The following is a 52,565-nucleotide window of genomic DNA, read 5'->3' on the forward strand; positions in this document are numbered from 1 at the left end:
CGCCTGCGGCGCGGCGGGCCGCCGCTCTCCGCCTGGTTGGGGAGCACGGTCTCTCGCAGCGCCGTGCCTGCAGGCTGATCGATGTTGATCCGAAGACGGTACGCCGGCGGGTAATACCGGATTCGCCGGAGGTGCGGCAGCGGTTGCGCGACTTGGCGGCCGAGCGTCGCCGTTTCGGCTATCGCCGGCTTGGCATTCTGTTGGCGCGGGAGGGCGTCCACATGAACCACAAGAAACTGCTGCGGCTATATCGTGAGGAGGGGCTGATGGTCCGCCGCCGCCGCGGCCGCAAGCGGGCCACGGGAACGCGGGCGCCGATGGCGATCCCGCAGGGGCCGAACCAGCGCTGGTCACTCGACTTCGTGGCCGATGCCTTGTCGTGGGGTCGGCGGTTCCGGGTTCTCGCCGTGGTCGACGACTTCACCCGGGAAGCGCTGACGCTGGTGGCCGACACCTCGATCGGCGGCCGGCGGGTCGTGCGCGAACTCGATGCTCTGCTGGCCCGGCGCGGCCGGCCGGCGATGATCGTCTCCGACAACGGCAGCGAACTGACCTCGCGGGCAGTACTCGACTGGACCAACCACACCGGCATCGACTGGCACTACATCAGCCCAGGAAAGCCGATCCAGAACGCCTTCGTGGAAAGCTTCAATGGGCGGTTCCGCGACGAATGCCTGAACGAGGAGGTCTTCGCCAACCTTACCGAAGCCCGCGCCGTCATCGAGCGCTGGCGCCAGGACTACAACCAGGTGCGGCCCCACTCAGCCCACGCTGGCCTCACACCCGAGGCCATGCGCATCCGATCCGCGGGCGATCGGCTGCGCAACCCCGACCAGCTCCGCCGATCGCCCGCTACCATCTCATCGGCGGAGGCAGTATGAACAACCAGGGCTCTCATTATCAACGAGAGACCACAGGGGAGCAGGTCATCTTCCCAGTCCCAGCCCTGCAATGCGATGATTCAATGCCCCTACTGGTCCGCCCTGTTGATCAGGGCTTCTATATTATAGATATATAAACATTCGAGCGGATTGCCTGGGAAATCGCATAGTTGTATGATTTTTCGAAGGGGTTTTTGTGGGGGATGTCGTGCTGATTTTTTATAGAACGCTCATTATGTTATGCGTCTGCATTGCAATAGCGGGTTGCTCAGACGCAGACACGATCACCAGCTATCCGCTGTCAAAAGTCGACCCCGAGCGTGCGTACGGGCATGAATGGCTGCCGTTGAACCCCACTGTATACAAGATACAAAACAACGTCGTTGTGTCGAAAACAGCGAGCATGTTAGATAAATACGAAAACTGCACCATCCTTGACGTCAAGAATTGGCAATGCACATATAGAGATGGATCTGGCACGTTCGGGTTCCGACGCGGCGAGTATTGGGCGACGCCAAGTTATCAGAGACACAGATACGTTGGCCGATTCGAGTATTATTTGGAAAACTGCAAGTGGCAGTTTGGCAGTAGCTTACTAGTGGTTTCTGCCTGACAAAAGAGTCCGAATAGGGATTCCCATTGTTCTGTGGGCATGGGAGTCTGGGGCATGCGCACAGGAATCACCTTCACCGTTTCTTCGGCCGATCGCGCCCGTCTGACGGCGCTGATCGGGGACCGCAATTGCCCACAGAAGCACGTTTGGCGCGCCCGGATCATCCTGTTGAGCGCCGACGGCGCCGGCACCGTCGAGATCATGCGGCGCACGGGCAAGTCCAAGACCTGCGTGTGGCGCTGGCAGGAACGCTTCGCCGAGGAAGGCGTCGCGGGGCTCCTGCGCGACAAGACGCGCCCCTCGCGCATTCCGCCGCTCGGTCCCGAAGTGGCCGAGCGCGTGGTGGCGCTGACGTTGAAGGACCCGCCGGGCGAGACGACGCACTGGACCGCCGACATGATGGCCGAGGCCGCCGGCATCAGCGCCAGCGCGGTCAGGCGCATCTGGAAGGCGCACGGGCTCCAGCCCCACCGCTGGCGGCGGTTCAAGCTGCCCAACGACCCGCAGTTCGTCGACAAGCTGCGCGACGTCGTCGGGCTCTATGTCGACCCGCCGGCCCACGCCATCGTGCTGTCCTTCGACGAGAAGAGCCAGATCCAGGCGCTGGATCGCACCCAGCCCGGCCTGCCGATGAAGAAGGGAAGGCTCGGCACCATGACCCACGACTACAAACGGCACGGCACGACCACCCTGTTCGCCGCCCTCAATGTCCTCGACGGCACCGTCATCGGCCGCAACATGCAGCGCCACAGACATCAGGACTTCATCCGCTTTCTCAACACCATCAACGCCGACGCGCCGGCCGGCAAGGCCGTCCACGTCATCCTCGACAACTACGCCGCCCACAAGCATCCCAAGGTGCGTGCCTGGCTCGACCGCCATCAGCGCTTCACCTTCCATTTCACGCCGACCTCGTGCTCTTGGCTCAACGCCGTCGAGGGCTTCTTCGCCAAGCTGTCGAAGCGTCGCCTCAAGCGCGGCGTCTTCCATTCGCTCGTCGACCTCCAGGCCGCCATCAACCGCTTCCTCGCCGAACACAACCAAGCCCCCAAGCCCTTCAAATGGACCGCCGACCCCGACAAAATAATCGCCGCCGTCAAGCGCGGGCACCAAGTGTTAGATTCCATCCACTAGATGGGGTTTTAGGCTGCCCGATCGGGTTGATTTTCGGGTCATAGCGCAGCCGCAGCGCGTCAACAGCCCGAAGAATGACGACTCAGAGATAATAGCCACCGTGGCGCTCTAGTCTTGTGAAAAGAGGGCGCGATGTCGCTAATTGAGCGGACGACAGTGATATGCGCCCCGTTCTTTCCGATTGAAGAGCCCGGCTATCTCATTGCAGATGCTTGCGTCGTCGACGAAGCCGTGCACCGAAACAACATGATTGGTCCCTGCAATGGAAGTTTTGAAGACACCGTAATCTGTGAAAGAGCCGATCTTGTTGTCTGAGAAGTACTCTAAGAGAGCAGCCTCTTGATCTTCGAGAGTGTCATCGCAGCCCGCTACCAGCACCAGAAGCACGGCACAGAAAATGATTTTCGATTTCACCTCTATCCCCCCCTGATTGCGGCCTGTCACTCTGCGAACATTAGCTTGATCAAAATCGCTCCTTCTTCGTCGTCCAGCTTGACGCGAAGCTTGCCGCCGGTTTCCTCAATCTCCCAGGCGTTGGCAATTCCAGCAAAGGCCTCCAGCAGCACTTCCTTCAATCTAGCTCGTTCTTCCTCGGAAACTTCAATCGTGTGCGCATACAGCCGCTCGTTCATCGTCTCCTCCGGGAACTGTCCGGGTGACGTACCAAGACTCCAAGGATTGTTATGGCAGACAAGCCCAGCGACGCGGAAACCGAGATCGAGGTCACGCCCGAGATGATCGAGGCGGGGTGCCTTGTCCTCCTGAATCGCTTATGGGGCACATTGGACGACGTGCCGGATTACGTCATTCGCGAGGTTTTTGTGGCGATGGTGGGCGCAGCGGCCCGAGGCGAAGAAATTGAGGGGACACAGAACAGGATGCCCGGTTAGGTCGAATATCTTCGTGGAGAGCATCAGCGAGGAGTTCAACTGCACGGGTGAAAATGTCGCGCGGGGTGGTTGGTGTTTCCCGCTTTCCGTACCGGATTTTTAGCGGATACCAAAGCTTTCGGCAAAGGGCGGCGACATCCGCCGTGTCAAAGTTGATGGCGCCAGCGGAATGCGCAAACGCATTTCGGATGTCTCTTATTGCCATAAGATCGGCATATGCCCAACTTCCGGTTATATTTAGGGCATAGGCCAACTTAATGCGGACGGAGAAATCACGAAGAGGTCCACTTTGAAACAACTCATCGTGAAGCGTGGGGTCTGCCCTCATTCGCTTCTCAATCGCGCTCCGGAGCAAAATATCCAGATATGCGCTACCTGCTATGGCTGCGCCGCGATCCGTTTGCGAGGTTATTTCGGCGACGGCGTTTGTGTAGTAAGGTGTTGGTAGACTTTCGAGACGTTTTGCGGTCTTTATTTTGCTTCCCATTGGTGGACCATGCCCCCTCGTTCAAACATCAAGATCACCGATGAAAGCGAGCGTGAGCGCGACGACATTTTGCGCCGCCTGCTGCACACTCCCCCTCAGCCGCGCCCCAAGCGCGACCGATCCAAGGGCGAGAGTGTAGCGCCGAAACGGGCGAAGCCGGAAGGCAAACGCCAGCCCACGGGCAAGGCAAAGCCGGAAGACTAAAATCGATCAATTTTTCCAGGTAGCCAGACGCGGTCAATTTTTCCGGGGGCGGTGGCCCCGTTAGCGACCAAGGCGGGTCAAGTAACCGCTCTTGACTGGTTGCTTCCTCTTCGCGATGGCCCTTTTGACGGTCCGGCCGCAATCTGGATTTGGGCAAGCGTGGGCCCCATCCTTCTCCCGCCAAAGCATGATTTGCGGGGGAAATGTGCAGTCGCAAAGCTTCATCCCTAATTGCTTTGCGAGAGCTACGTCGGCCCGTTTCAAAGCATTCTCAGCATCTTCTATGCACCTTTCCGCATCGGCTCGTTTTGCGCCGCTTGGAATGAGGCTGAGGGCGGTCTTAACGAATCCAAGGCTATCTTTAGCGAGACGGACATATTCGGCTACATCCTGAAAGGCGGTTGTGTCTGCCATGGCTTCCCCCGATATTGAGCACTTCTCGTCCGATCTTCTTGCGGACGCAATTTTCTTGGGCCGTGATTGTGCCACCAAAGGTAAGGACCCGATTAGCCTTTTTGCCGCATATGTCTGTCTTGTCGCTGAGATGGATCATGAAATTGCGGCAACCTGTCTTACTGCGTTGGGAGGCGGACTCTCTTCGCTCGCCAGCGCAAAAAGCCCTTAGCCTTCTGTTTAGCCGTTCGCGGTTTGACGAGGTTGATTATACATGAGCCGCTTGCCCTTGGCCCCGGCCAGAAGGGCATCTGCCCGTTCGCCGTCCGTCATGTCGCGGGAGTTGTAGCGGAAATCAAACTCCGCGAGGTAGCGGTACAGGTGGGCTTCGCTGACGTTGTGGAAGGCGCCCATCATGCCGCGCTTGAGGATGGCGAAATAGCTTTCGACCGAGTTGGTGTACCAGAAGGCGCCCCGGACATATTCATCGGCGCTGTGGTTCACGGTGCCGTGCCCGGCGAACTCACGGCCGATTGCCGGATAGAGAAGGCTTTCGTCGGTCATCAGGTAGGACTCGCGGCTGGCGTTCTTGACGATGATCGGCCGCAGGGTTTTCGAGTTGACGTTGGTCACATGAAAGGACCGCACTTCACCGTCGCGTTCCACCAGCGAGAACACGGCCGCTTTCTTCGGGACGGGCTTGCCCTTATGAGCGTTCTTGGCCTTGCCGCCGATGTAGGTTTCGTCGGCCTCAACCACCTTGTTGCCACCACCAACGGGACCGCGCTTCGGATCGATGGCGCATTCGCGGAGACGGTGGAACAGGAACCACGCGGTTTCGTAGTTGGTGCCGAGCATACGCTGTAGCTGTAGCGCGCTCATGCCCTTCTTGCTGGACGCCATGAGTTGAGCCGCGAGCACCCACTTGCACAGCGGAATTTTGCTCCGTTCCATGACGGTGCCGACCGTGACCGTAAAGGGCTTGCGGCAGTCCTTGCACTTGTAGACGCCGGGCCGGGTGCTCTTGCCCTGTAGCTTGGTGACCCTGTCACCCGTCACGCCACAACGCGGGCATGTTGGGCCGTAGGGCCACAGCAGGGTTTCGAGATGGACGCGGGCGGCGTCATCGTCATGGAAGATGGGTTTCGTGAGATCGACTTTTGACATGGCCTCAACCTTTTCTAACTGAGGCTCATTCTACCGGTTGGGGTATGGTACGTCAACCGGATAGTTCCCTCTCCTCCAGTCCCAAGGCTCCGTGAACTCCCCGCGCCAGATGCCGCGCTTGGCGGCCCTGGCTTGGTCTTCCTGTGAGACATAGTCGCGGCTGTACTGCCGGTAGGCCATCGCGGCCCCCTGTGATACCAGCCAGGCGTTCAGGTCCTCTACGCCGAGCCGGCAGACCGCGACAATTCGCTTGTAACGGTCGATGTCGCGCTTCTCGCAGCTGACCGGTTGCCGGCCGATCCGATCAGCAAGTGCCAGCGCGGCCTGCTGGCCGCAGCGATATTCCCTACCCTGCCCGTCCTTGCAACGCTGTGCTGATTCCGGCGCGTCGATCCCGTGCAACCGAATGCGCTGCCCGTGAATCTCGAGCGTGTCACCATCGATGACCGATGCGAAGCCTGTGATGGTGTCGGCCTTCTGCGCGGGAGCGCTGTCGCGGCCGGCGAGGAAATCAGCAAGCGTCGGGAAAGCCTGCCCGTACCCCATCAGATGCGCAACCGTCAACGCGCCGACCAGGCCGAGCAGCAAGATGACGGACCGCGGTCTGCCGTACTGGACAAAGCGCTGGACGCGTCGCCTGCGCTTGGGAGGACGGCCGAATGCAAAGATGTTGTCTCGATCCATTGCCCGTCAGAATGGTCCCAGAGCGGCGATGAGGCAAGCGCGTCCATTGTCGGTGCGCACCGCATAGCCTAAGATACACGTGCTCGGGGAGACGGCAGTGATGACAAACACGCTCTACTACGGCGACAACCTGCGGATCATGCGCGAGAAAATGGCCGATGAATCGGTCGATCTCGTCTATCTAGACCCACCCTTTAAATCGGACCTTGATTACAACCTGCTCTTCCGTACAGATGGCTTGGCGCCAGACGAAGCGCAGATGACCGCGTTCAAGGACACCTGGATCTGGGATGCGGCGGCCCAGGAGGCCTACGATGATGTCCAGGGCCTGACGAACGTCAATCTTGTGAACGTCATCAACGCCTTGCATTCAGGTTTCGGCCCCGTCCCAATGCTCGCTTACATTGTGAACATGGCCATTCGCCTTGTTGCGTTGCACCGCATTCTCAAGTCGACAGGCACGCTCTATCTGCATTGTGATCCAACGGCGAGCCATTACCTGAAAATCGTCCTGGACGCGGTTTTCGGCCCTGAACGGTTCTTCTCCGAGATCATCTGGCGACGCACAAACTCCAGGAGCACGGCTGGCAAGTGGCCCAGGCTGCACGACGTAATTCTGACGTACACAAAGACCGGGGCAAAGACGTTCAATTCACTGAAGGCGAAGGCGGACATTGCGAAGACACCGCACACGCTGATCACCGTCGATGGCGTCAAGTATCAGACCTATGAGCTTACCGGACCCGGCATCACGAAAGATGGCGACAGCGGAAAGCCATGGCGCGGATTCGACCCTTCCGAAATGGGCCGGCACTGGGGTAACTCGCTAACACAGCGCGAGGAATGGGATGACGCTGGCCTGATCCATTGGCCCAAAGATGGAGGATGGCCTCGCCGCAGAGATGAAGAGCAATTCGTGCCTGGCGATCGCATGATCACGGTCGGAGATGTCTGGACAGACATCGACCGCATCAACCAGTCCGCCAAAGAGCGGCTTGGCTATCCGACGCAGAAGCCTGTCGCACTTTTGGAGCGCATCATCGCAGCTTCGAGCAATCCTGGAGATGTAGTGTTTGACCCATTTTGTGGGTGCGGTACTACGATTGAAGCCGCTCAAAAACTCGGCAGGAAATGGATCGGCATAGATGTCTCTCCGTTCGCTATCCAGCTGATCAAAAAGATACGTATCGGAGGAGCGTTCCCGGAACTCAAGGCCGGCGTGGACTACGAGATCGATGGCCTGCCTACCACTGTCGAAGGGGCAGCCCTGCTTGCTGACCAGGATAAAAAGGCATTCGAAATCTGGGCCGTTTCGGTCATTGACGGGATTCCGAACGAGAAGAAAGGCGCCGATGGCGGCATCGATGGACGTATCCCGTTCAAGCCGGATGGCAAGGCCACGAAGTTCGCTGTCGTGTCAGTGAAGGGCGGCAAGCTGAAGGCCGATGACATCAGATCGTTAATGACCGTAGCGCAGCGTGAGAAGGCCAGTTCGCTCGGGTTTGGCGTGATGATCTCACTGCATGAGCCAACTCAGAAGATGCGGACCGATGCCGCGACTGCTGGAACCGTCGAGATCAACGGGCAGAAATACCCGCTTATCCAGACGCTGACGGTTGAAGAGATTCTGCACGGCAAGCGCATGCGCATCCCGCTGACTGACGCTGGCGTTGCATATAAGAAGGCGAAGAAGGTGGAAGCGAAGCAGGAAGTGCTGCTGTGATCGCGCCGGTCGACACTACCGAAATGGACAGGGCCGAGGCTGAAGCCAAGCGCCGGTTCAGCGAGAAAGCGGAGGAGTTCCGGCAGAACCTCGAGGATAAGTGTTTCGATCTTCTTCCTGGCAACCACTCACCAGCCGAAACGGTCATGCTCGCGCACCTCATGACAGCGATCGACGGATACAACGACGTCGAGACGGTGCGAGAATGGAACGAGATACCGAAGAGCGGATTCCAGACCACTCTTGTATACTTGGCGGACGCTGCGCCAAGCCTAATTTTGGCATTTGGTCTCGAGTGCCGCTGCGGGCAGACAGCCCGCCAACTGGCAATCGAAATTGACCACGATAGACCTGCCGAGCGGTTGCCAGCAAAACTGCAGCGAGAGACTGCGTTGATCGCTCGTGGATTCCGCGTGATGTCATTCAGCGAAACCGAGATCTTGACCGCTCCCGAGGCCTGCAGAGAGCGAGTGGAGACGGTGCTCTGCGATATGATCGAGCAGGTCATGACTGAAGAGAATGGATGGGCCGCGAGGCCAGGATCATAGCGCGCCGGCGGCGCGGATCTGGGCGAGGGCTTCGTCTGGGCTGCGAGCGACGATGTATATGCCGCCGACCCTGTTCACAGCCGCCTCGAATTTCTTCTGGTTGGGCTGCTGGGTGCCGTCGGGCGTTTTGATTTCGCAGCCCAGAAAACGGCCGCCAGGCAGTATTCCGACCAGATCGCTGGAGCCGTCCAGGCCGTACGCGATACGGCGGTAATCCCGCCCAGGTTTCAGGACGTCAGCCAGGCGCCGGCCGACCCAGTTTTCCTGCACGACGTGGCGCAGAATATCTGGACTGAGGGCCGATCCGGTGGGGTGATCCCAGACTAGCAAACCGGCTTGGGATAACGCCAATAGGACGCGCTTCTGGATGTCGATTTCTCTCATGCTGCGGTGTCTCGGATCGTAAGCATCCGGTGAACCCCGCGGCAGTGGTTCTATAGGGGATGCAGGAGCCCGTCGGTTTCGATGGTCTTGAGGGCGTCGGCCAGCGACAAGCCTCGATAGAGGCGGTACCACGTTCCGGTGTGACGATGCCACTGGATGTCGAAACGGTCACGGCCCACCCAGTCCAGGCGGGTAAACGGGCTGTCGAACTCCTCTCCGAGATTCTCCGGGAACCCGGATCGGTAACGCTGGAAGAACCGGTAGCGGTTTCCATGCCACTTGCCGAGGATGTCGACCGGGTAATTGAACTCGGTCGGGCGGATGGTCGGCAGGAACCTCGGCTTCAACACCTCTTCAATGAACCGCTGGCAGGTAGCCGTGATGGCGGCCTTCTCGATGTTGGACAGGCCGTAACCCTCCGGCGAGGGCCGCCTTGTGACGAGGGAATTTTGCCTGATCTGGCGGTGACGCAAGCACCGTCTCTTGGGCCGGTGCAAGTGCCGCCCGCTTCCGAGCGGTGCCACTGCGCGCGGTTTGGCCACGGGGCGGACATTCCGTCTGAGCAGTCCCCGGCCCTTCCCTCCCTTTTTTCGCCCTTCATCTGAGTAGTTTCCGACCCTCCCCCCGCGTTGTCGCCGTTCGCTATGGTTGGACGAATGGAGGAAGCGTCCGAAAGCGCTCCCCGGGAGTGGGGGCTTGCCTGTTTTGGCCTGAATCCGGTGTGAAAGGTTTGCCGGGGAGGCCGCCATGAACGCTGTGCCAGGGACGATATCCGGGTCTTTCACCATGCGGCTCGCGCCGCCAGCTTGAGGAAGGTTTGCGATGGGACGGCGACTGTTTTCGACGGCGATCGGGTCCTATTCGGAGTACCGGCTCCGGCTGGGCCGGCTGGCCGACCTGTGGGGCCATGACCCGATGCTCGACACCACCGAGGCCGAGGACCTGCTGGATGCCATCGCCGCCTACATGGTGGACGGCGGCGACCTCGTCGGCGACGAAGCCGAGCCGGTGTCGGTGGAAGCGCCCGCGTACGCCAGACAGGAACACTAGGAATGCCCGGCGAGGGCTGGCCGGCCGGGGTTTGCGGCGCCCATGGGCGCCGAGGCCCCGGCCAAGGTCCCTCGGCCGGATCGGAGAGACGGACATGAGCACAGCCTCGTCCTCGCCGCCGATCGGCAGCGGCCGCGACTTCCGCCGCCGGCTCGGCCGGCTGGCCGAGCTGCTGGCCGACAACGACAGCCAATACACCCCGGAAACCGAGCATTTGCTCGACGACATCGCGGCCTACATGATGGCCGGAGGAGAGATGAACCCGGGGGGGTGGGTGGACTTCCTGCGTCCCTTCGGGGCCGGCGGCAAGCCATCGGAAATACGTTGATGGACAGCCCGGGGCCGACCGTCGTCTCGGCCGGCTCGGCCGGAGCCCTTTTTGGGGGGGCAGAGACGAGGCGGATGGCCCCGGGCTGGGGGGAGCGGTCCAGCAGACCGCCGCATTTTACCCTAGGGCGCGGCGACGGCGCCTACCCGCCCGATGGCCTCGGCCATCGGGGCGCGGGGCGGTGCGGCGGGCCTACGGATTCGAAGGGGGGAGACAGCCAATGCCATCGACTTTCATCATCGTCACGCCGGCGCCGCGCCGGAAAGGGGAGCCGCCCGGCGGGAACGGGCGGAACCAGGTCTACCTGCTGGTCAAAACGGGCGGCGGATCCGGGCCCGACCTCGACGGCCCGGGGATCGACCGCCTGGAGACGGGACTTCCGCTGACCGACTTCGCGGCCCGCCTTGAGGCCCTGGAGGGTCTGCCAACCTATGGGCCGCTCCCGACCGTCGCCACGCCGCCCCCGGCAACGTCCAGGCAATCCCTAACGGCGCGCCAGCACCAGATCCTGACGGCGCTTTGCGACGGCGCCTCGAACAAGCAGATCGGCCACGCGCTGGGCATCATGGAAGGCACGGTTAAGATCCATCTGAAAACGATCTTCCGCGTGCTCGGGGTCAAGAATCGGACCCAGGCCGCGATGATGGCGCTGCGACGGGACGGCTGAGGGGGGGCATCCACGTCTTTCTTCTGGCGTTTGTGAAGGCGCGGATTGCATGGTTGCTGTCCCCTTGGTGGATCACCATCTGGGGTCGCAGTTACACGCCGGTTAATAGCCATGACCGGCGCGGAGCGGCGGCGGCATCGGAGGGTGGAGCAGAAGCTGGCGATTGTGGCGGCGGCGGGAGGGTCGGGTGCGGTGGTGCGGGTGGTGGCCCGGTGGGCGGATGTCAGCCCCAGCCTGATTTATCGCTGGCGGCGCGAGTTTCGTTGTGAGCGCTGGTTCGCCGATATGGTGGTGGTGGCGGATGAGCCGGGCGAAGGTTTTTTGTCCGAGCGGCCGGCATTTGGTTCGCGGAGACTCACCTGCCTCGGGGCCTCCTATCAAAAAGCCCCTTCAGGGCGCCGTCGACCTCGTCGCTCCGGTAGGGCTTGCGGAGGTACGCCTCGTCGAAACCGAGGCTCTTCAGCTGGTCTCCCTCGTAGCCCGAGGCGATGATGAAGGGAATACCTTTCACGCGCAGGGCTGCGGCCACCGGCGCCGCCGACTGTCCGGCAAGGTTGGCGTCCACCACCGCGGCGTCGATCTCGTCGGCCCGGCGGCGGATCAGCTCGAGGGCCACGTCGACCTCCTGCGCCACGTCGAGGACGCAATGGCCGAGGTCGCCCAGCATGTCCTCGAGCATCATGCTGATCAGCATCTCGTCCTCGACGACCAACACCCTCAGCGAGGCGGGGTCAGGCAATCCGGATTTTGTCGCCAAGCGGCAGCTCCATGGTGCAGATGACGCCAGCTTCGCGATAATCGATGGCGACTTGGGCGCCGAGGGCGTGGGCGACGCCTTTCTCGATCATCTTCGAGCCGAACCCCTTGCGTTTCGGTTGCGCGACTTTCGGCCCGCCGTGCTCGGTCCAGGTGAAGATGAGCCGTCCATTTTTGCCGGGCTGCGGCTCCGCCACCCGCCAGCCGATCTCCACCACCCCCTTTTGGGTCGATAGCGCGCCGTGCTTCACCGCGTTGGTGCCCATTTCGTGCAGCGCCATGGTGAAGGAGACGGTAGCGTTCGCCGACAGCGAGATGGGCGGCCCGTCGATTTTGACGCGCGCGTCGCCGTCGGGCAGGAAGGACTCCATCGTCGCCGCCACCAGGTCGCCAAGAAGCGCCCCGGTCCAGTTCTGCGGCGTCAGCAGCGCATGGGCGTGGGCCAGGGCCTGCAGCCGCCGCTCGAAGGCTTCGGCAAAGGCCTCGACGCTGTCCGAGGTGCGCAGCGTTTGGTGGGCGATCGACTGCACCACGGCCAGCGTGTTCTTGACCCTGTGGCTAAGTTCCCGCAGCAGCAGGGCGCGCTGGTCTTCGGCGGCCTTGCGCTCGCTGATGTCGAGGCAGAACTCGACCGTCGTGCCGTCACCCAGGCCCTGTCCGGCGAACAGAATCCACATTCGGCTGCCGTCCTCGCGGAAATACTCCTTCTCGTAGGGCCCGATGCGGCCGGTCTCGGCCAGCTTGGCCATCTCCCGTTCGGTGAGGTCCATCCAATCGGGGGGCGTCAGCGTGCGCCAGTTCAGGCGGCCGTCGCTCACCGCCTCGCGGGCAAAGCCGGTCATGCGCAGGAAGGCGTTATTCGAGTCGATCAGCCTGCCGCCTTCGTCCAAGAAAATGATGCCGACGGCCTCGGTCTCTATCATCCGGCGCAACCGCTCGCTTTCGCGCAACTGCGCCGTCGCCTTGCGCAATTCGGTGACGTCGATGAAAGTGGCAACCAAGCCTTCGATGCGGTTATCGACGCTGCGATAGGGCCGAATTCGCATCATCAGGCTGCGGCCGCCCGAGTAGCCGACTTCCCGCTCGACCGGCACCAGCGTGCGCAGCACGCCTCGGGCATCGGCCTCGATACCGGCATGGTCGAGGTTGTGCTTGAAGTCGATAATCGGTCGGCCGACGTCGTTCTCGTTGATGCTGAACAGCCCCGCCACCGCCGGCGTAAACATCCGGATACGAAGCTCGGAGTCGAGGAAAAGGGTGCCGATGTCGGTGGCCGCGATCAGGTTCTGCAAGTCGCTGTGGGCCGACGAGATCGTTTCCAGCTTGCTCTTCAGCTCGGCGTTGACGGTCTGCAGTTCCTCGTTGATGGACTGCAGCTCCTCCTTGCTGGTCTCCAGCTCTTCCGAGGTCGAGCGGTACTCTTCGTTGATCGACTGCAGCTCCTCGTTGGTGGCACGCAGCTCCTGGGTCGCCTGCTCGTGCTCCAGTCGGCTTTGGCGCAGTCGCTCCTCGGCCGCCTGCAGCTCGTCCATCAGCCGTCGAACCTGGGCGCTCTGGCCATCCTTTCCCGCCTCGTGCGCGTCGTCGCTCGGCTCGATCAGGCCGCCGTCGATGAAAAAGACCAGCGCCTGCGCGGGCGCTTCGCCGTCAGCGGCCATCGGCGCCACCTTCATGAGGACGCGCCGCCGCGACCCGTTGAAAGCGACCGGCACCGGCAGCGTCAGAATGGGTTCGCCCGTTTCGAAGGCGCGCTGCAGGGCGCCCCTGAGCTCCAGGCGCAGCTCGGAACGGACCAACGCCGGCAGTTCGGCTGTGTAGGCCCCCTCGGAGGGTCTGATGAAGTTGCCGGCGTTCGGCGACAGGTGCAGGACCCGAAGGCTGTCGTCGACCAGTGCGCTGGGCGGCGCGGCGAGCTCCAGCGACGCCGCATGCAGGTCCTTCAGCGTCGCAAATCGTTCGACCCGCGGCGAGGTCGCCGTCCCGGCTGCTGACCGGCGCCGGCCGGCCGCCGCGCCCGGCAGCAGGGGCACATGCGGCACCGCCTGCGACTTCGCCTGATAGAGCCGGGCGGCGCGGTCGACCGGTTTGAACAATTCAGGCGCCGCGTCCGCCGTCTCGGCGGATCCCAGGAACAAAAAGCCGTGCGGGTTCAGCGCGTAGTGGAAGACGCCGCACACCTGTGTTTGAAGCTCGCGTTCCAGATAGATCAGGAGGTTGCGGCAGGTGATCAGGTCGACCCGGATGAAGGGCGGGTCCTTCAGCGCGCTGTGGCTGGCGAACAGCACGACGTCGCGCACCTCCTGGCGGATGCGGTAGTGCTCGCCTTCCCTGGAGAAGTACCGCTGCAGCCGCTCCTCGGAAACGTCGGCCTCGATGGCGCGCGGATAGCGGCCCTCTCGCGCCGTGGCCAGCGCCCCCTCGTCGAGGTCGGTCGCGAAGACCTGGATGGGGAGGAAGACCTTTCGCCTGTCCGCCTCCTCCAGCAGCAGGATGGCCAGGCTGTAGGCCTCCTCGCCGGTCGCGCAGCCGACCACCCAGGCGCGGATGCCGTCGCTCCCTTCCGTCTTTTCGCACACCGCTTTGACGGCCTTTTCGGCCAGGGTGGCGAAGGCGTCGTGGTCCCGGAAGAACGAGGTGACCGAGATCAGCATGTCCTCGAACAACTGCTGCGCCTCCTCCGCATTCTCGCGAAGATACCGGGCGTAATCGGACAGGCTGGGGCTCCGTGCCACCTGCACACGTCGCGCCACCCGGCGCAGCACGGTCGCCCGCTTGTAGCCCGAGAAATCGTGCCCGGTCCGGGTCTGCAGGAAGCCGAGCACGTTCCGGAGCGCTTCATCCGCCTCCTCCTCGCGCAGGTCGCTGAGCGCGTTCTTGCTGCGGACCACCTCGGTGATCCACTCGACCAGATGGTGGACCGGACCGATGAAGTCGGCAACGCCGGTGGCGATGGCGTTGCGGGGCATCATCGGGTATTCGGCCTCGGCCGGGTCCTGGACGAAGACGACGCCGCCCTGCTCCTTGACGGCCTTGACGCCGAGCGCGCCGTCCGAACCGGCCCCGGTCATCACCACTGCCAGCCCGTCGCCGCGGCCGGCGGCGACCGAGCGGAAGAACACGTCGATCGGCGCCCGCCGGCCGCGCGGCTGGCTGAACTCGCGGGACTGCACGTTGTTGCCTTCGATGACCAGCTCGCGGTCGGGCGGAATGACATAGACGCAGTTGGGACGGAGCTGCAGCGAATCGGTCACCTGATGGACCGGCATGGCAGTGCGGCCGGTCAGGATCTCGCTCATGTGGCTGGGGTGGTCGGGCGCCAAGTGGATGATCACCACGTAGGCGAGGCCCAGGTCGTCGGGGATGCGGCTGAAGAATTCCTGCAGGGCGGCCACCCCGCCGGCCGAGGCGCCGATCGCGCAGACCGGCGTCAGTTGCTCGTCCCGTGCCTGCTCCTGCTCGTCGACCTTGGCCATAGGAATCTCCAATGGCCTCACCAGCGGACCAGAAAGCCCTTGGCCAATGCTTCAGCGATTCTGAGGGACTTTATGAGCATAGAGCAACTGCTTGACTAGCACCATAGGCGGAAAACGGAACATGCCGTCGAAACGACGGCGACGTGCTTGTGCGCGATGTCCTCTGCCCATGGCTGCCCTCATCCCCCTGCGTCCAGGATTGAATCGCAAAAAAGGATGGCGGAAAAATGTGGGGAAAACACTCTAGTTCTGCGAGGGAATTTCCCCGCCAGGGTGCGAACGATCACCACGTAGGCGAAGCCGAGGTCGTCCGTCTCGGATTCCATATCGATGGAGAAATCCTCCAGCCACTCTTTGTCTCGGCTGGGCAGTACGGCAACGTAGCCGCTCGTCGCCATGGTCAAGCTGCCTGGCTGGCGAGGCCCTCCCGGCGACGCCAGAGCCACGGGAGCAGTTCGTCGAGCTGATGCATGGGATGTTCGGCGATGCGGCCCAGCACGTCGGCGAGCCAGGCCTGGGGGTCGACGTCGTTCAGCTTGGCGGTGACGATCAGGCTGTACATCATGGCGGCGCGCCGACCGCCGCGGTCGGAGCCGGCGAACAGCCATGACTTCCTGCCCAGCGCGATGCCGCGCAGGGCGCGCTCCGCCGCATTGTTGGTCAGGCAGATGCGGCCGTCATGGAGGAAGGCGGTGAAGGCATCCCAGCGTTTGAGCATGTAGTCCATGGCCTTGGCGAGGTCACCGTGGCGCGACAGCTTGGCACGCTGCTCGCGCATCCAGGCCTCGAGGTCGGCGACCAGCGGCAGGCTGCGTTCGTGGCGCACCGCGAGGCGTCGCTCGGCGCCGGCGCCGTTGATGTCGCGCTCGATGTCGAACAGGGCATCGATCCGCCGCACCGCTTCCAGGGCCAGGGGCGAGATCACCGCCGCCTTCGCGCCCTTGGCCTTGCGCCGGGCCGCGGCCGCGAGGTCGGCCAGTTCGAAGAACTTCCGCCGGGCATGACTCCAGCACAACGCCTCGGTGATCGGGCTGGGTCTGCGGCCAGACTCATAGAGCTTGCCGTAGCCGCCGTAGGCGTCGGCCTGGAGGATGCCGGAGTAGCCGGCGAGATGGCCCTGCGGGTGCTCGCCGCCGCGGTTGCGCGAGTAGTAGAACACCGCCGCCGGCGGATCCGTGCCGCCGAACGGGCGGTCGTCGCGGACGTAGGTCCACAGCCGCGCGCTGTCGGTCTTGCCCTTGGCCAGCACCGGTACCGTGGTGTCGTCGCCGTGCAGCCGATCCGCCGCCAGGACATGTGCCTCGAGGCGGCGGAACATCGGTTCTAGGACCGAGCAGCAGGCGCCGACCTGGTCGGCCAGCGTCGACAGGCTCAGATCGACGCCCTCGCGGGCATAGCGTTCGGACTGCCGGTTCAGCGGCTGGTGCTGGCCGAACTTCTCGAACAGGATCATCGCCAGCAGGTTGGGACCGGCCCAGCCCCGCGGGAGGACATGGAACGGTGCCGGCGCCTGGCTGATGCTCTCGCAGTCCCGGCAGGTGACCTTCTCGCGCACGGTCTGGATCACCTTCCACTGGCGCGGGATCACCTCCAGGGTCTCGGTGATGTCCTCGCCGAGCCTGGAAAGGTGCGTGCCGCCGCAGCACGGGCAGACGGTCGGCGCGGGGATGACGACCCGTTCCCGCGGCAGATGCGCGGGGAACGGCTTGCGCGCCGGCTTCCGGCGCACGAACGCCGTGATCTGGGCGATCTTGGCACTGCGCTCCGCCGCCAACTCGTCCACGCTCGCCGACGCCTCCAGCTCCTTGAGCTGCAGCTCCAGTTGGTCGAGAAGGCGCACCGAGCGCTCTGCACGCGCCCCGAAGCGCTCCCGCTGAAGCTTGGCGATCACCAGCTTGAGGTGGGCGATCAGCGCCTGGTCTTCGGAAACCTGCGCCCGCGCCGCCGCGAGTTCGTTGCGGCTCTCCGCCAGCGCCGCCTTCAGCGCTTCAACATCGTCGGGCAGGTCATCGGCAGGGCGCGGTTCCATGACCGGATTGAATCACAAATCCTGCCCCATGACTCGCAGAAAATGGCGGAAAACCAAACAAAACAGCAGCCTTAACCGACCCGCTCGGGACGGAAGCTGTGGCGCGGGTTGCGCCAGTCGATCCCGTCCAGCAGGTACGCCAGCTGCGCCGCCGAGATGGCGACCACGCCGCCCGCCGGCGCTGGCCAGATGAACCGTCCCTTCTCCAGCCGCTTGGCGTACAGCGACATCCCCAGCCCGTCGTGCCAGATGATCTTGATCAGGTCGCCACGGCGGCCCCGGAAGACGTAAAGATCCCCCGCACAGGGATCGCGGCCCAGCGCCTCCTGCACCTGCAGTGACAGGCCGTTCATGCCGCGCCGCATGTCGGTCCGCCCCACCGCCAGCCATACCCGTATTCCGGACGGAACCGGGATCATCGCCGCAGCGCCCGCAGCACCGCCGCCGCCAGTTCCGGCGGCGTGTTCGTCGGAATGTGCACCCGCGTGCCGTCCGCCAGCCCAACCTCGATCGCCGAAGTCTTCTCGACCGAAGGCGCCGAGGCCGGAGCAACGACCACTTCGGAAAATCCCGTTGGTCCAAGCCGCAGATCGCGCCGCCAGCGATAGACCAGGCTGGGATGAACGTCCGCCTGCCGCGCCACATGGCTGACCAGCGCACCCGGTGCAAACGTCGCCGCGACGATCGTCCGCTTCTGCTCCTCACTCCACGTGCGCCGCCGCTCAGGGCCGGTCAGAATGTGAACTTGGGCCATCGCACCGTCTTTTGCACCAGTGCAAACCACAGTGCTTGCACCACTGCCAAATCAGGCACCCTCAAAATCCCCGAGACAAGGCGGCCTCCGCCGGAGGGTTACGACAGGCCTGCGGGGCTTCGCGTTCTCAACCCGCGGCCTCCTTCGGATCGGTCGTCCTTTGCCAGCTCCACGGCAGCAACTCATCGATCCGCCTGACCGAATGGCCGGGCAGCCGGTCCAGCACGTCAGCCAGCCAGGCCCGCGGGTCGATGCCGTTGAGCTTGGCCGTCTCGATCAGCGTGTAAAGAGCGGCGGCCCGTTCGCCGCCGGCGTCCGAGCCGGCGAAGGTCCAGTTGCGGCGCCCGACGGCAATCCCACGCAGCGCCCGTTCGGCGGCATTGTTCGACAGGCAGATGCGGCCGTCCTCGAGGAAGCGGGTGAAGGCCGGCCAGCGCTTGAGCAGGTAGTCGATCGCCTTGGCCACCGGCGACTTCGCCGACAGCGTTGTCCGCTTCCGATGAAGCCAGTCCTCAAGCTCGGCGACCAGCGGCCGCGAGCGTTCCGCCCGCACCGCTAGGCGTCGATCCGCCGGCAGGCCGTTGATCTCCCGCTCGATGGCGAACAGTGCGTCGATCCGCTTGACCGCCTCAATGGCGATCGGCGCCTTCTTGAGGTCGGCCATCTCGTAGAACTTCCGCCGCGCGTGCGCCCAGCACGCAGCCTCGATCACCGGCCCGCCTTCGCGCCCCGGCACATAGAGTCGCCCGAACCCGGAGAAGGCGTCCGCCTGCATGATGCCGCTGAAGCCCCTTAAGAAAGCCTCGGCATGCTCGCCACTACGGTCCGGCGAGTAGAAGTACGCCGCCGCCGGCGGGGCCGTGCCCGCAAAGGGCCGGTCGTCGCGCACCACCGTCCACAGCCGTCCCGTCTTCGTCTTCCCCTTGCCCAGCACCGGCACCGGCGTGTCGTCGGCATGGATCCGCGGACCGGCCCGCGCGTGCATGGCGATGGCCTCCACCAGCGGCCGCAGGGCGACGCTCACTGTTCCCACCCAGTCGGCCAGCGTCGAGACGTCCAGTTCGACGCCCTCGCGGGCAAAGCGGGCACTCTGGCGGTGCAGCGGCAGGTGCAGGCCGTACTTCGCGAACACCACCTCGGCCAGCAGGTTCGCCCCCGCCCGGCCGCGGGCGATCGCATGGAACGGCGCCGGCGGCTGGGTGATCGTCTCGCAGCAACGACACGAGAACTTCTCGCGTACATGCTGGACCACGTACCAGCGCGCCGGAACCCGCTCCAGCGTCTCGGTCACGTCTTCGCCCAGCTTCCTCAGCTCGCCGCCGCAGCATGGACACGCCGTCGGCGCCGGTTCCACCACCCGCACCCGCGCCAGATGATCCGGCAGTGGTCGCCGCGCCGGCTTGCGCCGGCCGACGGTCCGGACCTCGGCAGTCATCGGCTCCTCGGCGCCTTCCGCGGCCGCCGCCGTCTCCTCCAGGTCCTCCAGCGCCAGCTCAAGCTGGGCGATCCGCGCCGAGCGTTCCGCCGAGGCGCCGAACCGCTCCCGGCGCAACCGCGCGATCTCCAGCTTCAGTCGTTCGATCTCGATGTCGAGGACCCGCCGGTCCGCCTTCGCCGCCGCAACCTCGGCCTCGGCCGACAGCCGCGCCGCCCGCTCCGCGACAATCATCGCGTGGGCAGCGGCAAGGTCCTGGGGGAGCGATTCCTGGGCTTACATGATGCCCAGGATTCTAATGGATTCTCTTTGATTTGCAACGGGTTATCGCTATCCGGCGGCGTCCGGACGCCAGGTTGTCCGCGGCATCCGCCAATCGATCCCCTCAAGCAGATAACCGAGCTGTGCCGCCGTGATCGTCACCGCGCCGCCGACCGTCGACGGCCAGATAAATCGGCCCCGCTCCAGTCGCTTCGCGAACAGGCACATGCCCTGACCGTCATGCCACACGATCTTGATCAGATCCCCTCGCTTGCCACGGAAGACGAACAGGTGCCCCGAATGGGGATCGCGCCGCAGCGTCTCCTGCACGATCAGGGCAAGCCCGTCAAAGCCGCGCCGCAGATCGGTGTGCCCCGTCGCCAGCCACACCCGAACCCCCGTCGGAACCGGGATCATCCGCCCGCACACTCCGGGCTTCGGCGAACAGGTCGGTCCTCCAGGACATCAAGCACGCGCCGCAGGGCCTCGCCGTCGACGTCGCGACCAACCCGCACCCGCCGGCCGCCGCCAAGCTCGATCTCGATCAGACCCGCTGGCCGTCGAGGTCGCGCCGGCGGCGAGGCCGCTTCCGTCGCGGCAATCCGTACCGGCACCAGAAGCGGCGCAGCCTCGGTGCCGCCGAGCCGGCCCTCCCGGGCCTGTCGTCGCCACGTGAACAGCAGGCTTGGCGCCACCCCGTGCCGGCGGGCTACTTCCGACACCGTCACCCCCGGCGACAGCGTCTCCTCAACCAGCCGGATCTTCTCTTCGTACGGCCACCGGCGGCGGCGCTCCACCCCAGTCAGAACCTCAACCTGCATCAACGCATGACCTTAAGTTCGATTTAAGGTCACACCTTCCAATACCGCCTCGGCCCCGCCAAGGCGGCCCTCACCGGACGCGTACCTCGGATCTGCGCCCGGAGCCGCTGATTATCCTCGGCGAGCAGCCTGTTCGCCGTTTCGAGATTCGCGATCATGCGTGACATATCGAGCAGTTCCTGGACGATTATCGAAAGCTGGTCGGCTTCGACGTGTCCGCCGACCAGGGCCTTCATCATCAGGCGTTGTGCGAGTTCGACGTACATCAGGCTGCCCTCCTGATCGGGGCATACGCCGCCGACTTCCCCAGATACCTCTCGAGCCTGCTTCCGCGCTGGAACCAGATCGGCCTGACGCCAAGTGCTTGCAGGTCGAGCAACAGCTTCCGCTCGATCTCCGCGGAAACCGCGTCGGCGGCACGCTGGAACATGCGCTGCGCCTGGCTGACAAACATCCCGGCGTCCATTGCATTGGACAGGCGGCGCCGGGCAATCTCTTCGTGCTCGCGAAGCGTCTTGAGGTTCTCACCGACAAGGCGGGCACGGGCCGCCGCAGCGCTCGAGACGAACGGCGCGGCCGGTCTGCTTTGTGATATGCGCTCCGCCATTCACGACCTGCTCATCAGTCAGATCGACCAGAGCCACCTCTTCTTCCTGAACGGGAACCTTTTCCCTCTTGGCTTCCGTTTTCAGATCCGCCACGGCTCCAAGCGCCTTGTCGATCGTCGCAGCGGTCTGTTTGTCCATAATTTCCGTCATGTTTCGCTTTCCTTTTCTTGTTGTTATGCGGCCAGAGAGAGGACCGCGAATTCGCCATGCAGCCTGAGAGCCGCTTCATCTCGAGCCGCCGCTGCAGCCGGCGCGGTCGGGAAATACCCGAGATGCTTCCGAGCACCGCCAGCATCGATATATGCCGCGAAATCTCCTCGCCTTTTCACGAAACAGACGCCTTTAAAGCCCGTCGTCGATGTCGTTTGCAGGCCTTGGTTTTGAACATTCTGCCCGCGCGTCGCTGGGCGGAGGTTCAATTTGCGGTTGTCGAGACTGTCGCGGCTGCGATGATCTGTCTCCAGGCCTTCCTGCACCTGAAGAATCATCGAATGCATCTGCACCCAGCGATAGCGGGGCTTGCTATTCTTGCGGCCGATATACTCTGCTCTGAACGCATATCCGGCGCCCCGCTGAAGCAGGCTCCAGCACCAGCGCCAGAGCTCCAGGCGGATCCAGTCTTCGCGATCGACCAGGGCGAATGCCCGGCCCTTCGAAAGCGGCACGCGGACGGCGGAAACGCCGACCGTGCGGACAATAAAGTCCCGGATTTCCTGTGTTGCCGGCTGGTTCCAGCCTACAACCGGTGCGATCGGAAAATCTTCCATCTCAGCGCTCCACCAGATTTTCACGCCGGAAATCCGACTCGTCATTCGACAACTGCTCGAAATCGCCGGGCCCCATCAGCTCGTTGATAAGAAAAGAGACGATCCCGTTCTTGACACGATGCAGTATTCCCCGCTCGTCTTCTTCCCATTCGACGTATTTCCACGAGTTCTTTATGTAATCGCGGGTGTCTACCATCACGACTTTTCCGCCACGCACGGGCATCGGAACGATATACTCTGGGAGAAGCGTCGTTTTCTTTGTCATCATTTCCTCCCTGTGATCTGCATTGCGATCATGATTTTCTTCAGACGCGCGCACGCTTTGACGCTGATTTGCCGCGTGCGTTCGTGTGAGATCCCAAGCTCTGCGCCGATCGTTGAGAGCATTTTCCCGGCCAGACGCCCCTCGATGACGACGCGTTCCTGCCCGCGCAGATGAAGAATTGCGGCGCGCAGGGCGTCGTCTCGGACCCGCGCGATGATCACTTCATCAGCGCCAGGCGTAGGGTCTGGAAGATCGATCCCGGCGTCCTGGTCGTCAGTATCCGCAGCGGCTGGATCGATCCTCACTGAGATCATGCTCGCAGCAATCGTCGCGCCGCGGCGGCCAGCCGCATTCACCGGCACGCTGGCCGGCCCAAGCATCTCAGCGAGATACCGCGAGATCCGCCGGTCAGCGCAGAAGCCCGCGAATTTCCCGATGTGCAATCCCCGCGCGGGGTCGAATTTGTCGACGGCGTAGATGATGCCTTCGATCGCTGCCTGCTCTGCGTCTTCCCTGTGGCCTGGATTCGAAAGCGTCCGCCTGCGCGCAAGAACGCCGGCCAGCGTCATCAATGAAACAATGAGGTCATCTCGCGCCCTGCGATCGCCGGCCGCGGCAAGAACGGCAAGTTCCTGCTGCCTGTCTTCTTGTTCTTTATTGTTTTTCTTGGCCATTTCGGCTCCTCCTACTTATAGATCTATGTCCAAAATAATTTTCATCACCGCTTGAAAAAAATAATTTGAATGAAACTGCATTTTGTGGCTTGCGGAGACTGCGGGAGCCCTGACATCCCTTTTGAACGAAGTTGTGAGACCTTGAAAAGCAGGAGGAAGAAATGGCCAAGTTTGTGAATGAAGATCAGATGCTGGATCGCGATGCCGAGAAGCACCTGAGCCGTCAGATCGATCGTTTCGTCGTTGCGACGATCGCTTTCGAAGAAGCGGAAATCGCCGGCGCGCCCGTCGAAAAGCTGAACCAGCACGCCCGGCACGCCGCTGGGATGCGGAAGACGCTGGAAGAGATCCGGGAAGGCGCGCAGGACGCGGCCAGGAAGTTCGAGAAGGCCCGGCAAGCGAAGTTCGCCGGCCAGAAAATGCTGGAGAAGCTGATCGTGTCGGTGTCAGACGATCCCGCCCGCACGGCGGATAAGATCGCGCAGGCTGATCGGGCCGGGATCTCGATCGAAGAAAATCAAGTCGCGTGGCGTCGGGACCTGAAGCCCCGTACGGGCATTAATCGGGCCGCCTATGCTGTCTTCGATGCCATCCGTGCATTCGTCGTTCCCGCCGCCAGAATGGGCCAGGAAGCCCGCCAGCGGGCCGAGATCGTCAATGCGATCTCGGTCTACCGGGGGCGGATCGCGACTGCAGATGCGACGATGCGGGCGGGGCTGGAAGGCGCGGCTCGCGGCCGGGTCATCGGGAAGGTGTTGGAGCAGCAGAAAGCGCCGGCAATGAAGATCGATCAGATCCTGAAGGCGATCGGCACCCCGGAACGGGCGAAGGCCCCCGTGCAGGAGCGGTTCCACCGGCCGGGCGGCTACGAGAGATGAAGGGGGGTGATCCTCGTCTGAGAGCCCCCGGTTTTCCGGGGGTTTTCTTAATTCCGGATCAAACGCTGGAGACGATCCAACATACATGCGTAGGCGGGTCCAAAAAAATGCATCTGACCGAAATATTTTTGTTGACACGACGAAATATGGAATAATCTCTTTGGATATGGAAGGCCGGCAGGTGCCGGTCAAAAAAAGAAGGAACAGGAAGATGAGTGAATTCGAAACGCGCTCCGCAGCTTTCAAGCATGGCTATTCGCGCGGATACAGCGATGGCGTCAACGCCCGCTTCGACGTCAGATTTGAGCCGGACGAAGACATGGGATGGCGCGGAGAACAGGAAGATGGCTACGAGAAAGGCTTCTATCAGGGCTCAAGGCGCCACGCCTGACGCCAAACCAAGCCGCCGGTTCGCCGGCGGCTGAGCTTGGTGCTTTCATCCGCCAAGAAACGCAACCTTACCCCGGCTTCGGCCGGGGATTTTTTGTGGTATGATACGGAATGAACAGAGAGATGCCAGACAACGATCGACGCGTGTCACCGCCTGCTCCGACGCCGCGCGCCATCAAGGCGGCTGCCTCTTACAGGCGTCGCGTGGCAAATGCTGGCTACGCCAAGGCGATGGATATTGGACGAGCCTTCTCTGCCAGATACCTGCGAGCCATGGCGGCACTCGCCCGCGGCTCAGTGGCGGGAGAGGATGAGGCATGAATCGACAGCATCACGCGTACCCTCGGCGGATCGTGTCGACGCCGGGAATCTGCTGCGGAGAGCCGCGGATTCAGGGGACGCGGCTGACAGTCGCATGGGTCGTCGAGATGACCAGCGCCGGCGTCGCGTATGACGAGTTCGCGGCGGAGTATGATCTCACGAAGCGGCAGGTTGATGCCGCGCTAGAATATGCGCGACAGGCTGGAATCGATGAATAGAGATGACGTCATCGCAAAAGCGATGGTTGTGCTGGGAAGCCAGGAAGCGGCCCAGTCGTGGCTCAATCGCCCGGCCATTGGCCTTGCTGGGGCCCGGCCGGCCGATCTCCTGGGCTCGCAGGATGGTATCGCGCTGGTTGCCGAGTATCTCGATAGGATCGATGCCGGCGTGTATTGCTGAGCGCTAGGCTGCGCGGCGTTTTCTGTTGTTGAATTGGCTCCAGGCCCAGCCAGCCGATTTTCCGATTTTCTTTGCGAGAATATGGAAATCTTCCAGACTACGGCAGTCCGCGGATGTGTTGATTGTCGCGGCCTTCGCTTCTTGCCGGGCATTCTTCACTGCCTCTGCACGGGCCTTCTTCTGCCTGGCGGCTTCCCGGTCTTCGCGCCGGATCTCGCTCAACGTGCCCTGCCGGACATCCAGGCGCCGCTCTTGAACGGTATACTGATGCCGGCAGATAGGGCAGGCCGGAGCCGGCCTGTGGACATGATAGCATTCCGGGCATCGTCGGATCGTTATTGGCTCGGCTTTTTCGGTGCGACGGACCGCGCCTTTCTCGAGGCTCCATTCCCGGTCGTCATCCGGCCAGCCATGCGTGCCGACGTTCCCCGCGTGGTCGATCCAGCCGGCGAAGGTTTTGCCAGGCGATATGCGCAGGATGCGTCCGATCTGCTGCATATATAATGAGAGGCTCTGGGTCGGGCGGAGAGAGAGGCCGAAATTCACGGTCGGCACGTCGAAGCCCTCACTGATGACGTCGACGCTGATGAGCACGTTCAGCCTGGCCGCGGCCAGGTCGGCCGTCATCGCGCGCCGGTCCGTGTCTTTGCTCGCACCCTCGATCACCGCAGCGGAATACCCGGCCGACCGGAATTGTTCGGCCGTCCGGTGTGCAAACTGCAGGCTGGGGCAGAACGCGATCGCCGGCGCGCCCTGGGCGATCCGGGTGTAATGCTCCAGCGAATCTCCGATCAGATGCGCCTTCTCGCAAACTTCAGCCAGGGCATCTGAATTGTAGTCGCCTTGTTTCGTGATCGGCACGCCGGATAGATCGAGGCGGGTGCCGGACGGCGCCCATATCCGCGCTGGGACAAGCCAGCGGAGGTCTGTGAGTTCCAGCACGCTGGGCCCGGTGACCAGCACATCGAAGCTGTCGCCCAGGCCCTTGCCGTCGAGCCTGCACGGTGTCGCTGTGACACCAAGCACCCAGGCATTCGAATATGCCGCAAGGATCAATGCCCAGGTTCCGGCCGGGGCATGGTGGGCCTCGTCTATGATGATGAGATCGAAATGTCCGATCCGATCGAGACGCCTGGCGACGGTCTGCACGGTGCCGACCTGGACCCGCGCGGAAAGATTCTCCGGATACCCTCGAGCCAGGCACGCATGATGAACGCAGGCGTCCTTCAGGGCGCCGGAGATCTGCGAAACCAGGAAACCACGATGCCCGAGAATCAGCACGCGCAGACCGCGCGCAGCGGCCAGGCGGGTTATCTCTGAAAAGCATATTGTCTTGCCGCCGCCTGTCGGCAATAATCCAAGCACACGCTTATGCTCGCGTGTGAAAGCCGCACGCAAGTCGCCGATCCACAAGTGCTGGTAATCTCTAAGTTCCACATAGTTTAAATATATAAACTATCCGGAATTTTTAAACGGAGAAAGCGATGGAAGAGCCGTATTTCTCTGTCGAGATCGCGGGTATTACGGTTGAACTGGTCGATGTATCCGACGACCGCTCGCGGGATGAGCATCTCTTCATGATGCGTGGCGCGCCCGAGCGCTGGAAACTCGGCCCGCCTGTGCGAAATTATGATACCCGCCAGGCGGCGCAGGAAGATGCTGATCGCGTGATCGTCCGGATCTTGTCGCTGTGTCACGCGACAGAGCGCGATCGATTTACTTGGTCACCTGCCGGCGCGGAGTGGCGATATAGAATCGCGCATCAGGGCCATTCGTCGGCTTCAGCTTCGACGCCGATCCGCTCTTCATAGAGCGCGAGGAAGGCCTGGATCGCCTGCCTGGCGGCGGTCTTTTCTTCGCTGTCCGGGAACTTTTTCACGAAGCCCAGCGCTTTGTTTCCGGCTTCGAAAACGGCGTCGTCGCGACTGATCGGCTCAGGTTCCATAGTGCAGATGCTATCGACGATGCTGCGGCAATCCATGAATGATTGGATCGCTCCGCGGCGGTCGTTCATCTGCATCGTGCTCAAGCGCCCGAGCGCGACTGCGGCTGCCTCTCCGGCTGCGTCCATCGCGCGCATCGTCGCGCAGCGGACAGGCGGATAAATCTGATCGATCGGTTTTTGGGCGTCGTTCATGGCTTCCTCCGTGCCGCGTTTATAGCGCGGAGACTGACGCGCGCAAAGCAAAACCGCCGCTGTTATGCGGCGGCTTCGTGCCTGTGCTGGTGAGATGTCAGCCGGCCAGCTGCTCGAGCGTGTCCGCCTCGAGAGGCTCGTCCGCTGCGAGATGCGCGAGGTATTCTTCCATCTGCTCGAGCTTTGTCCATGCCGCGCAGGGACACAGGAACCATTCCTCGTCGCTCTCGCACGATTTGAATTCCCTGAGAACATCGAGCGCGGTCTTCAGATCCTCGCGGGATCGTTGTGTCTTGAGAAAATCGATCAGCATCTGCCTTCCCTCCTCTCTCTTATATAGTCAGGCTGCGCGCCTGTGCGGCTTTGTGTAGACGATCCCCAGTTTCTCGTCTTCTTCGCGCTCTTCTGCGCGCTCTTTCCTGAGATCTTCGTTCACGCGCCGTTTGACGCGGCCGGTGTTGATCGTGCCGTCCGCTGCCAGGCCGCGGTGCACGATTTTCCCGGCGGCTTCGTAGGCAGCCATGGCCCGGTTCAGATCTTCTCGTGTAATCGTCATTGTTTCCTCCATGTGTTAGCGGTTCTCTACTGACAAAGCTATTAGCGGCCAGAAAAATTACAATAAAAATCTTCATTTTTCTGAATTTCAAGCGTCGTTGAAAAGTTTTTTAGACTTATATCCTTAGTATGGAGGATGTAAGAATGATAAAGACGCCTGGGTTTCACGACATTTCCGCTCCAGACTACCACCGCGATCCTTGCCCGATCCCTTCTTTGTCTTCGGGTATTGTTGAAAGTCTGATTTTCAGGTCGCCGATGCACGCCTGGGAGAAGCATTCGCGCTTGAATCCTGCGTTCGTCCACGAGAACAAGAAATGCTTCGATCTCGGCCACGCGGCGCATGGGCTGATGCTCGAGAACGATGAGACGTCGCTCGAGATTATCGAGGCCCCTGCGTTCAATCGAAAGATGGCGGACGGGCGCAATTCTTCGGATGTCCGCGATGAAGCGTATGCTGCCGGCAAGACGCCGCTCCTCCGCGCGCAATATGAAGAAGTGCGCGCGATGGTGGATGCCGGCCGCGCGCAGCTTCGCGAGTTTGTTGGCTGTGAGCATGTCTTCGATCCAGCGCACGGGACCGCGGAATCCACAATGATCTGGGAAGAAGACGGCTTCTTCTTCCGCTGCCGGCCCGATTGGTTGCAGGACGATCTCCAGGCCGTATATGACCTCAAGACGACCGGGCGCACAGCAGAGCCGCAGGCGTGGGCCAGGACGGCCCTGTGGCCTCATAACGGCATCCAGGCCGCTTACTACTTGCGCGGGTTGAGAGCGCTTGGGATCGCGTCGGAAGATACTGTTTTCCGGTTCGTCGCGATCGAGACGACGCCACCATACGCGATTTCGATTGTCGAACTGACGGCGGCCGCCCTGGATCTCGCCGGCAGGCAGGTCGAGACCGCAATCAATCTGTGGAAGCGGTGTCTCGCCGCGAATGAGTGGCCGGGCTACCTCGGACGCGATCCGGAGGTCCATGCCACGTCGGACGGGAAGAAGATCGTGAACTTCCCGCTCGCCACCAGCGAAAGCTGGAAGGACAAGCAGTCTGGCGAGCGCAAAGAAAAAACCGAGTGGCACCGCGTCGTCATCTTCAACGATCGCCTGGCCGACGTCGCCGAGAAGTACCTCAAGAAGGGCGCCAAGGTTTACATCGAGGGAGCGCTTCAGACCCGTAAGTGGGCCGACAAGGACGGAAACGATCGCTACACCACCGAGATCGTGCTCCAGAACTTCCGCGGCGAGCTGACCATGCTCGACGGCCGCGGCGCCGGCGGAGAGACACCGGCCCAGGCACCGGCGGCTGGCAAGCAGGAAGCCGAGAAGGAAGACATCCCCTTCTGAAAATCGCAGCCCTGAAAAAAGATTGCGGCCCCATCTTTGCGAGGGGCCGCTTCTCTTTTCAGGGGGTTCGAATGGCAAAGCCAATCAAAATTCTCGCGTCTGTGAATGCGTATTCCCGGGCGGATGCCGCCAAGATTCTCCGCGGAATCGCTGATGAAATCTCGGGTAGAAGGGCCGAAGGGGAATATGTGCTGTCTACCGAGCGCGCATCCGCGCTGATTTTTCTATCGATCGGGGAGCCGCCGCCGGAATCCGCTGACGCGTCGATCGCGCGGCACCACGGGTTCGGTGGCACGGAATGATCGTTCATCTCCCCGCAAGGGTCCTCGCATGCTGTTCCGAGCCCCCGTACGAGATCGCAAAGGCGGTCAGCGCGTCTGATTCTAGGGCCCGCGTCGAGTGGTGCCAGTGGTTGCTCGATCTCGAGGCGCTATCCGCCGCCCGCCTGGCTGCGCTTGATCTCGTGATACTCGATGACGCCTGCTTGGGCGGGCTACCGCAGATCTGTGCAGAGCCGCTTGTCGACCGTATCGCGCCCGTCCCTCTCTATATCTATACGCGCATAGCAGACCGCGATTATTCCCGTGCATACATCGATGCCGGCTGCACAGGTGTCCTCCGCTACGACAGCCTGGCGTCCCAAATCGACGCCGCACTCATCGTCGCGCGCATCCGCCGCCTGACACCCGCGGCGGCATGAAAAAAAATCGGAACGCCTGGCGAAACGATATCAGATTTTATTCAGGGCCGCCGCGCCGGCCACCATTCCGTCCGGGAAAAGCCGGCGGAAACGTCCAGGAATTCAAGGGTTTACGACATGCCTGCCAATGATTTTGTAGATACATATTTCACTATCGCGGAGGCCCGCGACGCAATCGAGCGCGAGCTGGGAATCGCGTATTCGTTCGAGCAAGTGCGGCGGATGGCAGATGCCAGGAGGCTCCCGTTCTTCAAAGATCCAGCCGGAAAGCGGCGGATCTCTAGGACAGAGCTCTTCGCTGCGTTTTTCAGCGCTCAATGCGAAGCAAAGAAGCGGATGGCAGCATGAGCGAGGCGCCAACGATCGTGGTTATCATCGTACTGAAGCCTGGCGCCAGCGCCAGTGCGGCGCCGGTGTGCGCCGCAGCAGAACCCAAGCCTGGCGCCGCGGTCGATCTATCCCCGCGCGAACGGGAAATCTTGGCTGGCGTAGCGCGCGGCGAGTGCAATAAGGAGATCGGCCGGCGCCTTGGCATCGAAGCTGATACCGCGAAAGCGCATCTGCGAAACATTTTCAAGAAGATCGGGGTTGCGAACCGGACGCAAGCCGCGTTGTGGGCGCTAAAAAATCTTCGTTAGGATTGAAGATTTCTGTTGACACGAGAAAAAGCAGAATAATCTCTCTGAGTATGGAAGGCCGGCAAAGTCGGTCAGGAAGGAAAGAAGAGGAAGAAGATCATGACAAACACAACCGGACGCGAAGCGATCATGCAATACATCATCGAAGAGGTTGCAGACGACGCGATCGATGATGCGCGCGAACACACGGATAGCGATGACAGCGAGATCATCGCGGAAGTGGCTACGGAGATGGTCAAAAACGCTTACCTGCTCGATGTCCTGTCTGCATACGAGCGAGATGGCATCACCCGCGAAGAGATCCGCGACGCTCTCGGTGGTAGCGGTGCCTTCCCGTTCGAGCCCGTCTACGACGCCGCATTCGAGATCCTCGAGGGCTGACCCCATGCCAGATGACCCGGCTGCCAACGGGTCATCGCGTATGGTGCCAAAGATTTTTGTTGACACGACAAAACAAGAAGATTACATACAAAGAAGAGGAAGGAGAAGGTCATGAAGAAGTTCACATACACACGCGGTGAAGTTGAGCGGCACGACCGCCACGATTACCTGCAAACGTGCTTTTTCACGTGCTGCATTTATCGCGATGGCAAGCCGTACCTCACGCCCGGCGGGCTCAGCGAGGCGGAATGCGAGGCGAATGCCGATCATGCGCTGGCTGGTCTCAACAAGCACGCGGACGCGAAGGCCGCTGCAGATCAGAGCGAACTGCCGATAAAGATCGAAGAGGCCGAGAAGTGGTTTAATAGGGCGCACGAGCAGGTCGAATACGTGCGCGGAGTTGTATCGGGCTATGAGCAAGCCATGGCTGATGCTTTCGGAACGCACTGGTTTTCCGGCGCGCCCGAGATAGCTCAGAAGGAGCTCGCGCGTTTGCGCACGAAACGCTCCGAATTGGAGCAGGCGAAGCGCGAGGCGCGCAAGGCGCTGACCTCGCTGCGCGACCAGCTTTTCGAGGAGCGGTGCAACAAGATCGAAGCGGATCTGGCTGCGATCCACGTATCTCACGCCAGCGCCAGCGAGAACCCCGTCACTGTAACCGCGGCGCGCGTCAACAAGACGGACAACGGCGTCGATCTCTTCGCGCGCGTGCTGCAAGATAGCCGGAGCGGCTGGGTCGTCGCGAAGATGCCGGCCGATAAGCTCAAAAGAGCAATCTGGGGGCCGGCGTTCAATAGCGATTTCGCTGCCAATATCGTCGCCGGCGGTGATTTCATCAGTTTCGCCAGCGCGTGGGGCCTCTGCTTCGAGCCCGCGCCGGCCGGCTATCTCGAGCCGCTGATGGAAGACGATGACGAAATCGCCGCCTACCGCGCACGCTTGCCGGCCGTCGCCGCTGATCTGAACGCAGCAATCGAGCGGCTGGATGCCTGACGCCGCCTTCCTTCCTGAACTTCCTCACCTGCCAGCGGCCGCACGCCGCTGGCTTTTTTCTTGGCGCTCTCGCGCCTCGATCTCATCGATGATCTGCTGCCTGCGGGCTGAAATTTCAGCATACACGCGCTTCGTCAATTCCCAATCCCGGGCCCGCCTCTCTTTATATTCCCGCTCCAGCTTCTTCTTTTTGTAGTTGTTCCAGATTTCAAAGATCATCGCCCCGTGCGCCGCGCTGGAGTTTCACCGGCGCGCACGGTAACCCGTGCGGGTTAACCCAACATGAATCCAGCGACGGATTCTCCAGCCATTTTTGCTGCAATTTTGCTGACTCACATCCACGCACCGCCGCGCATGGGCGGATTCCTGCGGGTCTCAGCGAGCAGCAAAGTGGCAGTAAACTAGAGATCCAAGACCAGATCTAAAAAGAAAAGCCCCCGAAAACGCTTTGTTTTCAGGGGCTTACATCTGGTAGCGGAGGAGGGATTCGAACCCCCGACACAAGGATTATGATTCCTCTGCTCTACCAACTGAGCTACTCCGCCATCGGGCGCACCCGCTGGCGTGCGGTGGCAGCGTAATAAGCCCAAATCCGCGCCCAAGTCAAGGGAAGCGGACCGGCCGCCGGAGGCCCCTCTCGGGGGCTCCGGCGGAGAGCCGACAACCGCCCTTCGAAGAGACCCGAGCCTAGGCCTGCGCCGGCTTCGCCGAGACGGCGCAGGCGATGGAGGCCGTGACGAACAGCAGCAGCAGGCCGACGCCGATCACCGCCGTGCGAAGCGCCCCGACGGTGGCGGCGAACTTGGCCCGGTCGTGCGCCACGACGGCCACCCCCAGCCGCCGGCCGGACAGGTCGTGGACAGGGCCGGCCAGGATCGCGGTTTCCCGGTTGCCCAGCCGGTGTTCGCGAAGGATGGTTTCTCCGGCGGCGGCCCGGCGCAATTCGTCGCCGGTGAGCCAGACAGCGCCGGCCAGGGTCGTGCCCGCGGGCATGATCTTTCCCTCGCGCACCGCGAACAGGGCGGCGTCGACCCCCGACTTCTCTTTGAAGCCGTCGAGAACAGGGTTGATGCGGGAGAACGCGGGGGTGCCGGCGGCCGGCTCGAGCCCCGATACCGGGTCCTGGCCGTCGCCATTCAGCACAATGGCGCGCGGCATCCCGAACAGATCGCCGCCGATGCGGTCGAGCTGGCGGAATGGCGCAGAATAGGCCGCCGTCACGATGCCGGAATGGGGGCGACCAGTACGCCCCTCCTCGCCGAGACCGGAACCGGCGTTGCGGACATCCGGGGAAACGTCGTCGAACGCCACCATCCGGGCGGGATCGGCGGCAAGGACCATGCCAAGATTGCGGAAGTGCCCGTCAAGTTCCCGTTTTTCGGCTCGCGCGATCATGCTTTCCAGACCGAACATGCCGGAAAGCGAATAGATCACGGCAACAAACGAGAAGGTTATGACGGTCCATAGTATTACAGTTGTATTCGGCTTTCTTGCTTTCGTCATAGTGGGCGGTTCCTCGTTTTTTTTTGGTTTTCAAGCGGATTGCTATGGCACGAACAGCGCCATGTCAAACGACGAATGCGAAAAAACCCTGGGGCCGCCCGCAACCCCGCCCGGCGCCTGTACGAAGCCCCGATTTCCCGGCATTTTTCCCCACGCTTTCCGCCACTTCCGGGACCGGCTCGCGGGAGGTTGAGCGAGGCGACTCCGGTGCGCGGCCGGCACATTACAAATCCTTAATGCCGTCGCCATCCGCCGGTAACCTGGGCGCCTCTATTCTTAGCTCGTCGATTTGATAGAGAGTTCCGGTCGAGGCCCGCCGCCGAGCAAGGCGACCCCCAAGGCAAGGAGGACCAGTGGTCCCCCGATGGTCCTCCTCCTCTCGGCCTTGCATCGTTGCCCGCCGCTTCAGCGCCTCTCGGCGGCGGCGCGGCGGGCCTCCCGGAACTTTCGGAGGTTGAAGCGTGTTTTCCCGCGTCCGGCCGCGACGGCCGGACAACTCGCCCTGGCCGGCGCCGCCGGTTCCCGGTTCTGCGGAAGTCGTCAGATCCCGGGATTCCTGCGGCGCCGGCTGCCCCCCACGGCAGCGGCAGAGGGCCGCCTTCACAGGGAAAACACAGCGATGCCACGGAATTGTCACGGCCTGCCGGGCTATTCTCGATCGTCGCCCGGCGTGACGGCGCAGCCGGTGGAAATGGCCGGTTGGAACAGCATCGGGGGAAACTGTCCGCGCAGTGTGGGCAGGAGGTTCGTACTTCTGGACTGACGGAGACCTCTCGCCATGCCCAAGTTGCCTTCCCTGCCCAGCCGACCCTCCCCCGTCCTTCGCCGTCCCGCGCATACCTCCGGCTCCCGGCGGCGCGATGTGCTGGCCGAGATCAACACCGCCAACGAGTGCCTGTTGTTCCTGGTGTCGGCGATGTTCGGCGCGAACCGGCCATGCCAGCGGACCGGCGGCTCCTGCTCCAAGATCGGCGATCTTCTTACCTTCCTTCGGCGCCGCTTCGCCGAGGAGGAACGAATGATGGATGACGCCGGCTATCGGCCGGCGGGCCTTCACCGGGCGGAGCACCGCGCGATTCTCGCCCGCCTCGAAACCATGCACAGCACCCTGGAATGCGGCAAATACGATCCCGACGCCGTCCTCGCCTTCCTGGAATCGTGGGTGATCGACCATATCGAGACCCACGACAAGCCGCTGGGGCAGTATTTCGCCGCCGACATGGACGACGGCATTCCCGCTCCCCGCGCGCCCAGACGGGACAGCCACGTGGTTGCCCACTAGTCGCCAGTCAGGAATTCGGCTTCCGCCAATCGACCGATTTCGCCAGGCGCTCGTCGGCGAGGCGCTTGGCCTCCGCCTCCTGTTCGGGCGTGAGGTCGTCGAGCAGTTCCTGCCGCACCGCGTCGCTGACCTTGAGGCCGGAGGCGGCCGCCATGGTCAGCCACATCAGGGCCCGCTGCGAATCGCGCTTCACCCCGTCGCCACGGGCATAGAGGGAGCCGAGGTTGAGCCGCGCCTGAACGGTGCCCCCGTCCGACGCCCTTTCGTAGAGCGAGGCGGCCATCGCCGCGTTGGCCGGCACGCCTTGGCCGCGTTCGTACATGAGCGCGAGGTTGTATTGGGCGCGAGGCGAGCCGCCCTCGGCCGCCTTGGCGTACCAGCGGGCCGCCTCGGCAAGATCCGCCGCCACGCCACGCCCTTGGTAATAGAGAACGCCCAGACGGGTCTGGGCCTCGACGTGGCCCTGCTCGGCCGCCCGGCGATACCACTTGGCGGCGGCGGCCATGTCGTTGTTGCCGCGCACCCCGGTCTCGTACATGACGCCGAGGTAGAACTGGGCCTCGACGTTGCCCGCCTCGGCGGCGCGTTCGTACCAGTTCATCGCCTGGCCGAAGTTCTGAGGCACCGGAACCTCGGCCGCCGCCATGGTCGATACGCCGATCAGCGCCGCGACGAATGCCGCGCAGAAGGCCCCGCGATTCATCACTCCTCCCGAACCCTGGCCGCCGGGCGGAGTGTAATACGGTTTTCATCAAACATCTAGATATTGTGGCAAATTCCCACCCCGCCACGAAGGGTGGAAGCCGAACGGAGTATCAAGGCGCCCTCGATACCGCCCTGTCAGGCCCTGACCTCGACCAGCGTGCGGCCGCGCACGCGCCCGGCCAGAACGTCGGCCCCGCGGTTCGCCACCTCGGCCAGCGGCACCGACTGGGTCATCCACTCCAGCCGGTCGAGCGGTAGTTCGCTGGCCAAGCGGCGCCAGGCGGCGACCCGCCGCTCGAGCGGGCAGAACGCCGAATCGATGCCGAGCAGGTTGACGCCGCGCAGGATGAAGGGAAGGACCGATCCCGGGAAGGCCGGCCCGGCGGCATTGCCCACCGCCGCACACGAGCCTTGCGGTCGGAGGCCGGCCAGCACGGTGGCCAGCGGGACGCCGCCGACGTTGTCGATGGCGCCGGACCAGCGCGCCGTTTCGAGCGGCCGTTGCGGCCCCCTGGCCAGCTCGTCCCGCCCGACGATGACGGTGGCGCCGAGCTCGCGCAGGTAATCGTGCGCCTCGGCCCGGCCGGTCGCCACCGCCACCCGATAGCCGAGCGCCGAGAGCAGGGCGACGGCGATGCTGCCCACCCCGCCGGCGGCGCCGGTGACCAGCACCTCGCCCTCGTCGTAGGGGCTGAGTCCGTGTTCCTCCAGGCTCATCAGGGCCAGCATGGCCGACAGCCCGGCGGTGCCGATGGCCATGCTCTGGCGAAGCGACAGGCCGGCCGGCAGCGGCACCAGCCAGTCGGCCTTGACCCGCGCCCGCGTCGCATAGCCGCCCCAGCGCACCTCGCCGACCCGCCAACCGGTGAGGATCACCGGATCGCCCGGCCTGAAGGCCGGCGAGGTCGAGGATTCGACGGTGCCCGCGAAATCGATTCCGGGAATATGGGGATAGGTCTTCACCAGGCGGCCGATGCCGCCCAGGATCATCCCATCCTTATAGTTGACGGTGGAATAGGCGACGGCGACGGTGACCTCGCCTTCCGGCAGCGACTCCTCGTCGAGTTCCTGGACGGCGGCCGTCACCTTGCCGTCCGCTTCTTCCAATACCAGGGCGGTGAAATGCTCCGCTATCGCCATGCTCTCCTCCCTGCCGGGCAGGCCGCCGCTTGCGTTCCGCCCTATTCTAGATCATTGCCGGCCTTTGTTGAATTGCCCTCGCCACCGGCTAGATCAGCAGGGCCGTTCCGTACATGACGGCGAGGCCGGCGGCGAAACCGGCGAGCCCGCTGCCGGTCAGCCAGCCATCGCCCGCCGCCGACGCCCGCCGGCCGATGAAGGCGCCGACCTCGACGATCACCTGGAGAATGGCGCCCGCCCCGATGCCGAAGCACAGCACCGCCCAGTGCGGGGCGAAGGCGAAAGCGCCCACCCAGGTGCCGGCCACCGCCGGCAGGCCGGCGACGGCAGCCAGGCCGGCGAACAGCGTCCAGCCCGGCCGCTCGCCGACCAGCGGCGCCGAGATGCCGACCCCTTCGGTCACGTTGTGCAGCATGAAGCCGACGATCAGGAACGAGGCGAGCGCGGTTTCGCCAATGGCGAAGGACGCCCCGATGGCCAGCCCCTCGCCCAGATTGTGCAGGCCGATGCCGAGCGCGATGTAGAAGGCCAGCGCGCGGCCTTCCGGTCGCCGGCCGCCGCGCCGCCCGATCCACATGAGGGTAAGGAAGGTCGCTCCCGCGGCCAGCCAGACGGCCAGTCCGGCCTGCAGGCCGGTGGCCGCCTTCGCCGCCGCCTCCAGCCCCTCCTCCAAGGTGTCGATCAGCAGGAAGGCGAGCAGGCCGATGGTCAGCGCCAGCACGAAGTCGAGCCCGCGGCGCGAAATCCGGCGGAGCAGCGGGAAGAACAGCATGCCGGTCGCCACCGGCACCACGCCGACCATCAGGCCGACCACGGCGAATACGGCGAAGTCGGCGGCGCCCTGGCGAGGCGTCGTCGCCGCCACGGCGATAGTGTGCTCGAAGGTCGCCCCCGTCGACGTCACCACCTTGACGATGTGCGGCTCGCCGGCGGTCCACGGATAGGGGATGTCGAGACGGGCGGCGGCCAGCCGGCCGAGGGGGGCGTCGGGAGTGAGCGTGAATTCCCAGTACGCGCCGTCCACCTGGACCTGGGCGACGGTCAGCGGCTCCCAGGCCCCCGAGCGCACCGTCAGGTGCAGGCCCTGGCCATCCAGCGTCGCCCGCTCGACGGTCAGTTCCTCGGCCGGCGGCACCCCGGCCGAGAGGAAATCCAGCGGCCGCGTGGTGACGAAGACGGCGGCGATCGCCACGATGACCGCCAGCGGCAGCAGAGCGCGCGTCCAGGCGGCGGTCATCACGCCACCTCGAAGCGGCTCATCCAGCCGAGTTCGGCGAACTCGGTCTGGTGGGCGTGGAACATGTAGGAGCCGGGCTCGTGATCCTTGAAGGTGAATTCCAGGATGCCGCGCTGCGCCTGGCACTGCATGACGGTGTCGATGGTCCGCGAGCTGGGCGTCAGCGTCGTGCCGTGGTCGTAGTAGTCGAAGAAGTTGCCGTGCAGGTGGAAGGAGTTGACGGGGTCGAACTCGGTCAGGTTGACCAGATAGACGCGCACCGGCCGCTCGCGGGCGATGCGGATGGGCTTCTCGTGAAAGGCGAAGGCGATGGAGTTGACGGCGTAGACCTCGTTCTCCTCGTCGAAGTTGGTGTCGAAGCCGTTCATCACCATGACCATCTCCTGCCAGACGGCGTTTTCGGGGGTGCCGAGCAGACGCGATTTCGCCGCTTCGCGATGTTCCGGGTGGCGATCGGGGTCGGGATCGACGATGAAGGCCCCATAGAGCCCCTTGTGCAGGTGGCGGCGCAGCGGAAACGAATGGCAATGGTAGAGATGGCAGCCGAAGGGCCGCGCCGTGAACTCGTAGACGAATTCCTCGCCGGGGAAGGCCTCGCCGGCCCCGGGGATTCCGTCCATGCGGGCCGAATGGATGCCGTGGAAATGAAGGGTGTGGGGATGGGCGCCGCCGTTGATGAAACGGATGCGGATGACGTCGCCCTCGGTCGCCCGCAGCGTCGGCCCGGGAACCCGGCCGTTGTAGGTCCAGGCCGGAAAGAAGACGCCGGGCGCGATCTCGATCTCGCGATCCTCGGCGACGATCTCGAACTCGCGCAGCCTGCGGCCATCGGAAAGCGTCGAGACCGTCCCCGTCTCCCAGTCGGTCAGCATGGCGTGGGGATCGAAGCCGTTGCGCGCCGCATCGACGGCGCCCTTCGTGCGATTGCCGGCGGTATGGGGATGTTCGGCAACGCCTTGCCCATGGCGGGCCGGGGCCGGCGCGGGAGCGCCATGGCCATGACCGGTCTGGGCCGCCGCTTCCGCGCGCGCCAACAGCAAAGCGCCGGCGCCGCCCGAAACCGCCAGCCCCGCGCCCAGAAAGCGGCGCCGCGACAACAGCCGTTCGATCAGACCCATACGGTACCCTCCGTTCCCGCGATGGATCGTTTTCCGCCCGTTGGACCTGCCGCTCCGGTAGCGCCGGAGGCTTTTTTAAAGCGTATGGTAAAATAGTAAGCCTATGCTACATTTCTGGCAAGGGCGGAAATGATGTAGAATGCGTCCCAGGCGCCCGACCCACCGGCAGGAGACGAACGGCGATGACGCCAGCGACGCGCAAGAGCACCCCCGCCCGCTACGACCACGTCCGCACGTCCCACAAGAACGAGATGGCCGAGGACTACGTGGAACTGATCGCCGAGTTGATCGATTCGGCTGGCGAGGCCCGGCTGGTCGACATCGCCGGGCGGCTTGGCGTTTCCCATCCCACCGCCAACAAGGTGATCGGCCGCCTGCAGCGCGAGGGTCTGGTCACCAGCCTGCCCTATCGCGCCATCTTCCTGACCGACGAGGGCCAGGCCCTGGCTGCCGAAGCCAGGCGGCGCCACCGGATCGTCTACGACTTTCTGGTCTCCATCGGGGTGAGCGCCGAGACCGCCGAACTGGACGCCGAGGGCATCGAGCATCACGTCAGCGAGGAAACGCTTTCCGCCCTGGAGGGCATGACGCGCGGCCGCTAAAGCAAAGTGGAAGCCAGGTAGACGGCGGTTCCCCACATGATGACGGCGCTGCCGCGGTTGAGCAGCCCCCTGACCCCGCGGATGTTGGAAACCACCCGCCCGAGAACGGCGAGAAACAGGAAATAGCCCCAGGAAACGCCGATGCAGGCCAGCGTGAAGGCCATGCGCTCGGTCTCGCCATAGGCCAGCGAACTGGGGCCGATGACCCCCACCGTATCGAGGATGGCGTGCGGATTGAACAACGATACCGAGGCCGCGAACGCCATCTGCCGGCGGGCCGAAAAGGCGCCGGTGGCGCCGCTTTCCGCCGAGCCGGCGCCGTTTCGCCACAGCAGGACGCCGACGACGACGAGAAAGACGACACCGCCCGCCACCAGCCCCATGCGCAGCCAGGGCACACCCAGCACCGCCACCGACACGCCGAACACCGCCACCAGGATCAGCAAGGTGTCGCACAGCCCCGCCGCCGCCACCGCCGGCAGGGCGCGCACCAGCGACGGCTGGCCGGCCCCCTGGGCGAGCACGAAGGTGTTCTGCGGCCCGAGCGGCAGGATCAGGCCGAACGCCAGCACGATGCCGTGGAGAATGGCTGCGGTCACGGACGGGATGCCTCATGGCGGGAAAGTGTCAAGGCGGCGCAGAATGGCCGCAGGCGGCGGGGCGGTCAAGGTAGGAGGCGACCTCGGAGGCCCCACATGCGACAGAAATGTCACATCGGGAGCCGCCTGTTTTCGGCGAGGATATTGGGAGAGAGAAATTCAGCGGGGGACCCGATGCCACGGATACTCGATGCCCTTTCCCGGCGCCTGGACAACGCCCTTCTGCCGCCCCGCGCCCGCGAGGTGCGCCGACGCCACCTGACCTATCTCACGCCACGCAAGCTGCGGGCGCTGGATGCCACCCTTCGGCATGTGTGCCGGACCGGCGTCGAGGGCGATTTCCTGGAATTCGGCGTGGCGCTCGGCGGCTCGGGCATCATGATCGCGTCTCGCGCCGACGACCGGCGCGCCTTCCATGGCTACGACGTCTTCGGCATGATTCCGCCGCCGGGACCGGAGGACGGCCCGCGGGCGCATCGCCGGTATAGCGAAATCCGCTCGGGCCGCTCCGGCGGCCTCGGCGACGATCCCTATTACGGCTATGTCGAGGACCTTTACAGCCGGGTCTGCCGCACGTTCTCCGACTTCGGGCTGCCGGTCGACGGCCGGCGCGTCATCCTTCATCGCGGCCGGTTCGAGGAAACGCTTAAGGCCGACGACCGCCGCCCGGTCGCCTTCGCCCACATCGACTGCGACTGGCATGACCCGGTGTCCTTCTGCCTGCGGGCGATCGGCCCCCGCCTGGCCCCCGGGGCCTGCGTCGTGCTTGACGACTACAACGACTATGGCGGCTGTCGCAAAGCGGTCGACGCCTTCCTGGCCGAACGCGACGACCTGCGCCTTCTTTCCCAGGCCCCGAGCGCCATTCTCGAACGGCGGGCGGACGCATAGGTCCGACCCGACTTTGGCCGTCGATATCGCGAGCCAAAGGCGATACAACTGACCGCCCCCCCAAGCGGACACCCGGTATCGCCATGGCCCCTGCCCCCGGACACCCCGCCGCCTCAGGCGACGAAAAGGCGCCTCCGGCGCCCGGCCGCCGGCCACTTCGCCGCGGCTTCCAGGCCTTTCCCCTGTTCTTCCCGGCGGCGGCCGTCTATGCCGCCGTCGCGGTTCCCATTTGGGTGCTCGAATTCCTGGGATGGCTGCCCGCTTGGCAACCGACGCCGGCCGGCTGGCACGCCCACGAAATGGTCTTCGGCTATGCCCTGGCGGTGGTCGGCGGCTACCTGATCACCAAGGGGTCGCGGGGTGTCATCCTGACGGCGTTCGGCCTGTGGCTGGCCGGACGGCTCGCCCATTTCGGGCCAGGGCTGCCGGCGCCGGTGGCGATCTTCGTCGATCTAGCCTATCCGGCCGTGCTTTTCGGGTTGGCCGGCCTGCCGTTCCTGCGCGCCGCCAAGAGCTGGCGCAACGCCCTATTCGGCGTCATCGTCGCCGCCTTCCTGCTGGCCCAGGGTCTTTATCACCTGGGCGGCGCCGGTCTGCTGGCGGAAGGCGAGGAGCGCGGCCTGCTGCTGGCGATCGACCTCGTCATCCTCCTGCTCTTCGCCATGGGCGGCCGGCTGATCGCCGCCACCACGTCGGGCGCCCTGCAACGCAAGGGCGGCCACCTTACCGGCGCCGCCCAGCCGTCCCTGGAACGCGCGGGCGTCCTTTGCCTCATTGCCGTCGCCCTCCTGGACGGCATCCAATGGGGCCTTCCCGTCACCGCCGCATTCAGCGCGCTGGCCGGAACCGTCATCGTCATCCGCCTGGTCCGCTGGCAGGCCTGGAAGGTGATCGGCGTCGCCGAGGCATCGGTCCTTCACCTCGGGTACGCCTGGCTTGCCGCCGGTCTGCTGGTGCAGGCGGCCGGCCGGGCCTTCGACCTGATGACGCCGCTTACCGCCGCGCACGGCGCCATGGTCGGCGGCCTGGGCGTGCTGTCGCTCGCCGTGATGGGGCGTACCGCCCAGCAGCGCCTTCGCCGGCCGCTCGGCGTACCGCCGCTGCTGGCAACCGCCATCGGGCTGATGTCGCTCGCCGTCGTTCTGCGGGTGCTGGCCTCGCTGGCCGGGCCGACGGTCGCGCTGCTGGCTGGCGCGGCCGCGGCGTGGAGTCTGGCGTTCGTGTGCTTCGGCGTCTTCCTGCTGCGCCTACTGGCCGACCGTCCGGAAACGCCGCCGGCAGTGTGACGGACGGCATGGACAGGGTGGCGGCGCACGGCCTACAACCGGACGTCGCCATCATTCGGAGCCCGGCCATGACCCTCTGGCGCTGTCTGTGGTTTGCCGCGATCGTCGCCTGCAACGCACCGGCCGCCGCGGCCGACCTGTTTCCCTTCCGCCTGCCGTGGGACGATGCCAGCGTCAATCTGACCAATCTTTCGGCGTGGAACGCCAAGCCGGCCGGCAAGACCGGTTTCGTGCGGGCCGAGAACGGGCATCTCTACGCCGGTGCCGAACGCATCCGCTTCCTCGGCGTCAACATCGTTTCCGGCGGGGCGGCGCCCAGCCGCGACGAGGCCGAGCGCATCGCCGCCCGGCTGGCGCGATTCGGCGTCAACGCGGTGCGCTTCCATCACCTGGACACCTCGACCGCGCCCAACGGCCTGCTGCAAAAGGACCGCATCACCTTCGATCCCGAGGCCCTCGACCGCTTCGACTATTTCTTCGCCGCGCTGAAGAAGGAAGGCATCTACGCCGACCTCAACCTGCACGTCGGCCGCCGCTACCCGGGGTTCGCCGACTGGGGAGAGGAGACCCCGAGATACTGGAAGGGCGTCGACAATTTCCATCCGCCGATGATCGCGCTCCAGCGCGACTACGCGCGCGGCCTGCTGACCCACGTGAACCCCTATACCGGCCTCCGCTACGCCGACGACCCGGCGGTCGCCTTCATCGAGATCAACAACGAGAACGGCCTGATCCGCGAATGGCGGACCGGCGGGCTCAACGGCATGACCGAGCCCTACCGGGGCGAACTGGCCCGCCAGTGGCAGGCGTGGCTGAAGGCGCGTTACCGCGACACGGCGGCGCTCCGTGCCGCCTGGGGCGTGCGCGAGGAGCCGCTGGGGCCCGAGATGCTGACGGCGAAGCTCGGCGTGCGTTCCGGCGAGCCGGGCTGGAACCTGCAGGTCATCGATGACGGCCGCGCCACCCTTGGCGCCGGCGAGGACGGTGCCGCCGTCCTGGCCATGACCCAGGCCGGCAAGAAGCGCTGGCACATCCAGATGCACCAGAACGGCCTGGCCTTCGCTGCCGAGCAGCCCTACACGCTTTCCCTCGCCCTGCGCGCCGACAAGCCGACGAAGGTCGTCCTCCAAGCCATGCAGGCGCACGCGCCCTGGCAGATCCTGTGGCGGGACGAAGTGACGGTGGGCCCGCAATGGCAGGTCGTGAAGCGGACCTTCGCGCCGACGACCGGCGACGAAAAGGCCCGCCTGACGCTGGGCGGCCTCGGCCACACCACCGGCACGCTGCGGCTGAAGGACGCCAGCCTCAAGCCCGGCGGTGTGCTGGGCCTGCTGCCCGGCGAGAATCTTGGGGATGGCGCCATCGCCGTGTTCGACGCCGCCGGCTTCATGGGCCGCACGCCGCCCGCCCAGCGCGACTGGATCGGCTTCCTGTGGGACACCGAGACCGCCTACTGGACCGGCCTGGCCCGCTTCCTGAAAGACGACCTGGGCGCCAGGCCGCTGATCATCGGCACCCAGACCACCTACAGCCCCGCCCCCATCCAGGCGGCCCTCGATGTGGTCGACAGCCACGGCTATTGGCAGCATCCGGTCTTTCCCGGCAGGCGCTGGGACCCCGACGACTGGTTCATCGCCAACAGCCCGATGGCCGGCGTGGCGAACGGCGGCACGCTCCCCGACCTCGCGTTGCGCCGGGTGCCCGGCAAGCCGTTCGTGGTGACCGAGTACAATCACTCGGCGCCCAGCCATTTCCAGGGCGAGGCGCTGCCGCTGCTGGCCGCCTATGGCGCCCTGCAGGACTGGGACGGGCTGTTCCTCTACAGCTTCGGGCTGCACGGCAAGACATGGGACCCCGGCTTCATCAACAACTACTTCGACAGCTTCGCCAACCCGGTCAAGATGGCCGGCCTGATCCCCGCCGCCGCCCTGTTCCGGCGGGGCGACGTGGCGGGCGCCGGCGCGCCGGAACCGGGCGCGGCCGACGTGGCCGCCTGGATCGAGGCCCTGCGCGCCAATTACCGCATCCCGGGCGCCGAGAGCTTCGGGGCCGACCGGGCGGCAACCTTCATGCGCGCGGTCGGCATCGCCACTCCGCCCGGCCAGGCCGCATCCCTGCCCTACGCCAGCCTGACCGGCGAACTGGCGTGGGGCGTCAACGGCGGGCGCACGGTGACGTTCGATGCGCCCCGCAGCAAGGGCCTGATCGGCGCCCGCATGGACCGGCCGTTCGCGGCCGGTGGCGTGGCGTTGCAGGTGACGGAGGCCCGCAACGACTGGGGCGTGCTGCTGCTCACCCGCATCGATGCCGGCGATTTCGCCGCGCCCGGCCGCGCGCTCCTCACCGCCCTGGGCCAGGTCGAAAACACCGGCCAGAGGTGGCTCGATGCCGGCAAGACCACCCTGGGGCGCAACTGGGGCGGGCCGCCCACCGTCATCGAGGGCATCGGCGCCCGCGTCACGCTGCCGGTGGCGGCCGGCCGGGTGCGGGCCTGGGCGCTCGACGAGCGCGGCAACCGGCGCGACGAAATCGGGGTGAGCGGCGGCCCGCGCGCCACCCTCGACATCGGGGAAGCCTATCGGACACTGTGGTACGAGATCGAGGTCGCGCCCTGACGGCTCCGCTCTCCGCCTTCGACGTTCGCCTTGACTGTCCGCAATCGCCAACGGAAACTAGACGACGGCTCGCGGAACGGGGGAAGCGATGCCCACGAGCCCGTCGGAACCTTGAGGGGGAAGGCCTCGCCGGTGACCGGCCGCGGTTCCACCGATGCAACAGAGACCACGAGGGGAAAATCCCATGAAGAAATTCGCCATTCTGATGACCGCCGCGCTGCTGGTTTCCGGGCAATCGATGGCCGCCGAAAAGCTCCGCATCGGCAACGAGGGTGCCTATGCGCCATTCAACCAGATCGACCCCAATGGCAAGTTGACCGGCTTCGACATCGACATCGGCAACGCTCTTTGCGAAAAGATGAAGGCCGAGTGTGTGTGGGTGACCCAAGATTGGGACGGCATCATCCCCGGCCTGCTGGCCAAAAAGTACGACGCCATCGTCTCCAGCATGTCGGTCACCGACGAACGCAAACAGGCCGTCGACTTCACAGAGCGCTACTATTCCAACAGCCTGCGCTACATCGCCAAGAAGGGCTCCAAGCTGGACGTCAAGAACCTCAAGGGCAAAACCATCGGCGCCCAGCGCGCCACCATCGCCGCCATCTACCTCGAGGACAACATGAAGGGCGTCGTCGACATCAAGGTCTACGACACCCAGGATAATGCCTACATCGACCTCGCCGCCGGCCGCCTCGACGCCGTGCTGGGCGACATGCTGGTCAACTACGACTGGCTGCAGTCCGACGCCGGCAAGGGTTTCGACTTCTTCGGCGAGGCGTTCAACCGTAGCGACGAGATCGGCATCGCCGTGCGCAAGGGCGAGGATAAGCTGCGCCAGCAGCTGAACGCGGCACTGAAGGCGATCCGCGCCGACGGGACCTACGCGAAGATCAACGCCAAGTACTTCCCGTTCGACATCTACTGATGCGGCTCCGGCGGTGGGCCGGGATGCGGCCCGCCACCCGGCCCCAACCTTCATGCAGACCGTTCTTCCCTACGCCAACCTGCTGTTCACCGGGACGGTGATCACCCTTCTGGTGACCCTCGCGGCGTTGCCGATCGGCATCGCGCTCGGCCTGCTGGGGGCCGGCGCCAAGCTGTCGGGCGACCCGGTGGCCATGGCCTACGGCAACGTCTACACCAGCATCGTGCGCGGCATTCCAGAATTCCTGGTCATCCTGGTCTTCGCCACCGGCTCGCAGTTCGCGGTGAACGCCGTCGCCGAAAGCCTCGGCTACGAAGGCCACATCGACGTCAACCCCTTCGTCGCCGGCGTCGTGGCGCTGGGCTTCATGTTCGGCGCCTATGCGACCGAGGTCTTCCGCGGCGCCATCCTGGCCATCCCCAAGGGCCAGATCGAGGCGGCCAGGGCCTTCGGCATGGGCCGCTGGCTGACGTTTACGCGCGTCACCCTGCCGCAGGTGTGGCGCCTGGCGCTGCCGGGCCTGGGCAACCTCTATCTGGTGCTGATGAAGGATTCGGCGCTGGTGTCGCTGATCGGGCTCAATGACATCATGCGGGTTTCCGGCATCGCCGCCCAGGCCACCAAGAACACGGTGCTGTTCTATTTCGTGGCGGCGCTGATCTATCTGGTGCTCACCGTCGTCTCGATGCGCGTCCAGGCACCGCTCGAAGCCTGGGCCAACAAGGGCCTGCCCAAGGCCGTCCACTAGGAACGAGAGCATGGAGCCCGATACCCTCAAGATCCTGACCCGCTTCGTCAAGGCGGTGTTCTATGCGCTCACCGCCGTGCTCGTCGCCGTCATCCTCTACATCCTGTGGACGCTGAATTACGACGTCATCTTCCGCTATTTCGGGCGCATCCTGGGCGGCACATGGCTGACCATCCAATTGGTTTCGCTGTCGGTCTTCATCGGCTTCTTCATCGCCCTGCCGGTCGCCATCATGCGGGTTTCGCACATCCCGTGGCTGCGCCACCCGGCCTATGGCTTCATTTTCTTCTTCCGCGGCACGCCGCTGCTGGTGCAGCTTTTCTTCATCTACTACGGCCTGGCCCAGCTCGACCTCGTGCGCCACACCTTCCTGTGGCCGGTGTTCAAGGATGCCTACTGGTGCGCGCTGATCGCCTTTGCGCTCAACACCGGCGGCTATTCGGCCGAGATCCTGCGCGGCGCCATCCAGGCGGTGCCGAAGGGCGAGATCGAGGCGACGCGCGCCATCGGCATGTCGCTGGTCACGGCCTATTGGCGCATCATCCTGCCGCGCGCCTTTCGGCTGGCCATCCCGGCCTATGGCAACGAGATCATCTTCATGCTGAAGGGCACCGCGCTGGCCAGCACCGTCACGCTCTACGAGCTTACCGGCATCGCGCGCCTCGTCAACGCCCGCACCTATCAGCCGGTCGAGGCGTACCTGTCGGCCGGCGTGCTCTACATGGTCCTCACCTATATCTTCCTGCAGGCCTGGCAGGCGTTCGAGCGCCGCGCCAACCGCTACCTGGCGGTCCAGGGGTAGATCAGCAGGTTTCGAGGAAGCGGATGGCGGCGCCGCTCGGCTGGCCGATGAGTTGGCCGTCGCGGGCCACCACGGCGCCGCGCACCACGGTGGCGACCGGCCAGCCGGTTACCTTCATGCCGTCGAAGGGCGTCCAGCCGCAGCGGCTGGCGATCCAGCGGTTGCTGATGGTGCGCTTGGCGCGCAGATCCACGATGGTGAAGTCGGCGTCATAGCCGGGCGCGGTGCGGCCCTTGCCGGCGATGCCGAAGATGCGGGCCGGGCCGGCGCTGGTGAGGTCGACCAGCCGTTCGAGCGAAAGCCTTCCGGCGTGCAGGTGGTCGAGCATGATCGGCACCAGGGTCTGCACCCCCGGCATCCCCGAGGGCGAGGCCGGATAGGGCTTGTCCTTCTCTTCCCGGGTATGCGGCGCGTGGTCCGAGCCCAGGCAATCGACCAGCCCGTCCTTCACCGCCGCCCACAGGGCGTCGCGGTGATGGGCCTCGCGGATCGGCGGGTTCTGCTGGGCCAGCGTGCCCAGCCGTTCGTAGGCCTCGGGCGCCGCCAGGGTCAGGTGCTGGGGGGTGACCTCGACGGTGATGGTGTCCTCGCGGGTGCGAAGCAGCGCCATCTCCTCGGCCGAGGTGACGTGCAGCACATGGACCCGGCGCCCGGACGCATGGGCCAGCCGGAGCAGCCGCTTGACCGCCCGCACTGCCGTCTCGACGTCGCGCCAATCGGGATGGACGGCCGGATCGGCCGCCGCCTCGGCGATGCCCTTGCGCTCGCGAAGCCGCGCCTCGTCCTCGGCGTGAACCGAGCAGCGGCGCGACCCCTGGGCCAGGATGCGCCCGAGGACGGCATCGTCGTCGACCAGCAGGTCGCCGGTCGAACTGCCCATGAAGATCTTGACCCCGGCGCAGCCCGCGAGACGCTCCATCTCGGCCAGTTCGTTGACGTTGGCGGCCGTCGCGCCGACGAAAAAGGCGGCGTCGCACCACAGCCGCCCGCGGGCGTTGCGCCACTTTTCGGTGAAGGTTTCGGTGTCGGCAATCAGCGGCTTGGTGTTCGGCATGTCGAAGACGCCGGTGACGCCGCCCAGCGCCGCCGCCGCGCTGCCGGTTTCCAGGTTCTCCTTGTGCTCCAGGCCCGGCTCGCGGAAATGCACCTGGGTGTCGATGATGCCGGGCAGGACGTGCAGGCCCCGCGCGTCGAAGTAGTCGGCGCCGGCGGAGCGGCCGAGATCGCCCAGCGCGGCGGTGCGCCCATTCCGCACGCCGACGTCTGTAATCGTCGTCCCCGACGGCGTGACGCAGGTTCCGCCCTGGATGATGAGATCGAATTTTTCGGCCATGCGCGGCTCCCCTGACCCGGCGTTGCGCGGGGCGTTCCCCTCTCGCCGCCAGAAATAGCGCCTTCGGCCGAACGAGTCACAGGGAAAATCGGCGGCATTGAAATCGGCCCCGCCAATTCACTTCTTCAAAAGAGAGCCGAACGCTGGAGCGAGGCACCGATGGCCAAGTTCAAGATCGAGAAGACCGACGCCGAATGGCAACAGGCCCTGACCCCGGAACAGTACGGCGTCCTGCGCCGCCATGGCACCGAACCGCCGGGGGCCAGCCCGCTCGACAGGCAATACGGCGCCGGCACCTTCCGGTGCGCCGGCTGCGGCACGCCGCTGTTCGCTTCCGAGCACAAGTACGACAGCGGCTCCGGCTGGCCGAGCTTCTTCCAGCCGCTGGCCGACGCCATCGGCACCTCGACCGACTTCAAGCTCCTCTACCCCCGCACCGAGGTCCACTGCGCCCAGTGCGGCGGCCACCTGGGTCACGTCTTCAAGGATGGGCCGGCGCCCACCGGCCTGCGCTATTGCATCAACGGGGCGGCGCTGACCTTCGAGGACAAATAAACCGGGGCCGACGGCCCTTTACCCGACCGTCGAGCCGACCCTATCATGAACCCCGGGGAGACGGGTGGGAACGGGAGGATCGGATGAAGGTTCTCGACATCCACGGCGTCAAGGTGCCGGCGCTCGGTTTCGGCACCTGGCGGCTCAAGGGGCGCACCTGCCGCGACATGGTGCGCCAGGCCATCGAGATCGGCTATCGGCACATCGACACCGCCTCGATCTATGATAACGAAGAGGACGTAGGCAAGGGCATCGCCGATTCCGGCGTGCCGCGCGACGACATCTTCCTGGTCACCAAGGTCTGGCGCGACCAATTGGCCGCCGACTCGGTCAGCCGCGCCGCCGCCGAAAGCCGCGAGCGGCTCGGCACCGACTACATCGACCTTTTCCTGATCCACTGGCCGAACCGCGCCGTGCCGCTGGCCGAGACGCTGCGCGGCCTGCGCCACCTGATGGAGGACGGCCGGGTCCGCCACATCGGGGTCAGCAACTTCCCGGTCGCCCTGTTGCGCGAGGCGACGGAGGTTCTGGCCGCGCCGATCCTCGCCAACCAGGTGGAATACCACCCCTACCTGTCGCAGAAGCGGCTTGTCGCCTATTGCCGCCAGGCGCCGATCATGCTCACCGCCTACTGCCCGCTGGCCGAGGGCAAGGCCGTCCGCGACCCGGTGATCAAGAAGATCGCCGCCAAGCACGGCCGCTCGCCCGCCCAGGTGGCGTTGCGCTGGCTGCTGGAGCAGGACCCCGTCGCCGCCATCCCGATGACCGCCAACCCCGACCACTGCCGGGCCAACTTCGAGGTCTTCGACTTCGATCTCGATGTCGAAGATCGCGCCGCCATCGCCTCCCTCGCCTGCAACCGCCGCCTCATCGACATGGGCACGGGCTACGCCTGGGACTAGTAATTTCGGGGACACCATACTTTAATTTCGGGGACGCCATACTTAATTCACGCGTATCGACTGCAGCAGCAACAAAATGCTTCGTGAATTAAGTATGGTGTCCCCGAAATAAGTTAGTTCAGGGTCTCGATCAGCCGGTGCAACAGGGTCGCCCGCGTCGCCAGCGAGGATACCTGGATCTGCTCGTCCATGGTGTGGGCGCCCCGGCCAACCACGCCGAGCCCGTCCAGCGACGGGCAGAAGGGGCTGGAGAAGTTGGCGTCGCTGGCGCCGCCGGTCGTCAGCGCCACCAGTTCCAGCCCCTGCTCGCGGGCCAGCCGGCGGGCCGTTTCCAGCAGGGCTTGGCCGCCCGGCGTCTTCTCGAAGGGCGGCCGCTCGGGACCGCCGGTGATCTCGACGACGCAGTCGGGATCGAACGGCTTCAAGTCCAAAACCTTGGGGATCATCTCGTCCGCCAGCGCCCGGCTGGGCACCCGCATGTCGACCTCGGCGGTGGCGAACTCGGCGATGACGTTGGGCCGCGTACCGCCGGCGATGACGCCGACGTTGACCGTCACCTCGCGGCTGTAGTCGGTCATCTCCTCGATCAGCAGGATCTGGCGGGCCAGTTCCTTGATGGCGCTGCGCCCGTCGGCGTGGCGCGAGCCGGCGTGCGACGGCCGGCCGGTAACCTTGACCCGGAAGCGCGCCGTCCCCTTGCGGGAATCGACCACCTGGTCGCCTTCGCGGGTGGGTTCGAGGACCAGCACGTACTTCGACTTCTTGGCTTCTTCCATGATGTAGTCGCGCGACACCCGGCTGCTCATCTCCTCGTCGGAATTGAACAGGTAGGTGACGGGCAGCGGCGAGGCGAGCTTGCGGCGGACGAAATTGCGCAGCACGTGAAAGCCGATGAACCCGCCGCCCTTCATGTCGAAGATGCCGGGGCCGTAGGCGGTGTCGCCGCTCACGCGAAACGGCAGCCGCTCCAGCGTGCCGATGGGATGCACGGTGTCGAGATGGCCGAGAACCAGGATGCCCGGACCGTCGCCGCCCCACGGCATGCGCACCTTCAGGCAGTCGCCGAAGCCGTTCTTGCCGGCGATCCGCCGGGTGGCGGCGCCAAGCCCGGCGAAATCCGCCTCGACCTTGGCGATTAGGCGGTTGACCGCCTCGGGGTTGTCGGTGGGGGTCTCGATCTCGACCCACTCGCGCAGGCCCGCCAGCATTTCGCCGCTATCGTATCCGGACACGTTGGTCATCGCCGTTCTTCTCCTCAGCTTTTCTCGATCTTGCCTGGATGGCGCGGCCCTAGTGCTGCAGGGCCTGCACCAGATAGGCGGTGATGGTTTCCTCGCCCAGCGCCTTGCACGCCGCCAGCCGGTGGACGCCGTGCACCAGCACGTAGCGCTGGCCGTCGTGGCGGACGCGGACCGGCGTCATCTTGCCCTCCTCCAGGAAGGCATCGGCCACCGTCTGCACCTTCGCCTCATCGAGCTCGTGCGCCAATCGGGTCGGAACGTAAATCTCTTCGACCGGAACCTGAATGGGTTTCATTGATGTCTCCGACGCCTCTCCCGGTTTGCCGCGATCTTGCCCCCGATCGGCCCGCCCGATCAACCGTCCGTCGCGTCCCTTCCCCTTTCAGGGATGGAATCGGTGTGCGGGGGCGAAGCGCTTGGCGAAATAGCGCTTGAGCGGCGGATTGCCGGCGGCAAAATAGGGCGTGCCGTCGACTTGGTGATGATAGAGGAATCCCCCCGATTCGAGCCTGGCGATTTCCTGTTGCACCGCCTCGTCGTCAACGCCGGTGACAAGCGCGATGTCGGGGGCGGCAAGGTCGGTCAGGGTGACGGCGGCAAAGATGGCGACCGCCAACGGCCCGCCGAAATAACCCAGCGCGCCGGCCAGTTCCTCGGCGGCGGATTCCGCGAGCAGGATGATCGTCTCCTCGCGCCCCGTGATGGCGCCGACGCACGGCAACAAAACGGCCTCGCCCTCGCCCAAGCCGGCTCGCGCCCGCGCAATTTCCTCAACCGTCAGGCGCATCGCCTCCTCGCTTCGGCCGCGCCCCGATTCAGGCGGCAGCCAGGGTTTCCAGCACGTCGCCGGCGGGCGGCCGCCCCAGGATGTGCCGGCGGTGCCACAGGGCAAAGAACAGCAGTGTCCAGGCCGCCTTGGCGTGCCTGGGCTTGTCGGACTGGAACAGGGCCTCGACGGCCTCCATCCGGCAGGCCTCGGCGACGCCGTCCTGGGTGGCGACTAGGCGGCCCAGGGATCGGCCGCGCCGGCGCATCCATTCGCCCACCGGCACCGTGAAGCCGCGCTTGCGGGTGAAGGGGCGCGACGCCGGCAGGCCGGTCTCCAGCCACCGGCGCAGCAGCCACTTGCCCTGGCCGCGCCGGATCTTGAGCACGTCGGGCAGCAGGAAGGCGAAGCGGGCCACCGCAGGGTCGAGAAAGGGCACCCGGCCCTCCACCCCGTTGGCCATCAGGCAGCGGTCGAGTTTGGTCAAAAGATCATGGGGCAGCCAGTCGGCGCAGTCGACCGCCTGCACGGTTTGCAGCCGGGTCCAGCCGGCGCCGGCGGCGGCGCGCTCGGCGGCGGCGAT

Annotated in this window: 68 protein-coding genes, 1 tRNA gene and 1 pseudogene (1 of these 70 running past the window's edge); 31 read left to right on the plus strand and 39 right to left on the minus strand. The window is 64.6% G+C overall.

Annotation, left to right across the window (positions count from 1 at the left end; translation table 11 throughout):
• Together ODR01_RS18605 and ODR01_RS18610 are read left to right on the plus strand one after the other, a co-directional pair.
• Positions 1–881 (plus strand): IS3 family transposase (locus tag ODR01_RS18605; protein ID WP_316979202.1); only part of this gene is annotated, 881 nt, incomplete at its 5' end.
• 667 nt (positions 882–1,548) lie between these two features.
• Positions 1,549–2,628: an IS630 family transposase gene (locus ODR01_RS18610; RefSeq protein WP_316979203.1), complete on the plus strand. Its 1,080-nt coding sequence runs from the start codon at positions 1,549–1,551 to the stop codon at positions 2,626–2,628.
• 138 nt (positions 2,629–2,766) lie between these two features.
• Here ODR01_RS18610 and ODR01_RS18615 read toward each other — a convergent pair whose 3' ends face one another.
• Together ODR01_RS18615 and ODR01_RS18620 are read right to left on the minus strand one after the other, a co-directional pair.
• Entirely contained in the window at positions 2,767–3,042 is a 276-nt protein-coding gene (locus tag ODR01_RS18615) for a hypothetical protein (RefSeq protein ID WP_316979204.1), read from the minus strand.
• Between the two features lie 26 nt (positions 3,043–3,068).
• Positions 3,069–3,260: a hypothetical protein gene (locus ODR01_RS18620; RefSeq protein ID WP_316979205.1), complete on the minus strand. Its 192-nt coding sequence runs from the start codon at positions 3,258–3,260 to the stop codon at positions 3,069–3,071.
• A 51-nt stretch (positions 3,261–3,311) separates the two neighbouring features.
• Between ODR01_RS18620 and ODR01_RS18625 the strand changes: the two genes are divergently transcribed.
• Entirely contained in the window at positions 3,312–3,518 is a 207-nt protein-coding gene (locus tag ODR01_RS18625; RefSeq protein WP_316979206.1) for a hypothetical protein, read from the plus strand.
• Here ODR01_RS18625 and ODR01_RS25265 read toward each other — a convergent pair.
• The 3 genes from ODR01_RS25265 to ODR01_RS18635 form a co-directional block, all read right to left on the minus strand.
• Complete coding sequence (locus tag ODR01_RS25265) at positions 3,433–4,005, minus strand: MltR family transcriptional regulator (RefSeq protein ID WP_394356851.1); 573 nt, start codon at positions 4,003–4,005, stop codon at positions 3,433–3,435. The two genes, ODR01_RS18625 and ODR01_RS25265, sit on opposite strands and share 86 nt — an antisense overlap.
• Positions 4,006–4,842: 837 nt before the next feature.
• Entirely contained in the window at positions 4,843–5,769 is a 927-nt protein-coding gene (locus ODR01_RS18630; protein WP_316979207.1) for an IS1595 family transposase, read from the minus strand.
• 30 nt (positions 5,770–5,799) lie between these two features.
• Positions 5,800–6,357, minus strand: a complete 558-nt coding sequence (locus ODR01_RS18635; protein ID WP_316979208.1) for a thermonuclease family protein — start codon at positions 6,355–6,357, stop codon at positions 5,800–5,802.
• Between the two features lie 196 nt (positions 6,358–6,553).
• Between ODR01_RS18635 and ODR01_RS18640 the strand changes: the two genes are divergently transcribed.
• Both ODR01_RS18640 and ODR01_RS18645 read left to right on the plus strand, forming a co-directional pair.
• Positions 6,554–8,176 (plus strand): site-specific DNA-methyltransferase, encoded by a 1,623-nt coding sequence (locus ODR01_RS18640; RefSeq protein WP_316979209.1) that lies wholly within the window; start codon positions 6,554–6,556, stop codon positions 8,174–8,176.
• Entirely contained in the window at positions 8,173–8,724 is a 552-nt protein-coding gene (locus tag ODR01_RS18645; protein WP_316979210.1) for a PDDEXK family nuclease, read from the plus strand. The genes ODR01_RS18640 and ODR01_RS18645 overlap by 4 nt, the downstream gene beginning before the upstream one ends.
• On the opposite strand, the gene ODR01_RS18650 is transcribed toward ODR01_RS18645, so the two are convergent.
• Both ODR01_RS18650 and ODR01_RS18655 read right to left on the minus strand, forming a co-directional pair.
• Complete coding sequence (locus ODR01_RS18650) at positions 8,719–9,108, minus strand: hypothetical protein (RefSeq protein ID WP_316979211.1); 390 nt, start codon at positions 9,106–9,108, stop codon at positions 8,719–8,721. The genes ODR01_RS18645 and ODR01_RS18650 overlap by 6 nt on opposite strands.
• A gap of 50 nt (positions 9,109–9,158) precedes the next feature.
• A complete protein-coding gene (locus ODR01_RS18655; RefSeq protein WP_316979212.1) occupies positions 9,159–9,581 on the minus strand; it encodes a DUF3024 domain-containing protein in 423 nt (140 codons plus the stop codon).
• A gap of 349 nt (positions 9,582–9,930) precedes the next feature.
• On the opposite strand from ODR01_RS18655, the gene ODR01_RS18660 reads away from it, so the two are divergent.
• The 4 genes and pseudogenes from ODR01_RS18660 to ODR01_RS25270 form a co-directional block, all read left to right on the plus strand.
• Positions 9,931–10,158 (plus strand): hypothetical protein, encoded by a 228-nt coding sequence (locus ODR01_RS18660; RefSeq protein ID WP_316979213.1) that lies wholly within the window; start codon positions 9,931–9,933, stop codon positions 10,156–10,158.
• Positions 10,159–10,252: 94 nt separating this feature from the next.
• Entirely contained in the window at positions 10,253–10,486 is a 234-nt protein-coding gene (locus ODR01_RS18665) for a hypothetical protein (RefSeq protein WP_316979214.1), read from the plus strand.
• A gap of 220 nt (positions 10,487–10,706) precedes the next feature.
• On the plus strand, positions 10,707–11,153 hold the full coding sequence (locus ODR01_RS18670) for a response regulator transcription factor (protein WP_316979215.1): 447 nt from the start codon (positions 10,707–10,709) through the stop codon (positions 11,151–11,153).
• A gap of 111 nt (positions 11,154–11,264) precedes the next feature.
• Positions 11,265–11,411, plus strand: a pseudogene (locus tag ODR01_RS25270) (transposase); the annotation flags it as partial.
• A 97-nt stretch (positions 11,412–11,508) separates the two neighbouring features.
• Here the strand turns inward: ODR01_RS25270 and ODR01_RS18675 are convergent.
• The 15 genes from ODR01_RS18675 to ODR01_RS18745 all read right to left on the minus strand — a co-directional run bounded on the left by ODR01_RS18675 (position 11,509) and on the right by ODR01_RS18745 (position 22,996).
• Positions 11,509–11,910 (minus strand): response regulator, encoded by a 402-nt coding sequence (locus ODR01_RS18675; RefSeq protein ID WP_316979216.1) that lies wholly within the window; start codon positions 11,908–11,910, stop codon positions 11,509–11,511.
• Positions 11,885–15,382 (minus strand): chemotaxis protein CheB, encoded by a 3,498-nt coding sequence (locus ODR01_RS18680; RefSeq protein WP_316979217.1) that lies wholly within the window; start codon positions 15,380–15,382, stop codon positions 11,885–11,887. Before ODR01_RS18680 ends, ODR01_RS18675 begins: the two co-directional genes overlap by 26 nt.
• Positions 15,383–15,561: 179 nt before the next feature.
• Positions 15,562–15,780 (minus strand): hypothetical protein, encoded by a 219-nt coding sequence (locus ODR01_RS18685; RefSeq protein ID WP_316979218.1) that lies wholly within the window; start codon positions 15,778–15,780, stop codon positions 15,562–15,564.
• A gap of 2 nt (positions 15,781–15,782) precedes the next feature.
• A complete protein-coding gene (tnpC, locus tag ODR01_RS18690) occupies positions 15,783–17,411 on the minus strand; it encodes an IS66 family transposase (protein ID WP_316979219.1) in 1,629 nt (542 codons plus the stop codon).
• 71 nt (positions 17,412–17,482) lie between these two features.
• Complete coding sequence (gene tnpB, locus ODR01_RS18695) at positions 17,483–17,830, minus strand: IS66 family insertion sequence element accessory protein TnpB (protein ID WP_316979220.1); 348 nt, start codon at positions 17,828–17,830, stop codon at positions 17,483–17,485.
• Positions 17,827–18,165, minus strand: a complete 339-nt coding sequence (gene tnpA / locus ODR01_RS18700; RefSeq protein WP_316979221.1) for an IS66-like element accessory protein TnpA — start codon at positions 18,163–18,165, stop codon at positions 17,827–17,829. The genes tnpB (ODR01_RS18695) and tnpA (ODR01_RS18700) overlap by 4 nt, the downstream gene beginning before the upstream one ends.
• Positions 18,166–18,292: 127 nt before the next feature.
• On the minus strand, positions 18,293–19,834 hold the full coding sequence (gene tnpC / locus ODR01_RS18705; RefSeq protein WP_316979222.1) for an IS66 family transposase: 1,542 nt from the start codon (positions 19,832–19,834) through the stop codon (positions 18,293–18,295).
• Positions 19,835–19,930: 96 nt separating this feature from the next.
• Positions 19,931–20,278: an IS66 family insertion sequence element accessory protein TnpB gene (gene tnpB, locus ODR01_RS18710; RefSeq protein WP_316979223.1), complete on the minus strand. Its 348-nt coding sequence runs from the start codon at positions 20,276–20,278 to the stop codon at positions 19,931–19,933.
• Positions 20,275–20,682, minus strand: a complete 408-nt coding sequence (gene tnpA / locus ODR01_RS18715; protein WP_316979224.1) for an IS66-like element accessory protein TnpA — start codon at positions 20,680–20,682, stop codon at positions 20,275–20,277. The genes tnpB (ODR01_RS18710) and tnpA (ODR01_RS18715) overlap by 4 nt, the downstream gene beginning before the upstream one ends.
• Positions 20,683–20,711: 29 nt before the next feature.
• Entirely contained in the window at positions 20,712–20,948 is a 237-nt protein-coding gene (locus tag ODR01_RS18720) for a hypothetical protein (protein ID WP_316979225.1), read from the minus strand.
• Positions 20,948–21,289 (minus strand): hypothetical protein, encoded by a 342-nt coding sequence (locus ODR01_RS18725; protein ID WP_316979226.1) that lies wholly within the window; start codon positions 21,287–21,289, stop codon positions 20,948–20,950. Before ODR01_RS18725 ends, ODR01_RS18720 begins: the two co-directional genes overlap by 1 nt.
• A complete protein-coding gene (locus ODR01_RS18730) occupies positions 21,207–21,440 on the minus strand; it encodes a hypothetical protein (protein ID WP_316979227.1) in 234 nt (77 codons plus the stop codon). Before ODR01_RS18730 ends, ODR01_RS18725 begins: the two co-directional genes overlap by 83 nt.
• A 23-nt stretch (positions 21,441–21,463) precedes the next feature.
• Positions 21,464–22,057, minus strand: a complete 594-nt coding sequence (locus ODR01_RS18735) for an AP2 domain-containing protein (RefSeq protein ID WP_316979228.1) — start codon at positions 22,055–22,057, stop codon at positions 21,464–21,466.
• 1 nt (position 22,058) lies between these two features.
• Entirely contained in the window at positions 22,059–22,325 is a 267-nt protein-coding gene (locus tag ODR01_RS18740) for a hypothetical protein (RefSeq protein ID WP_316979229.1), read from the minus strand.
• Positions 22,322–22,996 (minus strand): sigma-70 family RNA polymerase sigma factor, encoded by a 675-nt coding sequence (locus ODR01_RS18745; RefSeq protein ID WP_316979230.1) that lies wholly within the window; start codon positions 22,994–22,996, stop codon positions 22,322–22,324. Before ODR01_RS18745 ends, ODR01_RS18740 begins: the two co-directional genes overlap by 4 nt.
• A gap of 161 nt (positions 22,997–23,157) precedes the next feature.
• Here ODR01_RS18745 and ODR01_RS18750 point away from each other — a divergent pair, with 161 nt between their 5' ends.
• The 4 genes from ODR01_RS18750 to ODR01_RS18760 all read left to right on the plus strand — a co-directional run bounded on the left by ODR01_RS18750 (position 23,158) and on the right by ODR01_RS18760 (position 24,984).
• Positions 23,158–23,874 carry a hypothetical protein gene (locus tag ODR01_RS18750; RefSeq protein WP_316979231.1) on the plus strand — a complete coding sequence of 239 codons (717 nt, stop codon included), beginning with the start codon at positions 23,158–23,160 and terminating at the stop codon, positions 23,872–23,874.
• 211 nt (positions 23,875–24,085) lie between these two features.
• Positions 24,086–24,265 carry a hypothetical protein gene (locus ODR01_RS18755; RefSeq protein ID WP_316979232.1) on the plus strand — a complete coding sequence of 60 codons (180 nt, stop codon included), beginning with the start codon at positions 24,086–24,088 and terminating at the stop codon, positions 24,263–24,265.
• 316 nt (positions 24,266–24,581) lie between these two features.
• The gene (locus ODR01_RS25275; protein ID WP_394356852.1) at positions 24,582–24,803 is read left to right on the plus strand and encodes a DUF433 domain-containing protein; all 222 of its coding nucleotides are present in this window, start codon (positions 24,582–24,584) and stop codon (positions 24,801–24,803) included.
• Positions 24,796–24,984, plus strand: a complete 189-nt coding sequence (locus ODR01_RS18760; RefSeq protein WP_316979233.1) for an MbcA/ParS/Xre antitoxin family protein — start codon at positions 24,796–24,798, stop codon at positions 24,982–24,984. The genes ODR01_RS25275 and ODR01_RS18760 overlap by 8 nt, the downstream gene beginning before the upstream one ends.
• Positions 24,985–24,987: 3 nt before the next feature.
• Here the strand turns inward: ODR01_RS18760 and ODR01_RS18765 are convergent, their stop codons facing one another.
• Positions 24,988–26,421: a DEAD/DEAH box helicase gene (locus ODR01_RS18765; RefSeq protein WP_316979234.1), complete on the minus strand. Its 1,434-nt coding sequence runs from the start codon at positions 26,419–26,421 to the stop codon at positions 24,988–24,990.
• 47 nt (positions 26,422–26,468) lie between these two features.
• On the opposite strand from ODR01_RS18765, the gene ODR01_RS18770 reads away from it, so the two are divergent.
• On the plus strand, positions 26,469–26,795 hold the full coding sequence (locus ODR01_RS18770; RefSeq protein WP_316979235.1) for a hypothetical protein: 327 nt from the start codon (positions 26,469–26,471) through the stop codon (positions 26,793–26,795).
• Here the strand turns inward: ODR01_RS18770 and ODR01_RS18775 are convergent.
• From ODR01_RS18775 to ODR01_RS18785, 3 genes are all read right to left on the minus strand, one after another.
• Positions 26,747–27,121: a hypothetical protein gene (locus ODR01_RS18775; RefSeq protein WP_316979236.1), complete on the minus strand. Its 375-nt coding sequence runs from the start codon at positions 27,119–27,121 to the stop codon at positions 26,747–26,749. The two genes, ODR01_RS18770 and ODR01_RS18775, sit on opposite strands and share 49 nt — an antisense overlap.
• A 97-nt stretch (positions 27,122–27,218) precedes the next feature.
• Positions 27,219–27,434, minus strand: coding sequence for a hypothetical protein (locus ODR01_RS18780; protein ID WP_316979237.1), 216 nt, complete (start codon positions 27,432–27,434; stop codon positions 27,219–27,221).
• A 27-nt stretch (positions 27,435–27,461) separates the two neighbouring features.
• Positions 27,462–27,677, minus strand: coding sequence for a hypothetical protein (locus ODR01_RS18785; protein WP_316979238.1), 216 nt, complete (start codon positions 27,675–27,677; stop codon positions 27,462–27,464).
• Positions 27,678–27,820: 143 nt separating this feature from the next.
• Here ODR01_RS18785 and ssb point away from each other — a divergent pair, with 143 nt between their 5' ends.
• The 7 genes from ssb (at position 27,821) to ODR01_RS18825 (ending at position 31,732) form a co-directional block, all read left to right on the plus strand.
• Positions 27,821–29,020, plus strand: coding sequence for a single-stranded DNA-binding protein (gene ssb / locus ODR01_RS25280; RefSeq protein ID WP_394356853.1), 1,200 nt, complete (start codon positions 27,821–27,823; stop codon positions 29,018–29,020).
• Between the two features lie 71 nt (positions 29,021–29,091).
• Complete coding sequence (locus ODR01_RS18800) at positions 29,092–29,322, plus strand: hypothetical protein (protein ID WP_316979239.1); 231 nt, start codon at positions 29,092–29,094, stop codon at positions 29,320–29,322.
• A gap of 110 nt (positions 29,323–29,432) precedes the next feature.
• Positions 29,433–29,720, plus strand: a complete 288-nt coding sequence (locus ODR01_RS18805) for a hypothetical protein (RefSeq protein WP_316979240.1) — start codon at positions 29,433–29,435, stop codon at positions 29,718–29,720.
• Positions 29,721–29,837: 117 nt separating this feature from the next.
• The gene (locus tag ODR01_RS18810; RefSeq protein WP_316979241.1) at positions 29,838–30,068 is read left to right on the plus strand and encodes a MerR family transcriptional regulator; all 231 of its coding nucleotides are present in this window, start codon (positions 29,838–29,840) and stop codon (positions 30,066–30,068) included.
• Positions 30,065–30,358, plus strand: coding sequence for a response regulator transcription factor (locus ODR01_RS18815; RefSeq protein ID WP_316979242.1), 294 nt, complete (start codon positions 30,065–30,067; stop codon positions 30,356–30,358). Before ODR01_RS18810 ends, ODR01_RS18815 begins: the two co-directional genes overlap by 4 nt.
• A gap of 99 nt (positions 30,359–30,457) precedes the next feature.
• Positions 30,458–30,739: a hypothetical protein gene (locus tag ODR01_RS18820; RefSeq protein ID WP_316979243.1), complete on the plus strand. Its 282-nt coding sequence runs from the start codon at positions 30,458–30,460 to the stop codon at positions 30,737–30,739.
• A gap of 111 nt (positions 30,740–30,850) precedes the next feature.
• Positions 30,851–31,732: a hypothetical protein gene (locus tag ODR01_RS18825; protein WP_316979244.1), complete on the plus strand. Its 882-nt coding sequence runs from the start codon at positions 30,851–30,853 to the stop codon at positions 31,730–31,732.
• A gap of 24 nt (positions 31,733–31,756) precedes the next feature.
• Here the strand turns inward: ODR01_RS18825 and ODR01_RS18830 are convergent, their stop codons facing one another.
• The 3 genes from ODR01_RS18830 to ODR01_RS18840 form a co-directional block, all read right to left on the minus strand.
• Positions 31,757–31,951, minus strand: coding sequence for a hypothetical protein (locus ODR01_RS18830; protein WP_316979245.1), 195 nt, complete (start codon positions 31,949–31,951; stop codon positions 31,757–31,759).
• A gap of 250 nt (positions 31,952–32,201) precedes the next feature.
• Positions 32,202–32,277 (minus strand) — tRNA-Met (locus ODR01_RS18835).
• A gap of 142 nt (positions 32,278–32,419) precedes the next feature.
• A complete protein-coding gene (locus ODR01_RS18840) occupies positions 32,420–33,235 on the minus strand; it encodes a hypothetical protein (RefSeq protein WP_316979246.1) in 816 nt (271 codons plus the stop codon).
• A 778-nt stretch (positions 33,236–34,013) separates the two neighbouring features.
• Here ODR01_RS18840 and ODR01_RS18845 point away from each other — a divergent pair.
• A complete protein-coding gene (locus ODR01_RS18845; protein ID WP_316979247.1) occupies positions 34,014–34,517 on the plus strand; it encodes a bacteriohemerythrin in 504 nt (167 codons plus the stop codon).
• A 7-nt stretch (positions 34,518–34,524) separates the two neighbouring features.
• Here the strand turns inward: ODR01_RS18845 and ODR01_RS18850 are convergent, their stop codons facing one another.
• The 4 genes from ODR01_RS18850 to ODR01_RS18865 all read right to left on the minus strand — a co-directional run bounded on the left by ODR01_RS18850 (position 34,525) and on the right by ODR01_RS18865 (position 38,717).
• Positions 34,525–35,220 carry a tetratricopeptide repeat protein gene (locus ODR01_RS18850; RefSeq protein WP_316979248.1) on the minus strand — a complete coding sequence of 232 codons (696 nt, stop codon included), beginning with the start codon at positions 35,218–35,220 and terminating at the stop codon, positions 34,525–34,527.
• A gap of 137 nt (positions 35,221–35,357) precedes the next feature.
• Positions 35,358–36,362 carry an MDR family oxidoreductase gene (locus tag ODR01_RS18855; RefSeq protein ID WP_316979249.1) on the minus strand — a complete coding sequence of 335 codons (1,005 nt, stop codon included), beginning with the start codon at positions 36,360–36,362 and terminating at the stop codon, positions 35,358–35,360.
• 88 nt (positions 36,363–36,450) lie between these two features.
• Positions 36,451–37,599 (minus strand): ZIP family metal transporter, encoded by a 1,149-nt coding sequence (locus ODR01_RS18860; protein WP_316979250.1) that lies wholly within the window; start codon positions 37,597–37,599, stop codon positions 36,451–36,453.
• Positions 37,599–38,717 carry a multicopper oxidase domain-containing protein gene (locus tag ODR01_RS18865; RefSeq protein WP_316979251.1) on the minus strand — a complete coding sequence of 373 codons (1,119 nt, stop codon included), beginning with the start codon at positions 38,715–38,717 and terminating at the stop codon, positions 37,599–37,601. The genes ODR01_RS18860 and ODR01_RS18865 overlap by 1 nt, the downstream gene beginning before the upstream one ends.
• A 182-nt stretch (positions 38,718–38,899) precedes the next feature.
• Here ODR01_RS18865 and mntR point away from each other — a divergent pair, with 182 nt between their 5' ends.
• Positions 38,900–39,319: a manganese-binding transcriptional regulator MntR gene (mntR, locus tag ODR01_RS18870; RefSeq protein WP_316979252.1), complete on the plus strand. Its 420-nt coding sequence runs from the start codon at positions 38,900–38,902 to the stop codon at positions 39,317–39,319.
• On the opposite strand, the gene ODR01_RS18875 is transcribed toward mntR, so the two are convergent.
• On the minus strand, positions 39,316–39,918 hold the full coding sequence (locus tag ODR01_RS18875) for a LysE/ArgO family amino acid transporter (protein ID WP_316979253.1): 603 nt from the start codon (positions 39,916–39,918) through the stop codon (positions 39,316–39,318). The two genes, mntR and ODR01_RS18875, sit on opposite strands and share 4 nt — an antisense overlap.
• A 174-nt stretch (positions 39,919–40,092) precedes the next feature.
• Here ODR01_RS18875 and ODR01_RS18880 point away from each other — a divergent pair, with 174 nt between their 5' ends.
• From ODR01_RS18880 to ODR01_RS18905, 6 genes are all read left to right on the plus strand, one after another.
• Positions 40,093–40,809, plus strand: a complete 717-nt coding sequence (locus ODR01_RS18880; RefSeq protein ID WP_316979254.1) for a TylF/MycF/NovP-related O-methyltransferase — start codon at positions 40,093–40,095, stop codon at positions 40,807–40,809.
• An 83-nt stretch (positions 40,810–40,892) separates the two neighbouring features.
• Entirely contained in the window at positions 40,893–42,095 is a 1,203-nt protein-coding gene (locus tag ODR01_RS18885) for an NnrS family protein (protein WP_316979255.1), read from the plus strand.
• Between the two features lie 68 nt (positions 42,096–42,163).
• Positions 42,164–44,710, plus strand: coding sequence for a carbohydrate binding domain-containing protein (locus tag ODR01_RS18890; RefSeq protein ID WP_316979256.1), 2,547 nt, complete (start codon positions 42,164–42,166; stop codon positions 44,708–44,710).
• A gap of 184 nt (positions 44,711–44,894) precedes the next feature.
• Complete coding sequence (locus ODR01_RS18895; protein ID WP_316979257.1) at positions 44,895–45,635, plus strand: ABC transporter substrate-binding protein; 741 nt, start codon at positions 44,895–44,897, stop codon at positions 45,633–45,635.
• Positions 45,636–45,687: 52 nt separating this feature from the next.
• The gene (locus ODR01_RS18900; protein WP_316979258.1) at positions 45,688–46,383 is read left to right on the plus strand and encodes an ABC transporter permease; all 696 of its coding nucleotides are present in this window, start codon (positions 45,688–45,690) and stop codon (positions 46,381–46,383) included.
• Positions 46,384–46,393: 10 nt separating this feature from the next.
• Positions 46,394–47,185 (plus strand): ABC transporter permease, encoded by a 792-nt coding sequence (locus ODR01_RS18905; RefSeq protein WP_316979259.1) that lies wholly within the window; start codon positions 46,394–46,396, stop codon positions 47,183–47,185.
• Position 47,186: 1 nt separating this feature from the next.
• Here ODR01_RS18905 and ODR01_RS18910 read toward each other — a convergent pair whose 3' ends face one another.
• Positions 47,187–48,518, minus strand: coding sequence for a dihydroorotase (locus tag ODR01_RS18910; protein ID WP_316979260.1), 1,332 nt, complete (start codon positions 48,516–48,518; stop codon positions 47,187–47,189).
• A gap of 159 nt (positions 48,519–48,677) precedes the next feature.
• Between ODR01_RS18910 and msrB the strand changes: the two genes are divergently transcribed.
• Both msrB and ODR01_RS18920 read left to right on the plus strand, forming a co-directional pair.
• Positions 48,678–49,073 (plus strand): peptide-methionine (R)-S-oxide reductase MsrB, encoded by a 396-nt coding sequence (msrB, locus tag ODR01_RS18915; RefSeq protein ID WP_316979261.1) that lies wholly within the window; start codon positions 48,678–48,680, stop codon positions 49,071–49,073.
• Between the two features lie 83 nt (positions 49,074–49,156).
• On the plus strand, positions 49,157–49,975 hold the full coding sequence (locus tag ODR01_RS18920) for an aldo/keto reductase (RefSeq protein WP_316979262.1): 819 nt from the start codon (positions 49,157–49,159) through the stop codon (positions 49,973–49,975).
• 113 nt (positions 49,976–50,088) lie between these two features.
• Here the strand turns inward: ODR01_RS18920 and ODR01_RS18925 are convergent, their stop codons facing one another.
• The 4 genes from ODR01_RS18925 to asnB form a co-directional block, all read right to left on the minus strand.
• Positions 50,089–51,216 (minus strand): M20 family metallopeptidase, encoded by a 1,128-nt coding sequence (locus tag ODR01_RS18925; RefSeq protein WP_316979263.1) that lies wholly within the window; start codon positions 51,214–51,216, stop codon positions 50,089–50,091.
• A 49-nt stretch (positions 51,217–51,265) separates the two neighbouring features.
• Positions 51,266–51,511: a ParB N-terminal domain-containing protein gene (locus ODR01_RS18930; protein WP_316979264.1), complete on the minus strand. Its 246-nt coding sequence runs from the start codon at positions 51,509–51,511 to the stop codon at positions 51,266–51,268.
• A gap of 87 nt (positions 51,512–51,598) precedes the next feature.
• The gene (locus ODR01_RS18935; protein WP_316979265.1) at positions 51,599–52,003 is read right to left on the minus strand and encodes a hypothetical protein; all 405 of its coding nucleotides are present in this window, start codon (positions 52,001–52,003) and stop codon (positions 51,599–51,601) included.
• A gap of 28 nt (positions 52,004–52,031) precedes the next feature.
• A protein-coding gene (asnB, locus tag ODR01_RS18940; protein ID WP_316979266.1) for an asparagine synthase (glutamine-hydrolyzing) crosses the window boundary here: on the minus strand, positions 52,032–52,565 show its 3' end. Its footprint extends 1,245 nt past the window's final position; only the last 534 of its 1,779 coding nucleotides appear in the window; its start codon lies off the right edge, out of view — the gene reads right to left on this strand; the stop codon is at positions 52,032–52,034.

This window comes from Shumkonia mesophila (assembly GCF_026163695.1).
In the GTDB taxonomy this organism is placed as follows: domain Bacteria; phylum Pseudomonadota; class Alphaproteobacteria; order Rhodospirillales; family Shumkoniaceae; genus Shumkonia; species Shumkonia mesophila.

Bases quoted from the DNA above. Each gene is read 5' to 3' on its own strand.
- ODR01_RS18610 (WP_316979203.1), top strand. From the start codon at position 1,549: ATGCGCACAGGAATCACCTTCACCGTTTCTTCGGCCGATCGCGCCCGT.
- ODR01_RS18620 (WP_316979205.1), bottom strand. From the start codon at position 3,260: ATGAACGAGCGGCTGTATGCGCACACGATTGAAGTTTCCGAGGAAGAA.
- ODR01_RS18625 (WP_316979206.1), top strand. From the start codon at position 3,312: ATGGCAGACAAGCCCAGCGACGCGGAAACCGAGATCGAGGTCACGCCC.
- ODR01_RS25265 (WP_394356851.1), bottom strand. From the start codon at position 4,005: ATGGGAAGCAAAATAAAGACCGCAAAACGTCTCGAAAGTCTACCAACA.
- ODR01_RS18630 (WP_316979207.1), bottom strand. From the start codon at position 5,769: ATGTCAAAAGTCGATCTCACGAAACCCATCTTCCATGACGATGACGCC.
- ODR01_RS18640 (WP_316979209.1), top strand. From the start codon at position 6,554: ATGACAAACACGCTCTACTACGGCGACAACCTGCGGATCATGCGCGAG.
- ODR01_RS18650 (WP_316979211.1), bottom strand. From the start codon at position 9,108: ATGAGAGAAATCGACATCCAGAAGCGCGTCCTATTGGCGTTATCCCAA.
- ODR01_RS18660 (WP_316979213.1), top strand. From the start codon at position 9,931: ATGGGACGGCGACTGTTTTCGACGGCGATCGGGTCCTATTCGGAGTAC.
- ODR01_RS18665 (WP_316979214.1), top strand. From the start codon at position 10,253: ATGAGCACAGCCTCGTCCTCGCCGCCGATCGGCAGCGGCCGCGACTTC.
- ODR01_RS18670 (WP_316979215.1), top strand. From the start codon at position 10,707: ATGCCATCGACTTTCATCATCGTCACGCCGGCGCCGCGCCGGAAAGGG.
- ODR01_RS18680 (WP_316979217.1), bottom strand. From the start codon at position 15,382: ATGGCCAAGGTCGACGAGCAGGAGCAGGCACGGGACGAGCAACTGACG.
- ODR01_RS18685 (WP_316979218.1), bottom strand. From the start codon at position 15,780: ATGGCGACGAGCGGCTACGTTGCCGTACTGCCCAGCCGAGACAAAGAG.
- tnpC (WP_316979219.1), bottom strand. From the start codon at position 17,411: ATGGAACCGCGCCCTGCCGATGACCTGCCCGACGATGTTGAAGCGCTG.
- tnpB (WP_316979220.1), bottom strand. From the start codon at position 17,830: ATGATCCCGGTTCCGTCCGGAATACGGGTATGGCTGGCGGTGGGGCGG.
- tnpA (WP_316979221.1), bottom strand. From the start codon at position 18,165: ATGGCCCAAGTTCACATTCTGACCGGCCCTGAGCGGCGGCGCACGTGG.
- tnpC (WP_316979222.1), bottom strand. From the start codon at position 19,834: ATGATTGTCGCGGAGCGGGCGGCGCGGCTGTCGGCCGAGGCCGAGGTT.
- tnpB (WP_316979223.1), bottom strand. From the start codon at position 20,278: ATGATCCCGGTTCCGACGGGGGTTCGGGTGTGGCTGGCGACGGGGCAC.
- tnpA (WP_316979224.1), bottom strand. From the start codon at position 20,682: ATGCAGGTTGAGGTTCTGACTGGGGTGGAGCGCCGCCGCCGGTGGCCG.
- ODR01_RS18720 (WP_316979225.1), bottom strand. From the start codon at position 20,948: ATGTACGTCGAACTCGCACAACGCCTGATGATGAAGGCCCTGGTCGGC.
- ODR01_RS18725 (WP_316979226.1), bottom strand. From the start codon at position 21,289: ATGGCGGAGCGCATATCACAAAGCAGACCGGCCGCGCCGTTCGTCTCG.
- ODR01_RS18730 (WP_316979227.1), bottom strand. From the start codon at position 21,440: ATGACGGAAATTATGGACAAACAGACCGCTGCGACGATCGACAAGGCG.
- ODR01_RS18735 (WP_316979228.1), bottom strand. From the start codon at position 22,057: ATGGAAGATTTTCCGATCGCACCGGTTGTAGGCTGGAACCAGCCGGCA.
- ODR01_RS18740 (WP_316979229.1), bottom strand. From the start codon at position 22,325: ATGATGACAAAGAAAACGACGCTTCTCCCAGAGTATATCGTTCCGATG.
- ODR01_RS18745 (WP_316979230.1), bottom strand. From the start codon at position 22,996: ATGGCCAAGAAAAACAATAAAGAACAAGAAGACAGGCAGCAGGAACTT.
- ODR01_RS18750 (WP_316979231.1), top strand. From the start codon at position 23,158: ATGGCCAAGTTTGTGAATGAAGATCAGATGCTGGATCGCGATGCCGAG.
- ODR01_RS18755 (WP_316979232.1), top strand. From the start codon at position 24,086: ATGAGTGAATTCGAAACGCGCTCCGCAGCTTTCAAGCATGGCTATTCG.
- ODR01_RS25275 (WP_394356852.1), top strand. From the start codon at position 24,582: ATGAATCGACAGCATCACGCGTACCCTCGGCGGATCGTGTCGACGCCG.
- ODR01_RS18760 (WP_316979233.1), top strand. From the start codon at position 24,796: ATGAATAGAGATGACGTCATCGCAAAAGCGATGGTTGTGCTGGGAAGC.
- ODR01_RS18770 (WP_316979235.1), top strand. From the start codon at position 26,469: ATGGAAGAGCCGTATTTCTCTGTCGAGATCGCGGGTATTACGGTTGAA.
- ODR01_RS18775 (WP_316979236.1), bottom strand. From the start codon at position 27,121: ATGAACGACGCCCAAAAACCGATCGATCAGATTTATCCGCCTGTCCGC.
- ODR01_RS18780 (WP_316979237.1), bottom strand. From the start codon at position 27,434: ATGCTGATCGATTTTCTCAAGACACAACGATCCCGCGAGGATCTGAAG.
- ODR01_RS18785 (WP_316979238.1), bottom strand. From the start codon at position 27,677: ATGACGATTACACGAGAAGATCTGAACCGGGCCATGGCTGCCTACGAA.
- ssb (WP_394356853.1), top strand. From the start codon at position 27,821: ATGATAAAGACGCCTGGGTTTCACGACATTTCCGCTCCAGACTACCAC.
- ODR01_RS18800 (WP_316979239.1), top strand. From the start codon at position 29,092: ATGGCAAAGCCAATCAAAATTCTCGCGTCTGTGAATGCGTATTCCCGG.
- ODR01_RS18810 (WP_316979241.1), top strand. From the start codon at position 29,838: ATGCCTGCCAATGATTTTGTAGATACATATTTCACTATCGCGGAGGCC.
- ODR01_RS18815 (WP_316979242.1), top strand. From the start codon at position 30,065: ATGAGCGAGGCGCCAACGATCGTGGTTATCATCGTACTGAAGCCTGGC.
- ODR01_RS18820 (WP_316979243.1), top strand. From the start codon at position 30,458: ATGACAAACACAACCGGACGCGAAGCGATCATGCAATACATCATCGAA.
- ODR01_RS18825 (WP_316979244.1), top strand. From the start codon at position 30,851: ATGAAGAAGTTCACATACACACGCGGTGAAGTTGAGCGGCACGACCGC.
- ODR01_RS18830 (WP_316979245.1), bottom strand. From the start codon at position 31,951: ATGATCTTTGAAATCTGGAACAACTACAAAAAGAAGAAGCTGGAGCGG.
- ODR01_RS18840 (WP_316979246.1), bottom strand. From the start codon at position 33,235: ATGACGAAAGCAAGAAAGCCGAATACAACTGTAATACTATGGACCGTC.
- ODR01_RS18845 (WP_316979247.1), top strand. From the start codon at position 34,014: ATGCCCAAGTTGCCTTCCCTGCCCAGCCGACCCTCCCCCGTCCTTCGC.
- ODR01_RS18850 (WP_316979248.1), bottom strand. From the start codon at position 35,220: ATGAATCGCGGGGCCTTCTGCGCGGCATTCGTCGCGGCGCTGATCGGC.
- ODR01_RS18855 (WP_316979249.1), bottom strand. From the start codon at position 36,362: ATGGCGATAGCGGAGCATTTCACCGCCCTGGTATTGGAAGAAGCGGAC.
- ODR01_RS18860 (WP_316979250.1), bottom strand. From the start codon at position 37,599: ATGACCGCCGCCTGGACGCGCGCTCTGCTGCCGCTGGCGGTCATCGTG.
- ODR01_RS18865 (WP_316979251.1), bottom strand. From the start codon at position 38,717: ATGGGTCTGATCGAACGGCTGTTGTCGCGGCGCCGCTTTCTGGGCGCG.
- mntR (WP_316979252.1), top strand. From the start codon at position 38,900: ATGACGCCAGCGACGCGCAAGAGCACCCCCGCCCGCTACGACCACGTC.
- ODR01_RS18880 (WP_316979254.1), top strand. From the start codon at position 40,093: ATGCCACGGATACTCGATGCCCTTTCCCGGCGCCTGGACAACGCCCTT.
- ODR01_RS18885 (WP_316979255.1), top strand. From the start codon at position 40,893: ATGGCCCCTGCCCCCGGACACCCCGCCGCCTCAGGCGACGAAAAGGCG.
- ODR01_RS18890 (WP_316979256.1), top strand. From the start codon at position 42,164: ATGACCCTCTGGCGCTGTCTGTGGTTTGCCGCGATCGTCGCCTGCAAC.
- ODR01_RS18895 (WP_316979257.1), top strand. From the start codon at position 44,895: ATGAAGAAATTCGCCATTCTGATGACCGCCGCGCTGCTGGTTTCCGGG.
- ODR01_RS18900 (WP_316979258.1), top strand. From the start codon at position 45,688: ATGCAGACCGTTCTTCCCTACGCCAACCTGCTGTTCACCGGGACGGTG.
- ODR01_RS18905 (WP_316979259.1), top strand. From the start codon at position 46,394: ATGGAGCCCGATACCCTCAAGATCCTGACCCGCTTCGTCAAGGCGGTG.
- ODR01_RS18910 (WP_316979260.1), bottom strand. From the start codon at position 48,518: ATGGCCGAAAAATTCGATCTCATCATCCAGGGCGGAACCTGCGTCACG.
- msrB (WP_316979261.1), top strand. From the start codon at position 48,678: ATGGCCAAGTTCAAGATCGAGAAGACCGACGCCGAATGGCAACAGGCC.
- ODR01_RS18920 (WP_316979262.1), top strand. From the start codon at position 49,157: ATGAAGGTTCTCGACATCCACGGCGTCAAGGTGCCGGCGCTCGGTTTC.
- ODR01_RS18925 (WP_316979263.1), bottom strand. From the start codon at position 51,216: ATGACCAACGTGTCCGGATACGATAGCGGCGAAATGCTGGCGGGCCTG.
- ODR01_RS18930 (WP_316979264.1), bottom strand. From the start codon at position 51,511: ATGAAACCCATTCAGGTTCCGGTCGAAGAGATTTACGTTCCGACCCGA.
- ODR01_RS18935 (WP_316979265.1), bottom strand. From the start codon at position 52,003: ATGCGCCTGACGGTTGAGGAAATTGCGCGGGCGCGAGCCGGCTTGGGC.